General features: G+C 46.2%; 60 protein-coding genes (1 of these 60 only partly in view). 55 read left to right on the forward strand and 5 right to left on the reverse strand.

Going from position 1 to position 57671, the window contains the following annotated elements:
- The first annotated feature begins 64 nt into the window (after window positions 1–64).
- From flgB to A5867_RS01505, 50 genes are all read left to right on the forward strand, one after another.
- On the forward strand, window positions 65–427 hold the full coding sequence (gene flgB, locus A5867_RS01260; protein ID WP_005226575.1) for a flagellar basal body rod protein FlgB: 363 nt from the start codon (window positions 65–67) through the stop codon (window positions 425–427).
- A 21-nt stretch (window positions 428–448) separates the two neighbouring features.
- Entirely contained in the window at window positions 449–865 is a 417-nt protein-coding gene (flgC, locus tag A5867_RS01265) for a flagellar basal body rod protein FlgC (RefSeq protein WP_003129038.1), read from the forward strand.
- A 7-nt stretch (window positions 866–872) separates the two neighbouring features.
- Window positions 873–1196 carry a flagellar hook-basal body complex protein FliE gene (fliE, locus tag A5867_RS01270; RefSeq protein WP_087626708.1) on the forward strand — a complete coding sequence of 108 codons (324 nt, stop codon included), beginning with the start codon at window positions 873–875 and terminating at the stop codon, window positions 1194–1196.
- 27 nt (window positions 1197–1223) lie between these two features.
- Window positions 1224–2846: a flagellar basal-body MS-ring/collar protein FliF gene (gene fliF, locus A5867_RS01275; protein ID WP_170927485.1), complete on the forward strand. Its 1623-nt coding sequence runs from the start codon at window positions 1224–1226 to the stop codon at window positions 2844–2846.
- A gap of 10 nt (window positions 2847–2856) precedes the next feature.
- The gene (gene fliG, locus A5867_RS01280; RefSeq protein ID WP_005226586.1) at window positions 2857–3861 is read left to right on the forward strand and encodes a flagellar motor switch protein FliG; all 1005 of its coding nucleotides are present in this window, start codon (window positions 2857–2859) and stop codon (window positions 3859–3861) included.
- Window positions 3845–4603, forward strand: a complete 759-nt coding sequence (locus A5867_RS01285) for a hypothetical protein (protein ID WP_087626710.1) — start codon at window positions 3845–3847, stop codon at window positions 4601–4603. The genes fliG and A5867_RS01285 overlap by 17 nt, the downstream gene beginning before the upstream one ends.
- A complete protein-coding gene (gene fliI / locus A5867_RS01290; protein WP_087626711.1) occupies window positions 4600–5952 on the forward strand; it encodes a flagellar protein export ATPase FliI in 1353 nt (450 codons plus the stop codon). Before A5867_RS01285 ends, fliI begins: the two co-directional genes overlap by 4 nt.
- Before the next feature lie 22 nt (window positions 5953–5974).
- Window positions 5975–6394, forward strand: a complete 420-nt coding sequence (gene fliJ, locus A5867_RS01295; protein ID WP_005232789.1) for a flagellar export protein FliJ — start codon at window positions 5975–5977, stop codon at window positions 6392–6394.
- A gap of 65 nt (window positions 6395–6459) precedes the next feature.
- Window positions 6460–7833, forward strand: a complete 1374-nt coding sequence (locus tag A5867_RS01300; RefSeq protein ID WP_087626712.1) for a flagellar hook-length control protein FliK — start codon at window positions 6460–6462, stop codon at window positions 7831–7833.
- A gap of 12 nt (window positions 7834–7845) precedes the next feature.
- Window positions 7846–8277: a flagellar hook capping FlgD N-terminal domain-containing protein gene (locus A5867_RS01305; protein ID WP_003129052.1), complete on the forward strand. Its 432-nt coding sequence runs from the start codon at window positions 7846–7848 to the stop codon at window positions 8275–8277.
- Window positions 8274–8636: a flagellar protein gene (locus A5867_RS01310; RefSeq protein WP_015508733.1), complete on the forward strand. Its 363-nt coding sequence runs from the start codon at window positions 8274–8276 to the stop codon at window positions 8634–8636. Before A5867_RS01305 ends, A5867_RS01310 begins: the two co-directional genes overlap by 4 nt.
- A gap of 78 nt (window positions 8637–8714) precedes the next feature.
- Window positions 8715–9611 carry a flagellar hook-basal body complex protein gene (locus A5867_RS01315; protein WP_087626713.1) on the forward strand — a complete coding sequence of 299 codons (897 nt, stop codon included), beginning with the start codon at window positions 8715–8717 and terminating at the stop codon, window positions 9609–9611.
- 35 nt (window positions 9612–9646) lie between these two features.
- The gene (locus A5867_RS01320) at window positions 9647–9844 is read left to right on the forward strand and encodes a flagellar FlbD family protein (protein ID WP_005226609.1); all 198 of its coding nucleotides are present in this window, start codon (window positions 9647–9649) and stop codon (window positions 9842–9844) included.
- Between the two features lie 11 nt (window positions 9845–9855).
- Window positions 9856–10359, forward strand: a complete 504-nt coding sequence (locus A5867_RS01325; RefSeq protein WP_087626714.1) for a flagellar basal body-associated FliL family protein — start codon at window positions 9856–9858, stop codon at window positions 10357–10359.
- Between the two features lie 14 nt (window positions 10360–10373).
- On the forward strand, window positions 10374–10739 hold the full coding sequence (locus A5867_RS01330; RefSeq protein ID WP_005231716.1) for a flagellar biosynthetic protein FliO: 366 nt from the start codon (window positions 10374–10376) through the stop codon (window positions 10737–10739).
- Window positions 10736–11500, forward strand: a complete 765-nt coding sequence (gene fliP, locus A5867_RS01335; protein ID WP_005232783.1) for a flagellar type III secretion system pore protein FliP — start codon at window positions 10736–10738, stop codon at window positions 11498–11500. Before A5867_RS01330 ends, fliP begins: the two co-directional genes overlap by 4 nt.
- 25 nt (window positions 11501–11525) lie before the next feature.
- The gene (fliQ, locus tag A5867_RS01340) at window positions 11526–11789 is read left to right on the forward strand and encodes a flagellar biosynthesis protein FliQ (protein ID WP_005226613.1); all 264 of its coding nucleotides are present in this window, start codon (window positions 11526–11528) and stop codon (window positions 11787–11789) included.
- Window positions 11790–11801: 12 nt separating this feature from the next.
- The gene (gene fliR / locus A5867_RS01345) at window positions 11802–12551 is read left to right on the forward strand and encodes a flagellar biosynthetic protein FliR (protein ID WP_005232781.1); all 750 of its coding nucleotides are present in this window, start codon (window positions 11802–11804) and stop codon (window positions 12549–12551) included.
- A 30-nt stretch (window positions 12552–12581) separates the two neighbouring features.
- Window positions 12582–13649 carry an EscU/YscU/HrcU family type III secretion system export apparatus switch protein gene (locus tag A5867_RS01350; RefSeq protein ID WP_016609019.1) on the forward strand — a complete coding sequence of 356 codons (1068 nt, stop codon included), beginning with the start codon at window positions 12582–12584 and terminating at the stop codon, window positions 13647–13649.
- Window positions 13650–13668: 19 nt separating this feature from the next.
- Window positions 13669–15744 carry a flagellar biosynthesis protein FlhA gene (flhA, locus tag A5867_RS01355; protein ID WP_005232779.1) on the forward strand — a complete coding sequence of 692 codons (2076 nt, stop codon included), beginning with the start codon at window positions 13669–13671 and terminating at the stop codon, window positions 15742–15744.
- A gap of 30 nt (window positions 15745–15774) precedes the next feature.
- The gene (locus tag A5867_RS01360; RefSeq protein ID WP_005226623.1) at window positions 15775–16482 is read left to right on the forward strand and encodes a FliA/WhiG family RNA polymerase sigma factor; all 708 of its coding nucleotides are present in this window, start codon (window positions 15775–15777) and stop codon (window positions 16480–16482) included.
- Window positions 16479–17180: a flagellar hook-basal body complex protein gene (locus tag A5867_RS01365; RefSeq protein ID WP_061053556.1), complete on the forward strand. Its 702-nt coding sequence runs from the start codon at window positions 16479–16481 to the stop codon at window positions 17178–17180. The genes A5867_RS01360 and A5867_RS01365 overlap by 4 nt, the downstream gene beginning before the upstream one ends.
- A 10-nt stretch (window positions 17181–17190) precedes the next feature.
- Entirely contained in the window at window positions 17191–17973 is a 783-nt protein-coding gene (locus tag A5867_RS18280; RefSeq protein WP_087626715.1) for a flagellar hook basal-body protein, read from the forward strand.
- A gap of 12 nt (window positions 17974–17985) precedes the next feature.
- The gene (locus A5867_RS01375; RefSeq protein ID WP_005226626.1) at window positions 17986–18696 is read left to right on the forward strand and encodes an ATP-binding cassette domain-containing protein; all 711 of its coding nucleotides are present in this window, start codon (window positions 17986–17988) and stop codon (window positions 18694–18696) included.
- 154 nt (window positions 18697–18850) lie between these two features.
- A complete protein-coding gene (locus A5867_RS01380; protein ID WP_005226627.1) occupies window positions 18851–20146 on the forward strand; it encodes a methyl-accepting chemotaxis protein in 1296 nt (431 codons plus the stop codon).
- Between the two features lie 18 nt (window positions 20147–20164).
- A complete protein-coding gene (locus A5867_RS01385) occupies window positions 20165–20668 on the forward strand; it encodes a chemotaxis protein CheW (protein ID WP_010748543.1) in 504 nt (167 codons plus the stop codon).
- Window positions 20640–21149 carry a chemotaxis protein CheD gene (locus tag A5867_RS01390; protein WP_005226629.1) on the forward strand — a complete coding sequence of 170 codons (510 nt, stop codon included), beginning with the start codon at window positions 20640–20642 and terminating at the stop codon, window positions 21147–21149. Before A5867_RS01385 ends, A5867_RS01390 begins: the two co-directional genes overlap by 29 nt.
- 15 nt (window positions 21150–21164) lie before the next feature.
- Window positions 21165–22175, forward strand: a complete 1011-nt coding sequence (locus A5867_RS01395) for a chemotaxis response regulator protein-glutamate methylesterase (RefSeq protein ID WP_016609024.1) — start codon at window positions 21165–21167, stop codon at window positions 22173–22175.
- A gap of 5 nt (window positions 22176–22180) precedes the next feature.
- Window positions 22181–22954, forward strand: coding sequence for a protein-glutamate O-methyltransferase CheR (locus tag A5867_RS01400; RefSeq protein ID WP_005226631.1), 774 nt, complete (start codon window positions 22181–22183; stop codon window positions 22952–22954).
- Window positions 22955–22975: 21 nt separating this feature from the next.
- Window positions 22976–25027 (forward strand): chemotaxis protein CheA, encoded by a 2052-nt coding sequence (locus A5867_RS01405; RefSeq protein ID WP_087626716.1) that lies wholly within the window; start codon window positions 22976–22978, stop codon window positions 25025–25027.
- Entirely contained in the window at window positions 25024–25611 is a 588-nt protein-coding gene (locus tag A5867_RS01410) for a chemotaxis protein CheC (RefSeq protein WP_008376598.1), read from the forward strand. Before A5867_RS01405 ends, A5867_RS01410 begins: the two co-directional genes overlap by 4 nt.
- A gap of 14 nt (window positions 25612–25625) precedes the next feature.
- Window positions 25626–25988, forward strand: coding sequence for a response regulator (locus tag A5867_RS01415; RefSeq protein WP_003129084.1), 363 nt, complete (start codon window positions 25626–25628; stop codon window positions 25986–25988).
- Window positions 25989–26007: 19 nt separating this feature from the next.
- Window positions 26008–26397: a chemotaxis protein CheW gene (locus A5867_RS01420; protein WP_005226635.1), complete on the forward strand. Its 390-nt coding sequence runs from the start codon at window positions 26008–26010 to the stop codon at window positions 26395–26397.
- A gap of 17 nt (window positions 26398–26414) precedes the next feature.
- The gene (gene fliM, locus A5867_RS01425) at window positions 26415–27425 is read left to right on the forward strand and encodes a flagellar motor switch protein FliM (RefSeq protein WP_005232756.1); all 1011 of its coding nucleotides are present in this window, start codon (window positions 26415–26417) and stop codon (window positions 27423–27425) included.
- The gene (gene fliY, locus A5867_RS01430; protein ID WP_005226637.1) at window positions 27422–28480 is read left to right on the forward strand and encodes a flagellar motor switch phosphatase FliY; all 1059 of its coding nucleotides are present in this window, start codon (window positions 27422–27424) and stop codon (window positions 28478–28480) included. Before fliM ends, fliY begins: the two co-directional genes overlap by 4 nt.
- A 95-nt stretch (window positions 28481–28575) precedes the next feature.
- Window positions 28576–28851, forward strand: coding sequence for a flagellar biosynthesis anti-sigma factor FlgM (gene flgM, locus A5867_RS01435; protein ID WP_005226638.1), 276 nt, complete (start codon window positions 28576–28578; stop codon window positions 28849–28851).
- Window positions 28852–29208, forward strand: coding sequence for a hypothetical protein (locus A5867_RS01440; protein WP_005226639.1), 357 nt, complete (start codon window positions 28852–28854; stop codon window positions 29206–29208).
- Between the two features lie 11 nt (window positions 29209–29219).
- On the forward strand, window positions 29220–30743 hold the full coding sequence (flgK, locus tag A5867_RS01445) for a flagellar hook-associated protein FlgK (protein WP_087626717.1): 1524 nt from the start codon (window positions 29220–29222) through the stop codon (window positions 30741–30743).
- Between the two features lie 3 nt (window positions 30744–30746).
- Entirely contained in the window at window positions 30747–31667 is a 921-nt protein-coding gene (flgL, locus tag A5867_RS01450) for a flagellar hook-associated protein FlgL (RefSeq protein ID WP_005226641.1), read from the forward strand.
- A 136-nt stretch (window positions 31668–31803) separates the two neighbouring features.
- Window positions 31804–32877 carry a flagellin gene (locus tag A5867_RS01455; protein ID WP_087626718.1) on the forward strand — a complete coding sequence of 358 codons (1074 nt, stop codon included), beginning with the start codon at window positions 31804–31806 and terminating at the stop codon, window positions 32875–32877.
- A gap of 102 nt (window positions 32878–32979) precedes the next feature.
- The gene (locus A5867_RS01460) at window positions 32980–33393 is read left to right on the forward strand and encodes a flagellar protein FlaG (protein WP_005226643.1); all 414 of its coding nucleotides are present in this window, start codon (window positions 32980–32982) and stop codon (window positions 33391–33393) included.
- A gap of 4 nt (window positions 33394–33397) precedes the next feature.
- Entirely contained in the window at window positions 33398–34819 is a 1422-nt protein-coding gene (gene fliD, locus A5867_RS01465) for a flagellar filament capping protein FliD (RefSeq protein ID WP_005226644.1), read from the forward strand.
- Between the two features lie 74 nt (window positions 34820–34893).
- Window positions 34894–35223 (forward strand): hypothetical protein, encoded by a 330-nt coding sequence (locus A5867_RS01470; protein ID WP_005232745.1) that lies wholly within the window; start codon window positions 34894–34896, stop codon window positions 35221–35223.
- Between the two features lie 13 nt (window positions 35224–35236).
- Window positions 35237–35605 carry a flagellar export chaperone FliS gene (fliS, locus tag A5867_RS01475; RefSeq protein ID WP_010748550.1) on the forward strand — a complete coding sequence of 123 codons (369 nt, stop codon included), beginning with the start codon at window positions 35237–35239 and terminating at the stop codon, window positions 35603–35605.
- A gap of 164 nt (window positions 35606–35769) precedes the next feature.
- Window positions 35770–37521 (forward strand): hypothetical protein, encoded by a 1752-nt coding sequence (locus A5867_RS01480; protein WP_087626719.1) that lies wholly within the window; start codon window positions 35770–35772, stop codon window positions 37519–37521.
- Window positions 37522–37687: 166 nt separating this feature from the next.
- Window positions 37688–38128, forward strand: coding sequence for a MarR family transcriptional regulator (locus A5867_RS01485; RefSeq protein WP_087626720.1), 441 nt, complete (start codon window positions 37688–37690; stop codon window positions 38126–38128).
- Window positions 38125–39867 (forward strand): ABC transporter ATP-binding protein, encoded by a 1743-nt coding sequence (locus A5867_RS01490; RefSeq protein WP_087626721.1) that lies wholly within the window; start codon window positions 38125–38127, stop codon window positions 39865–39867. The genes A5867_RS01485 and A5867_RS01490 overlap by 4 nt, the downstream gene beginning before the upstream one ends.
- On the forward strand, window positions 39833–41599 hold the full coding sequence (locus A5867_RS01495) for an ABC transporter ATP-binding protein (RefSeq protein WP_074934300.1): 1767 nt from the start codon (window positions 39833–39835) through the stop codon (window positions 41597–41599). Before A5867_RS01490 ends, A5867_RS01495 begins: the two co-directional genes overlap by 35 nt.
- A gap of 167 nt (window positions 41600–41766) precedes the next feature.
- Window positions 41767–43203 carry a glycoside hydrolase family 1 protein gene (locus tag A5867_RS01500; RefSeq protein ID WP_005226667.1) on the forward strand — a complete coding sequence of 479 codons (1437 nt, stop codon included), beginning with the start codon at window positions 41767–41769 and terminating at the stop codon, window positions 43201–43203.
- A gap of 262 nt (window positions 43204–43465) precedes the next feature.
- Window positions 43466–45928 (forward strand): heavy metal translocating P-type ATPase, encoded by a 2463-nt coding sequence (locus A5867_RS01505; protein WP_087626722.1) that lies wholly within the window; start codon window positions 43466–43468, stop codon window positions 45926–45928.
- Between the two features lie 73 nt (window positions 45929–46001).
- Here the strand turns inward: A5867_RS01505 and A5867_RS01510 are convergent, their stop codons facing one another.
- Together A5867_RS01510 and celB are read right to left on the reverse strand one after the other, a co-directional pair.
- Window positions 46002–46718, reverse strand: coding sequence for a GntR family transcriptional regulator (locus tag A5867_RS01510; RefSeq protein ID WP_005226669.1), 717 nt, complete (start codon window positions 46716–46718; stop codon window positions 46002–46004).
- A 108-nt stretch (window positions 46719–46826) separates the two neighbouring features.
- Window positions 46827–48098 carry a PTS cellobiose transporter subunit IIC gene (gene celB, locus A5867_RS01515; protein WP_005226670.1) on the reverse strand — a complete coding sequence of 424 codons (1272 nt, stop codon included), beginning with the start codon at window positions 48096–48098 and terminating at the stop codon, window positions 46827–46829.
- A 153-nt stretch (window positions 48099–48251) separates the two neighbouring features.
- On the opposite strand from celB, the gene A5867_RS01520 reads away from it, so the two are divergent.
- The 3 genes from A5867_RS01520 to A5867_RS01535 all read left to right on the forward strand — a co-directional run bounded on the left by A5867_RS01520 (window position 48252) and on the right by A5867_RS01535 (window position 52106).
- The gene (locus A5867_RS01520; protein WP_005232729.1) at window positions 48252–49646 is read left to right on the forward strand and encodes a glycoside hydrolase family 1 protein; all 1395 of its coding nucleotides are present in this window, start codon (window positions 48252–48254) and stop codon (window positions 49644–49646) included.
- Window positions 49647–49893: 247 nt separating this feature from the next.
- A complete protein-coding gene (locus A5867_RS01530) occupies window positions 49894–51174 on the forward strand; it encodes a PTS sugar transporter subunit IIC (protein ID WP_005232725.1) in 1281 nt (426 codons plus the stop codon).
- Between the two features lie 191 nt (window positions 51175–51365).
- Window positions 51366–52106 (forward strand): GntR family transcriptional regulator, encoded by a 741-nt coding sequence (locus A5867_RS01535; RefSeq protein ID WP_008376546.1) that lies wholly within the window; start codon window positions 51366–51368, stop codon window positions 52104–52106.
- Window positions 52107–52180: 74 nt separating this feature from the next.
- On the opposite strand, the gene uvrC is transcribed toward A5867_RS01535, so the two are convergent.
- Window positions 52181–53971 carry an excinuclease ABC subunit UvrC gene (gene uvrC / locus A5867_RS01540; protein ID WP_015508751.1) on the reverse strand — a complete coding sequence of 597 codons (1791 nt, stop codon included), beginning with the start codon at window positions 53969–53971 and terminating at the stop codon, window positions 52181–52183.
- 231 nt (window positions 53972–54202) lie between these two features.
- Entirely contained in the window at window positions 54203–55054 is an 852-nt protein-coding gene (locus tag A5867_RS01545; protein WP_087626723.1) for a LysR family transcriptional regulator, read from the reverse strand.
- Between the two features lie 65 nt (window positions 55055–55119).
- Here A5867_RS01545 and A5867_RS01550 point away from each other — a divergent pair, with 65 nt between their 5' ends.
- A complete protein-coding gene (locus tag A5867_RS01550; RefSeq protein ID WP_087626724.1) occupies window positions 55120–56142 on the forward strand; it encodes a putative sulfate exporter family transporter in 1023 nt (340 codons plus the stop codon).
- A 165-nt stretch (window positions 56143–56307) separates the two neighbouring features.
- Here A5867_RS01550 and A5867_RS01555 read toward each other — a convergent pair whose 3' ends face one another.
- On the reverse strand, window positions 56308–57075 hold the full coding sequence (locus A5867_RS01555) for a DeoR/GlpR family DNA-binding transcription regulator (RefSeq protein WP_010748560.1): 768 nt from the start codon (window positions 57073–57075) through the stop codon (window positions 56308–56310).
- Window positions 57076–57404: 329 nt separating this feature from the next.
- Between A5867_RS01555 and ulaG the strand changes: the two genes are divergently transcribed.
- Window positions 57405–57671 carry the 5' portion of an L-ascorbate 6-phosphate lactonase gene (gene ulaG, locus A5867_RS01560; RefSeq protein ID WP_074934297.1) on the forward strand. The gene runs 798 nt beyond the window's last position, so only the first 267 of its 1065 coding nucleotides appear in the window; the start codon lies at window positions 57405–57407; the stop codon falls past the right edge of the window.

Raw genomic sequence — 57671 nt, forward strand, 5'->3', positions numbered from 1 at the left:
ATATATTTGTTTCTGTTCCATCGCTGAAAAAAACGTTTGGTACAGAAGGTGGAAGGAGCAATTATTGTTGGATACCTATGATTTATTAAAAACAGCCATGAACGTTTCTGCCCAACGCGCAGAATTGATTTCGTCTAATATCGCCAATGTCAACACGGATGGGTACAAAGCAAAACGCATCGTGTTTGAAAGCGAATTAAAGCAGGCACTCGCTTCATCAGGGACGGACGCTGCAACCGAAGCGTCAGTTTCTCAAGTAAAACCGAAAATCACTGAAAATGCAACTACCAGCATCAAAGACAACGGCAATAACGTGGATCTTGAAGTGGAGATGTTGGATCAAGCAGCCAATGGGTTATATTACAGTGCATTGACCGCACAAGTCAACGGTCGCTTGCAAATGATGAACCTTGTATTGAGTAATTGATAGAAAGCGCAGGAAAAACAAATGGGTATGTTTAATGGACTAACGATCAACGCCAGCGGCCTAGCATTGGAACGGTTAAAACTAGATACGATCTCCAGCAATATCGCAAATGTAAATACGAATCAAACACAAACAACCGCTGCTTATCAAAAAAAGAGTATTCTTTTTTCAGAAAATTTAAAAAATAGTCGCGAAGGAACACCGGCTACATACGGTGTCAAAGTGACGGGGATCGCTGCCGATGAAACGGAAAAACTGACCTATGATCCTACGAATCCCGCTGCCAACGATGAGGGATATGTCGGTCAATCAAATGTGGATATTGCCGATGAAATGGTGGCAATGTTGCAAGCGGTTCGAACGTACGAAGCCAATGTTTCTGCTTCAGAAATGAATAAAACGATCTTGAAAAAAGCATTAGAAATATCAAAGGGGTAACGAGAAAATGGATGGACTTTTAACGACAGGATTAACGGACTACCAAAACGTTTTGCGGACACTAGGCACGGGGGCTGCTTCAAACGAGACCAGTGTTGCAGGCGCCGAGGAAAATCAGTTTTCTTCTTACTTGACCAATGCGGTCGATCAGTTGAATCAAAAAACGGCGGTCATGGATCAAGATACTGTAAATTTGATCACCGGCGATGAAAGCGATCTAGGGAATGTGATGATTCGCATGACGGAGGCGCAATTGGCGCTACAAACAGCCGTTCAAGTACGAAACAAGTGTTTAGAAGCTTACAATGACGTGAAAAATATGCAGTTTTAGCAGTGGGTGAGGGAATAAGGATAAATGATGGATAAAGTGAAAGAATGGACAGAACAACTCAAAGACCGTTGGCAAATGCAAAGCTCTTTAAAGAAAATGATCGTTGTTCTTTCCGTTATCAGCGTTCTCGGAATCACAGCAGCTGTGTATTATTTAAATACGCGAATTGAATACGGTATCTTGTTTACGGATCTAAGCGATGCCGACGCGGGAACGATCAGCAAGGATTTGGAGGAACAGCAGATCGCCTACAAATTAGCCGATAATGGGACGACTATTTTGATCGATAAAGACCAAGTCGATGAATACCGCATCAATCTTGCTGTGGACAATAAATTACCAAATACCAGTACGGGCTTTGAATTATTTGATGATGCCAACATGATGACAACGGACGAAGACCGCAAGATCATGTATCAGCGGGCAGTAACGGGCGAACTGCAACGAGCGATCGAGTCGATCAATGCGGTCAAATCCGCCAAAGTTTTACTCGTAATGCCAGAAGAAAGTGTCTTTTCTTCTGAGGAAAGTGCGCCAACTGCTTCTATCGTGTTGACCTTGAAAAATCAGCAGATTTCAGACGAGTCCGTGCAAGGGATCGTTACCTTGACTTCAGGGGCAGTGGAAAAGCTGAAGCCAGAAAATGTAAAAGTCGTTGATAGCGCGGGCAATACCTTGACGAGAACCGAAGATGAAGCCAGTCAATTAAGTGGCCTGAACAATAAATACATTGCCATCAAAGATTCCTACGAAAAAACGCTAGAAGAAAAAGTAGCGAAGCTGCTGACACCGATCTATGGCGCAGACAAATTCCAAGTGTCGATCAATTTAGACTTGAATTTTGACTCGATCGAGCGGAAGAAAGTCACTTATGATGACCCAGAGATCAAGAGTGAGACAGTGCAGGCTGCTGGTTCGCAAGGAACCGTCCAAGAAGCCCAAACGGGGACGGTGGATGACAATGTCTCCAATGTGACGGGCACGGATGGAGAGGGAAACAATTCCTACAGCCGTTCGGTGGAAAACGAATTGGATACCGAGACCACCACGACCATTACGGCCCCTGGCATGATCGAACGAATGACTAGTTCGATCGTGATCAATGCGAACCTTTCACAAGCGGATCAAGCAGAATTGCAGCAGTTGATTGCTAGTGCCGTCGGCTATGACAATGACCGTGGTGATCAAATCGCGATCCAAGGATTTGACTTTGCCCAAGCAGAGGTTGATCCAGCCGCTGATTCGCAAGGAAATGAACCGATTGCAGCTGCCAAAGGTTATCTCAAGTATGCCATCATCGGCGGCATCGTGTTGACCTTGTTCTTAGTGATCTTAATGATCGTTGGCGTGATCCGACGTCGTCGTAAAGAAGACGAGCTGGAAGTCGATGTGACGGAGGAAATGGTCACTTTTGCACAACCGTCAGCAGTTAGCACTGGTGCAAGTCCGACCGTTGCACAAGAAGTCGTTTTTGGCGGTGTCGGCAATCGGTCTGCTGAAACGAAACCAGCGGTGCCAGAAGCATCCACACAAGAAGCCGCAGCAGAACATTCAGGAGAACCAACATTGGATCAAACGGCTAGAAATTATGCCGAAAGCAATCCTGAAGTAGCGGCGGAATTGATCAAAGCTTGGATGAAAGAAAAATAAGGGGGCAGCCATGGATACAATAGACGGGGTAAAAAAAGCAGCGATTCTTCTGATCTCTCTAGGATCAGATACCTCTGCAAAGATCATGAAGCTGCTGCCAGAATCATTTATACAAAAGGTGAGCTATGAGATCGCCAACATCGACTTTGTCAGTCCCGAAGAGCGGGATCAAGTGTTGGAGGAATTTTCTCATACCGCAACGGCCCGCAAATATGTCTTAGACGGCGGGATCGATTATGCCAAAAATTTGCTGAACCAAGCATTAGGCCCTCAAAAAGCTAAAGAAGTCATTGACGTACTGACTCAGATCCAGCTGCGGGAACGGCCCTTTAATATCGCTCGCAAAGCCGATGTTCAACAGTTGACCAATCTGTTGATCGGTGAACATCCACAAACGGTAGCGTTGATTTTGTGCTACATGCAGCCGGACAAAGCGGCCAGCGTCTTGTCGCAGTTTCCCGATCATTTGCAAGTGGAGATCGCTGAACGGATCGGGACGATCTCCAGTACGTCGCCTTTGGTGATCGAACGGATCGAAAAAGTGATCGAGAACAAATTCTCGAATTACATTGAGAACGATACGGAAAATGTCGGTGGTGTGCATACTCTGGTTGAGATCTTGAACTCAGTCAGCCGCAGCACCGAAAAGAACATTTTGAACGACTTAGAAAAGCGGCAACCAGAACTCTCCAACGAAGTGAAATCCAGCTTGTTTACTTTCGAGGATATCGTGACCCTCGATCGCTTGGATGTTCAAAAAGTCTTACGAGATGTTCAAAACGATGTGTTAGTCTTAGCGCTTAAAGGCACGACCGATGACATCAAGAACTTTATTTTCTCCAACCTCTCATCACGGGCGGTGGAAAATCTGCAAGAAGAAATTCAATTTATGGGTCCTACCCGCTTGTCTGCTGTAGAAGAAGCCCAACAAAGTGTGGTGGCTGTGATTCGACGGCTAGATGAAACCGGTGAGATCTACATCGGAAGGGGCGACCAAGATGCAGTGGTCAAATAGCAGTTTATTGAAGCAGCAGGCGGTCAAAACGACCGAAGCTGCGCGCAATATTTTGACGGATACGACCATCAAAGCGCCGATTGAGAAACCAAGCTTAGACCCAGAACTGCAAGCGGTTAGACGTGCACGCCAGTTGGAGCAGGAACGGCATCTGCAGCAAATGGAAGCCTTGAAGCAGCAGATTTTGACCGATGCACAAGAACAAGCGGCGCAAATTCTAGCAGAAGCGAGAACGGAAGGCTTTCAAGCAGGACAAGCAGACGGCTTTCAACAAGGCTATCAAGAAGGACTCAATGCCAGCAAAGAAGCCGCGCAAGCATTGATGGCACAAGCCCAAGCCAATGTCGCTGAAGCCGTTTCTGAGATCAACACCTTTCGCTCAGAGAAAAAGCAAGAGATGATCGCTTATGGCACGGCAATCGCTGAAGCCTTGATCAATCAACGTTTTACAGATGAGCAAGCAGGCTTCCTGCCTTTTGTGGAGTCTGTGCTATGGCAATTTGAACAACCCGATCAATTTGTGACTGTTCGCAGCCAAGAGCAGCATCTTGCAGGATTGCGAGAATTGTTGGAAACCAAAAAGCAGACGATCAGCGGGTTTCGCTATTTACTCATGGCAGATGACAGCTTGGCGGAACACGATTTTTGTATCGAATCTGAAAATGCCTTGGTGGTTTTTGAACTGAGGAAAGAAATTGCGCGCTTTTTGAGCCAATTTCTAGAAAGCAGTGTGAAGGAATGACATTTGAATTACCGATCACAGCGCTGCGCAAAACGGCGCAAGCACAGCCGTTTTTTACCACCTACGGCAAAGTCAGCGAAGTCGTAGGTCTGCTGATCAAAGTCGAAGGGCTGGCGGTTTTCATAGGGGAAATCTGTGAAGTCGCATTGCAAAACAAGACACATACAGCCTTAGCCGAAGTCGTGGGCTTTGTGAAAAAAACCGTGCTCCTGATGCCCCTTGATCAGCTAGAAGGCATCGGACCGGGCTGTTTGGTGCGGCCAACTGGCAAATCGTTGACGGTAAAAATCGATGATACGCTGCTAGGGCACACCTTAGATGGACTAGGGCGACCGTTAGATATGGCGCTGGAGCTGGAAAGTGCGCCAGAATATCCCGTTAGTCAAGATTCTCCTGACCCCTTTCGCCGTCAAAAAATCGCTGAGATCATGCCGACAGGTGTCCGGGCGATCGATGGTCTTTTGACCGTCGGCCTTGGCCAACGGATCGGCATTTTTGCCGGCAGCGGGGTCGGTAAGAGTACCTTATTGGGGATGTTGGCTCGTTATTGCGAAGCCGATGTCATCGTGATCGGCTTGATCGGCGAGCGAGGACGAGAGGTCAAAGAATTTATTGAAAATGATCTAGGCCCAGAAGGCTACCGCAAGTCGGTCGTTGTCTGTGCTACCTCCGATATGCCGCCTCTCGTACGATTAAAAGGGGCTCATGTGGCAACAGCGATCGCTGAGTATTACCGCGATCAAGGGAAGAAAGTCGTATTGATGATGGATTCGGTGACCCGTTTTGCGATGGCGCAGCGGGAGATCGGTCTATCGACAGGCGAGCCGCCGACGACCAAAGGTTATACCCCTTCTGTGTTTACAGCTTTACCGAAGTTGTTAGAACGCAGTGGGATGTCGGACAAAGGCTCGATCACGGCCTTTTATACTGTCTTGGTAGAAGGGGATGACATGAATGAACCGATCGCTGATGCGGTGCGGGGAATTCTTGATGGACATATTCTGTTGTCCCGAAAAATCGCCGCTCAAAATCATTATCCTGCCATCGATATTCAAAACAGCCTCAGCCGTTTGATGAAGACCCTCGTTTCTGAGGAGCAGCATAAACATGCGGGGGAACTAAAAGAAAACATGGCCGTTTATGCAGAGGCCAAGGATTTGATCGATATCGGTGCCTACAAAAGCGGCAGCAATGCGTTGACCGACCAAGCGATCGCGTTGCATCACCCCATCCTGCGGTTTTTACAGCAAAAAGTGGATGAGCGGATCCCATTTGAACAAACGATTTTTGAACTGGCGCATTTGTTCAGTGAAGAAGCGCTGATCGAGCGCCAGCGTTCGACCATCTAAAACAGATCATAAAGGAGCAGCTATGCAAGCATTTCACTTTTCCTTAGAAAAAGTATTGGATCACCGAAAAACCATTGAGCAAGAAGCCAAACGCGCTTACGCCCAAAAACAACAATTGTTGATTCAGCAAGAACAGCACCTGAACACGCTGGCACAGGAAAAAGCCCAGCTTTTTGATGTCAATGAGATGACCATTGGGCGGATGCAAGTGCAACAACGCTATTTGCTTGCGTTGAATGCCACCATCGATGAGGTTCAGAACAAAATGTTTCACGTGAAGCAAGAATTGGCAGAGTCTTTATCGGTGGTGGTAGAAGCGCAGCAGGAACGCAAGATCGTGGAAAAGCTGCGAGAAAAGCAATTCGCTGAATACACCTATGAACAGCAACTGGAAGAGCAAAAACAATTGGATGAGTTCGGCAATCGCGCCTTATTTTCTTAAAGCACTAATGGTTTTAGTGATGAGACGACTTTGGTTTCAAAGCATCAGCTGAGAGGAGGTGAACAATGAAAGAGATCACAACAAGTGCCGCAACCGCTGTACCTGTCGGTAGCAAATCAAAAAAGACGGAGGCGTCACCAGAAGTCTTCAGTTTGCTGATGCAACAGCTGACGGAACAGACAGCAAGCAATCTGCCAGCATCCTTCGAACCATCAGGTATGACGGAGCAAACCGCCACCGCACCAGAAATGGGGATTGCCAGCAGTATGGAACATCTGCCACAGGAGCCAGAAATCACTCCAGCAGTCGAACAACCTGCAACGACACAAGCGCCAGAAATGAGCCAGATCAGCCAGGCACCTTTTGCAGGCTTGGTTCAAGAAGCGCCACAGGCATCAATGGCAACGACGGAGCAGAACCAAACGAGCGCCACAGCAGCTTCTCTCGACAGTGTTTCAGCAGCTTTTCCAGCACCAATAGACGTAGCCACCACAGTCGTCAACCCCTCCGAGCCTGCGCTTGAAGGTCTAGCTTTGATGACAAATGACAGAAGTGAAGCCGCAGCAACAACGCTTGAAACACCTTTGCCAGAAGACTTAGTAGGCGAGGAGCAGACCACGGCAAAAGGAATCGCTCCTTTCAAGGAAATCAAGGAAGTCGATTCAGTAACACAAGCCGCGATTGCGCAAACGACAGAAGCACAGCTGAAACAGTCCACCGAAGGGACCGCGCAATTGGGCCAAACGGGACCATTAAATCAAGTGTCGCCAGTGACCAACCAAGCGACGGATACGACTAGCACCTTGCAACGCACGAATGAAACAGTCGCCAAAAAAGCGGAAGCTGTTTCTGCACAAGCCATTGCTTCTTCAGCAGTAACTGACAATGAAATGGCGGCACCAGCACTGCAGCTGCTTGATGTTTCTCCCCCTTTGACCAAGCAAGGACCAACGCCAACAAAAGCGAATATGGAGCAAGCGGTCCTGCCCTTAGCAAAAGCGACTGCCCAACTCGTCCAAACGAGCAGCACGGCAAGCGAGAAAAAAATCACGCTGCAATTCGTTCCCGAAAAATTAGGCACGATCCAGCTTTCCCTAGAAACGAATGCCCAAGGCAGCCGCTTAGAACTGACCGTTCAGCAGCCGCAAGCCAAAGAATTATTGCTGTCCATCAAGCATGAGCTAGAGCAAGTTTTGCAAAAGCAAGAGCAGCCGATCCTAGCGATCAAAGAACCTACGTTAGCTTCTGTCCAGCAGGCTAGTCCGCTGGCAAATCAATCCTTTGCCGGCAGTATGATGGCAAGTGACAGTCAGTTAAGCCAACAGCGTTTTTTACAGGCTCAAAAAGGACAAAGTAAAAAGCCGTTTCATCAAAGCAATACGGCTGAAGAAGAGCCGCAATTAGCACCGATCGATCATGCGATCAGTATTTTAGTGTAAAGGAGGAGACCTATGGCAGATGAAATTACAGCAGCTGCGGCCGGTATTGCCAATACATCGGCATTAACGCAAACAAAAAAATCTTCAGATATCTCCATGGATGATTTTTTGAAGATCTTAGCCGCATCTATGAGCAACCCATCGATGGGAGGCAGCGATTCTTCTGGTGGTGGTAGCACCGACTATATCTCGCAACTGGTTCAATTTACGACCTTAGAGAGCTTGAATGAATTGAGCGAAACATTGACGACCTCGGTGATTTTACAGCAACAGCAGCAAGCTTTTAGCTTGATCAATAAACAAGTCACTCTGATGGACGGCACAGAAACATTGTCAGGAACCATCGAAAAAGTCCGCTTTGCCAATGGCTACGCCACGATCGTCGTAAATGGCAAAGAATACAGTATGAGTGCGATCCAAGAGATTGGCGGCGAAGCAAAATGAGTTTGACGATTCAACAGGGGCTGCAAAAAGTTGCCGGGGAGCCTTATCAACATCCCCGCAAAGGCGTGGACAAACAAGCCTTTTCTGCAATGCTTGAACAAAAACAAAGCGACATCAAAGTCTCCCATCATGCGCAAAAGCGTTTGACCGCAAGAGAATTGACCTTACAAGACGATGATTATCAATCCCTTTCAACGGCGCTTAGTGAGCTCGCGGAAAAAGGCAGCAAAGAATCACTGCTCGTGTACAAAGATATGGGCTTGATCGCCGATGTCCATTCACGAACCATCATTACGGCGATGGGGATGAATGAGCTTCACACCGTCACCAATATTGACAGCGCCACATTTATCAAATAGCAGCTGGACTGAAAAGGGGCTGCAAGTATTTTCTGAATGACAGAGGAAAATACGCCAACCATAAGGAGGAAAACAAGCATGTTACGATCATTATATTCAGGTGTCAGTGGAATGAAAAATCTTCAAACGAAAATGGACGTGGTTTCCAATAATATCGCCAACGTCAATACGGTTGGATTCAAATCAAGTCGAGTACTTTTCCAAGACATGATGAGCCAAACGATGTCTAACGCAACTGCGCCAGGCAATGGCTTAGGCGGGATCAACGCAACGCAGATCGGTTTAGGGGTTCAGACGGGCTCCATCGATACTATCAATACAGTCGGTGCCCCGCAATCGACAGGTCGCAGCATGGATTTTTATATCAGCGGACAGGGCTACTTTATGGTACAAGGACCAGGAGCAAATGGCGAAACCTATTACACACGAGATGGCGCATTCGTGCGCGACAGCAACGGAACCTTGACCAATAGTGATGGGATGCAAGTCTTAGGTCGTTCAGTCAATGGCGGTCAACCAGTTGTCTATGATGACAACTTTAATGAAAACACGGCATTGAGCGGACAAGATGCGGTATCTCCCTTGTCGATCCCAAGCACACTGACCGTCAATGGGGAAACCTTGACCTATAACTCCATGGCGATCGATGCCAATGGCTTAGTGTTGGCAAAATACGGCAATCAAACCTTTGTGATGGGAAAAGTCGGTGTCGCAACCTTCAATAACCCAGAAGGCTTAGAAAAAGTCGGCGGCAACAACTATATCCAAACCAGCAACTCAGGGAATCCGATCGTTGCAGGACCTGGCAACAATGGCGCAGGAACGCTGCAAGCAGGTGCCTTGGAAATGTCCAATGTCGATCTTTCGACAGAATTTACCGAAATGATCATTGCGAGCCGTGCCTATCAAGCAAATTCAAGAAGTATTACGACTTCTGATGAAATGCTGCAAGAATTATTGAATCTAAAACGTTAAGAACGTGACGCTTCATCATTGAGAGGAGTTTGACCATGATTCTAGTGACAGCATTGAATGGCAAGCCATTCTATTTAAATCCAACATTGATTTATCGGATCGAAGAAATGCCGGATACATTGATCACACTGACAGACGGCAAAACATTAGTGGTGACGGAAGCTGCGCAAGAAGTTGCGCAGCGGGTGATCGAGTATCATACGGTGATCCATTCGAACCAAGTGAAAACGTAAGGGTGGGAAAGATGGCAAAAGAAGAAAAAGCACCAAAAGCAGAAAAAGAGAAAAAAGGCTTGAGTATGGTTGTTTTACTGCCGATCCTCTTGATCGTGGTAGTCGGCGGCAGTATCGGCGGGACCTTAGTGACGAATCACTTTTTGACGGGGGAAAAAACAGCAGCTGCTGAAACAGCAAAAGACAGCAGCAAAATCTCCTCAGACGAAGCGATCGTGGCATTGGATGAATTTTTAGTCAATCTGGCCAAAGAAGACAACCAAGAGCAGCAATACATGAAGGTCAATTTATCGATTTTAGTGGCGGATGAGGAAAAAAGCGCGGAAGCCGCGAAAAATGTGGCCGTCATTCGTGACAGCGTCGTAAATTTATTGCGCCAACAAAAGGCCAGCGGTATTTTGAGCTCCGCCGAAAGTGTACCGAATTTAAAAAAAGCATTGAAAGAAACAATTAATCAGGAATACGGATCAGAAATCGCCAAGGATGTTTATGTGACGGATTTAGTGATCCAATAGAAAGAGGCATGTTGATGGAAACATTTTTATCGCTGGTCAAAATGATTGGGTTTTTGCTGCTTATTCTTTATTTGATCAACATCAGTTTGAAATATTTGAATCGTTACACGAACCAGCACAATCACCAGCTGCGTATTTTGCAAAAAATCGCCGTCAGCAAGTCGTCTTCGATCGGGATCGTCCAAATCATGGACAAATGTTATGTCATGAGCTTTTCTGAACAGCAAAACCAAATCATCAAAGAGTTGACGCCAGAAGAAACGGCCGCTTTTTTACAGCAAAGCCTAGAAAGCACCCAAGTGCAAGCTGGTAAAGACTTTTCTGAATGGCTCAACAAAGCCAAGGCGGAAATTGCTGGAAAACGAGGCAAGCAAAAATGAAGATCAAAGGCAGAGATATCAAGATCATGGCTGCGGTCCTTTTCAGCAGTCTGATGCTTCCGCAGACGGCATTTGCGCTAGACACGGAAGACGTCAGTTCCACCATCAACAATTTATTGTCGAATGGGAATGGCTCAAGTGATACGATCAATACTTTCTTGTTGCTGACGCTGCTTTCCCTTTTACCAGTCTTGCTGATCATGATGACTTCTTTTACTCGTATCATCATGGTTTTATCCTTTGTGCGCAGTTCGTTAGGTACACAGCAAAACCCGCCCAATCAAGTGTTGATCGGGTTGGCCTTATTCTTGACATTTTTTATTATGAAACCTGTGTATACCGACGTCTACCAGCAAGCGATCGAACCGTTTGATCGACAAGAGATCAGCCAAGCCGAAGCCTTTGACCGCTCAGAAAAACGGATCAAGGCCTTTATGATGGTACAGACACGGGAAAAAGACATTGCCTTGTTTGCGGAAGCTGATGGGGAGACCGAAAAGTATCATTCTTCTGACGATGTTCCTCTGACCGTTATGGTACCGGCGTTTATTATCAGTGAGTTACGAACGGCTTTCAGTATCGGCTTTTTGATTTTTATCCCCTTTTTGATCATTGATCTGGTCGTCTCCAGTATCTTGATGTCGATGGGGATGATGATGCTGTCGCCGATCATGATCTCACTGCCCTTCAAGATCTTACTATTTGTTTTAGTGGATGGCTGGTATCTGATCGTGGAGTCGCTGATCAAGAGCTTTCAATAGCCGCTAAGAAAGGAGCCAAGAGGAAATGACAGTAGAAATGGTACTTGATGTGCTAAGGGAAGCCTTTCTTCGAATTTTAGCGATATCTGGCCCTGCCTTATTGGTCGGCATGCTCGTTGGATTGGTGATCAGTATTTTTCAAGCCACTACCCAAATCCAAGAACAAACGTTGAGCTTTGTGCCGAAACTATTAGCGATTTTTTTGACCTTGATCTTGGCGGGGAATTTTATGCTGAATCTCTTGTTGAATTTTACCAAAATGATTTTCAAGATGATTGCGGCAATGTAAGGAGGAAACCTGATGGCGCCGATTCAAGCGACGGTGTTGATTTTTTGTCGAATATTGGCGTTTGTCGTCCTTTGTCCGATCTTCTCACAGCAAAATTTCCCGTCACTGGCAAAAATCGTGATCGGCATGGCGTTGACGGTCCTATGTCTGCCGACGGCACCTGCGATTCCCGAGCTTTCCCTCTTTATGCTGACGGTTTTCGTCATCAAGGAAGTACTGTTTGGGATGGCGATGGGCTATTTGAGCCAGCTGGTCTTTACCGGTGTGGAAATTGCGGGCCAATTGATCGACTTTCAAGTAGGCTTTTCGATGGCGCAAGCCTATGATCCGACGTTGCAAATCGCCTCTTCCCAGTATGGCAAAACGTACTATTGGCTGACGATCGCTGTGTTTTTTGGACTTGATCTGCATCATCGACTGATCACAGCATTGCTGTTGTCTTTTCGGATCGTGCCCTTAGGCTCTGTGGTGATCCAAGGAACGACGGTTGAAGGCATCGTCAAACTTTTCAGCCAAATGATGGTGATGGCAGTCAATCTTGCGGCACCAATGATCATTGCGCTGCTGTTGGTGGACCTGGTGCTAGGTGTGATTTCTCGGTCGATTCCCCAGATCAATATTTTGATGATGAGTCTTTCGATGAAAACCGCCATCAGTTTTGTGGTGTTTCTCTTGCTACTACCCAATGTTCTTTCGTACTTAGGCAAACACTTGCCAGATACGGTCCGCTATTTGCAGGAGTTTATCGAGTCCTTTCAATAAAGTAACAGGTAGCCAGCAGGAGGTGAGAAGATGGCAGAAAAAGATGGCAAAACCGAACTACCTAGTGCCAAGCGGCTGCGGGATGCCCGCAAACGCGGGGAGGTCCCTAAGACCCAGGAATTAGCAGCAGCTGTTTCGCTATTGGTCTTCTCGTTTTTGATCCTGTCTTTATGGCAGTTTTTCGCAGCTTCTTTTTTGCCTTATTTTTCCCGAAGTTTGGCGCAGCTGGCTGATTATCAAACCAGTTTGGCGGATCTGCCGAAACTGGGGGTGCAGAGTATCTTGCTGCTGCTTTTGTTGTGTGCGCCCGTCTTTCTGGTCGCGCTCGGAGTCGGGCTTATCACGAATTATGCCCAAGTTGGTCTGTTGTTTTCTGGCAAGGCCGTCAAACCAGACTTTAAAAAGCTGAACCCCATCAGCGGGATCAAGCAGCAATTCAGTTTGCGCTCGTTGATGAATTTAGGCAAAACATTGGCGAAATTCGGCGTGATCGTCTACTTGTGCTACCAACAATTTTTAGCCGCCGTCCCTGTTTTACTGGGTTTGAGTGAAGTGGGGTTGGAAAAAACGATCCTGTTCATGCTGCTGCGGGCCAAAGAATTGTTTTTACAGATCTCGATTTTCTTGATCGTTTTGGCCGTAGTCGACTACGGCTACCAACGCTATAGCCATCGTAAGAACTTGATGATGAGCAAGCAGGAAGTCAAAGAAGAGTTCAAGCAAATGGAAGGTGATCCGCAAGTCAAAGCACAGCGCAAAGCGAAGTACCGTGCGATGACCCAAAATGCCATCGCCAACGTCAAAGAAGCGACGGTTTTGATCACCAATCCGACCCATTTCGCCATTGCAATTCGTTACGATGCCAGTAGTGAAGGGGTGCCGCGGGTCCTGGCCAAAGGGGCAGATCAGCTGGCGCAGCGGATGAAAGCAGAAGCACTGAAAGAAAATATTCCACAGATCGAAAACCGTGAAGTGGCACGAGCCCTTTATCGCCAAGTAGAACCCGGGGATCTGATCCCGGTTGAGATGTATGAAGCCATTGCCGAAATCATCGCTTTGGTCTATCAGTTAGAAGAAAGCCAACGCGGCAAGATTTAAGGAAACAGGAGGAACAAAAATGAATGAGGCTGCCTCAAAACCGAAAAAAGGCATTGGTCTGGCGGATATCTTAATCTCGGTGATCGTCCTAGCTATTATTGGTTTGATTATTATTCCATTACCGAGTGCACTATTAGATATTCTGATCATTATCAATTTGACGATCGCGATCAACATTTTACTGATCACCCTGTTTACCAAATCAGTGTTGGAATTCACTACGTTTCCAACCTTGCTGCTGATCACAACGATGTTTCGTTTAGGTTTGAACCTATCTTCCACGCGGTTGATCTTGACCCAAGGAAATGGCGGACACGTGATCGATGCCTTCGCCAATGTCGTTGCCGGCAGCAATTACATCGTGGGGATCATTTTGTTCGTGATCATCATGGTGGTTCAGCTAGTCGTCGTGACCAATGGTGCAGGGCGTGTCTCAGAAGTGACTGCTCGCTTCACATTAGATGCGATGCCCGGCAAGCAAATGGCGATCGATTCCGACCTAAATGCCGGTTTGATCACGGAAGCGGATGCCCGCAAACGACGAAAAGATCTGCAGCGAGAAGCTGATTTCTTTGGTTCGATGGATGGTGCCAGCAAGTTTGTCAAAGGGGATGCGATCGCAGGGATCTTGATCACTGTCATCAATTTAGTCGGCGGGGCGATCATTTTCTCCATGGGGGGACAAATGACCGTCATGGAAGCCTTCGCCCAATTCGGGAAACTGGCAATCGGGGATGGCTTGGTCAGCTCGATTCCCTCTTTATTGATTTCGATTGCTTCTGGGGTGATCGTGACTCGTTCTGATAACGATAGTTCCTTTGGTTTAGATATTGCGGCAGATGTGATGCGTAATCCCCAACTGTTTCGGATCGTGGGGGCGATTCTCTTCGTCTTAGCCTTAGTTCCTGGGTTTCCTTTTGTGCCTTTTGTGTTGATTGGCTTAGGCCTTTTCGCAGCCAGCTTTCTGGTGACGCAAAAAGAAGAAAAGCAGCGAGTGGAACAAAAACAATGGGAACAAAAATTGGCACTGGAACGCAAAAAAGAAGCACAGGAAGAAGACGATTCCGTGGCTTCCTTCCAAGTGGAACCAATCTCAGTGGAAATCGGTTATGGTCTGATCCCTATCGTGGATAGTTCGATCGACAACAGCTTGATGAACCGCATCGTGGCGATCCGTAAACAGAGTGCTAGAGAATTAGGGATCTTAGTCAGTCCCGTTCGTATTCGCGACAATCTCTATTTGGATGCCAACGATTACGTGATCAAGATCCGCGGCAACGAAGTCGGCCGCGGCGATATTTACCCGAATAAAGTCATGGTGATCAGTCCGAATGAAGAGCCGTTTCCTTTTCAAGGAATCGCAACAAAAGAACCAGCCTTTCATCTGGATGCTATGTGGATTGATGAATCCGATAAGGAGATGGCGGATCTGCAAGGGTTTACGATTATCGAGCCGTTGACCGTGATCGCAACACACTTAAAAGAAATCATCTATGCCCATGCACCAGAGCTGTTAGGTCGCCAAGAAGTCAAGAAATTATTGGAGGGCATCAAAGAGCAGTACAATGTCGTGATCGATGAATTGATCCCCGATATTTTACGGCTCGGCGAGGTCCAAAAAGTTTTACAAAATTTATTGGATGAGCAAATTCCCATCAATGACTTAGCAACGATCTTAGAAACTTTAGCCGATTACGGCGTTGTCACGAAAGACGTAGAAGTTTTGACAGAATATGTCCGCCAAGCATTGAAACGGACGATCGCTGCCAAGTATGCCAATGAGAACCACGAGCTGCAAGTGGCGGTGATCCAGCCGAAACTAGAAGAAATCATCGCTCAAAGTATCCAAAAAACCGCAACTGGCTCGTACCCGGTCTTAAAACCAGATACCGTGACCAAGCTGTTGGATTCCATCAGTGGGATCCAACATGCGGCGATCGCTCAAAATATCAATTTCGTGATTCTGGCATCGCCTAAGATCCGGTTAGCATTCAAAAAAATGATCGTTTTTAATTTTCCAGATATCGCCGTTCTTTCTCTGAATGAGATTCCCAATGAAATTGCGATCGAAACGGTGGGCAGTATTGACATTTAAGCAGAATTTTCTTAGGAAGGGGCATCGCCGATGTATGAAGTTGATCGAGAAGCGGAGATCATCAAGTATCTGCCGCTAGTGGAACGGGTGGTTCAGCGCCTGTCTATCAAAACCGCCGATTATGAATCAGGCGATCTCTACAATATTGGGGTGATTGGGCTGATGGATGCCTTGCGGAAATTCGATCCCTCAAAAAAAGTTCCTTTTGAAAGCTATGCAGCGATTCGCATCAAAGGGGCAATTATTGATGAAGTACGCAAGCACGCCAAAATCTCCCGATACAAAATGGCGGCAGTCAATCAGTTTTATCAAGCACGGCAAGAGTTGGAGCAAAGCCTCAAAAGAGAAGCGACCGACACCGAGATCTGCAAACAGCTGGGAATCAACCAAAGTCAACTAGCGGATATTTATGAGAGTCTGCACTACTTAGCCAGCGTCTCTTTGGAAGATACCTTGTTTGCTTACCAAGAAGAAGGCATGACCTTAAAAGATATGGTTCGGGATCCAGCCGAAAATGTCGAAGAGACCTTGGTCGCTGAAGAAAAACGCACCGCCTTGGTGGCGTGCATCAAAAAATTAGGGGAACGGGAACAATTGATTTTAAGTTTGTACTATACCGAAGAACTGACGTTAAAAGAAATCGCTGAAATCTTAGAAGTCTCGATTCCGCGAGTTTCACAAATTCATGGCAAAACGATTGCCAAATTGCGCACATTGATTGAGGAGGAACTGGCATGATTCGAGGATTGGATGTCTTATCACGGAACATTTCATTATTACAAAAGCGACAAGAGACGACGAGCGGCAATATTGCCAATGTCAATACAACAGGGTATCAAGCAAAAACTTTGTTCCAGTCGGCGCTAGATGAAGTGGCATTGCATAATTACCAAAGCGGGCCCAATGCGGATACCCGCCGTGATATCGGTGGATTGTCTTTAGGGACCCAATTGGCAGGCAGTACCATCAGTCAAGACCAAGGTGCTGTCAAACAGACGGGACAAGCCAGCGATTTTGCACTGCTTTCCGAAGGCTACTTTGTCGTTCAAAACAATGCAGGGCAGCGGTTGTATACGAGAAATGGCGACTTTACCGTCAATCAGCAGAATCAATACGTGACACAAGAAGGCTATCTTGTCTTGGGTGCCAATGGACAAGCAGTCAGCGCCTTGGGACCAGCGAACTTTCAGATCCAAACATTCCCCCCAGAAGCATTGACTACAGCTGGTCAAAACTATGTGACTAGCAACGCAGCAGGAACCACGGTGAATGCACCCGTGATCCAGCAAGGTGCCTTAGAACAAGCCAATGTAGCGGTTGCCGATGAAATGGTGGCGATGATCCAGACTTCTCGCGAATTTGAAGCCAATCAGAAAGCCTTGAGTTCAACGAATCAGACATTGCAAAAAGCGGTCAACGAATTAGGAAAGATTTGAGGATGAGTCAATGAATATCAGTGGATTATTAGGAATCAGCCGTTCTGGGTTGAATCATTTGCAGACAAACTTAGACACGACAGCCAACAACATCGCCAACGTCAATACCAATGGCTACCAAGCACAAACGACCCATTTTCAAGCATTGATGGAAAATGCCATCGGTGCAGAAGAAACGCTATTTAATGGCAACGCCGCCCAATATGGTGCGTCAATGGGGGCAAAAGCGACTACGACTACCAGTTTTGCCCAAGGCAATCTGGCGGGCACTGCTCAGCCATTAGATCTCGCGATCCAAGGCAACGGCTTTTTCGGGGTCCGGGACCAAACTGGTCAATTGCTGCTGAGTCGAGCAGGCAATTTTCATTTAACTGAGAACAAGCAATTAGTCAATAGTGAAGGGTACCCTGTGGCAATGACCACAAACGTACCAACCCCTCAGTGGCCAGATGCGCAGCAAATCGCAATAGATGCCAGCGGTCAGTTGACGATGGAAGAAAATGGTCAGACTCGCGTGTTGGGACAGCTGACCCTTTATCAGCCGACGAATACAGAAAACATCACGCCAGTGGGCAACCAACTGTACAGTGCTGGTGATCAAGCGTTGCTTACTTCGCAAACCAATCCAGCAGCCTTTGGCAGCGTCTTGCAAGGTCAGTTAGAACAGTCGACGGTGGATCTAGCGACGTCCATGACAGACTTGTTAACGACCCAGCGTGCGTATGGATTGAATACGAAAGCCATGCAGACAGCCGATGAGATGTGGTCCGTGATCAATCGTTTTACAGATTAGAGGAGAAAGAACATGATTCGCTTAACCAAGGTCAGTAAAAAATTCAGCAATGGCACGTTGGCATTGGCCGATATTTCTGTTGCGATCCCTCAAGGAGAATTTATCTATGTGGTGGGTCCCAGCGGTGCGGGCAAATCGACCTTATTCAAATTGCTCTTGAAAGAAGAAGAGCTTTCGGCTGGTTCTATCCAAGTCGGCAATGTCTTGTTGGAACAACTCAAAGACCGTCATCTCTATATGGTTCGACGACAAGTCGGTATCGTCGGACAAGAAGACCTTTTGCTTCCTTATCTGACGGTTGCCAAAAACGTCGATTATGCGCTGCAAGTACTAGGCACTCCCCGCAAGCTGCGTCAGGAAAAAACCGCCAAAGCGCTGCAACTGGTAGGCATGTTTCCTCAAAAGGATCACTATCCTGAAGAGCTTTCCGTGGGACAGCGCAAAAAAGTAGCGATCGCGCGGGCGATCGTCACAGAGCCAGCAGTCTTGATCGCCGATGAGCCCACCGCCAATCTGGATGCCAAATCAGCCGTTGAAGTCATGAAACTACTCTTGCGGATCAATCAAGTCGGTGCCACGATCCTCTTGGCGACCCACGACAGTACGATGGTCAATACTGTCCGTAATCGGGTGGTCGAGCTGCAAAACGGTCGCTTGGTTCGTGATGAATATCAAGGCGGCTATACGCGCTTTGCTGATCCAAAAGATACATATGTCTGGTGAAGATGCTTAACTTTTCTAGCAAAAGATCCGATTAAAGAACTAGAAGATTGTTTTCATAATCGGATAAAGAAGGAGTGACTCAACGATTATCAAGTGAAGAGCGAATCTTGATAAACAGCACGACTGATCATTTTGCATAGGAAAGGATACTGTTATGAAGAAGAAGGTACAAGCTATCATCAAAAAAATCCGCTTGGCGGCGTTGATTCCGCTAGGATTTACCCTGATCGTATTATTAGGATGCTATTTCTTCGTGATCCGCACCCACGGAGACGGACAAGCAGCAAAAAGTTTCTTTATTTTTTCAGTAATCGTACTGCTGCTAGAAATCGCAGTGTTAGTAGGAATGACCTATTTGGTAAAAAAAGAGACCCACTCGGGCATGGATACGTTGTTGACAGAACTAGAAGCAGTCGGTTCTGGCGATCTGTCGCATATCGATGAGATCGGCAGCAGCGACCAGACCTCTCTTTTTGGGCAAGTTCAAAATCGTTTTCAAGGGGTTTTAAACACCTTCAAAGCGGTGATCGTTGGCATGCACGAAGAAAGCAGCCGAATGGAAAAAATGGTCGGCGGCCTAACGACAACCTCAAAAAATGCCAAAAATTCAATTGAAAATGTGCGTCAGACGATGAATGCCATCGCAGATGCCACTAGTTCACAAGCCTCCGAAGCGGAACAAACCTCCTTTGATATGGACGAGCTAGCCTTAAGTATCGAAGAGATCCACAAAGAGATCGAATTGATGAATGGCTATGTCGGTCAATCCCAAAGCAGCAATGTTCACAATTCAGAAATGATGTTCCATGTATTTGAAAGCTGGGAGATCGAACGGCAAAACCAAGCAGAATTAGTGGAAAGCATGAACGACATGAACGAAGATGTCCAAAGCATCGGTAAGATCGTTCAGCTGATCAATGACATTTCTGATCAGACCAACTTACTGGCATTGAATGCATCCATCGAAGCAGCTCGAGCTGGAGAAGCAGGCCGAGGGTTTGCCATCGTTGCGGAAGAAGTCCGCAGCTTGGCGGAACAAAGCAGTCAATCAACGAAAAGCATTCGTTCGATCATTGAAACGATCCGCAAAAAATCGGAAAAAGTGGTCTCTGCAGTGACGGATTCCTTTGAAAGCGGCGAAAAACAAACCAACAATATCAACAAAGCGATCGAGTCAGCCAATGAGATCTCTGATATTGTCGAAAAATTGGTTTCAAGTATTCAAGCCGTGGAAGCCCATATTACCGGGATCGTTGAGAAAAAAGACATGGTTCAAGTTTCCGTCAGCAACATTTCGGCTGCTGTTTCGGAAACCTCTGCCGGCACCCAAGAAGTAACGGCAAACTTAGAAGACTTCTACTTAGTCATCGAAGACTTTGAACGGAATGTGCAAGAGATCGAAACGATCGCCACTATCCTTAAATTCCAAGTGGATAGTTTCAAATTCTAAAAAGGAGCAGTGACGCCAATGGAACAATACGTTGTATTTAAAAGTCATCAACAACTCTTTGCCTTGCGTATCGACTATGTGGTACGGGTCATTGAGGCTGCTTCTTTTACACAGCTGCCAGAAGTGGCAGATTTCGTGCTGGGAATCCAGCCTTTTGAAGAGGCGATGGTGCCGATCATTGACATCCGCAAAAAGCTGTTTGATGAATTTACACCGGAAACTGGGCAAAATGTGGTCTTGTTGTGTCACTGGCAAGAGCAGGCGATCGGCCTATACGTGGAAGAGATCGTCGGCATTTTACCGCTCGTTGAAAGTCCTAGCAATGCGGAACTAAATACATCAGGACTCAAGCAAAACTATATCGAAGCCTTTCTGAAAAAAGACGATGAACTTGTGCTGGCATTGGAGCTGCCGTTTCTCTTCAGCTATGAACAAGCCGCTGAGATGACGGCGGAGTTAGACGCCTATCAGACAGAGGAATTGGCAGCCGCCAATGACCATGACAATGATGACCGTGAATGAGGAACTGCATGTGGGGATCTCGGAGTATAAGATCGCCCAAGCGCCAACGCGTTTGATCACGGTGGGTTTAGGTTCTTGCATCGGCACGATCATTTACGATGAAGCCAGTCATATCGGCGGCTTGAGTCATATTATGCTGCCAGATAGTCAGCCTTTTTTGCACAAGCGGGAAATCAAGCCCGAGAAGTTTGCGGACTTGGCATTGCCAGCGATGGTGGCTGAGCTGGAACAAAAGATCCGTCGGCCTCGCTTTCAAGCGAAAATCGTTGGCGGCGCCAATATGTTTCAGTTCCAGACGCTTAACGCTGCCAGCAATATTGGTCAGCGCAATATTGAAGCCGTCGAGGAAGTCTTGGCTCGGCTAAACATTCCGATCGTAGCCAAACATGTTGGCGGCAGCGCTGGTCGAACGATGATCGTGGATCTTCAGGATTTCAAGACCATGGTTCGGCAAGTCAAACAAGAAATCGTTTATTTGTAAAAGGAGTACAGGGACATGAAAAAAGTAATGATCGTCGATGATTCGGCATTCATGCGGAAAGTAGTGACAGATTTATTGAATCAGCTGCCTGATATCGAGGTGACCGTCGCTGCCCGCAATGGCAAACAAGCATTGGACTATCTGACCAAAGAAGCGATCGATTTGGTAGTAATGGATGTGGAGATGCCAGTGATGAACGGATTAGAGACCTTGCGGAGGATGAAACAGCAATCAGCCATTCCCGTCATCATGCTTAGTTCATTAACCAATCAAGAAACCACGATTGAGGCTTTGGCGCTTGGCGCCCGAGATTTTGTGGAAAAACCCGTCAGTCTATCGATGATCGAAAAAGAATGGATCGCTGAATTTCATCAAAAGATTTTGGCGATGGATCATGAAGTCGGTACGGTTCACCCGCCAGTACCAACGATTGCCCAGCCCACTAAGCTGACACAAAACAGCTTGCCGGTATCACTTGATGCGCTAGTCATTGGTGCTTCAACAGGAGGACCCCGTGCTTTGCTGGGAATTATTCGCCGTCTGCCTGCACGTTTGCGTTGCCCGATTTTGATCGTTCAGCATATGCCAGCGGGCTTCACGGCTTCCTTTGCAAAACGCTTAGACACAGAGACAACCGTCCGAGTACAAGAAGCAGTCGACGGCATGCGGATCGAAAATCAAGTGTATCTTTGTCCAGGGGATTACCACATGACGGTCCAACAAGGGCACCTGCAGCTGGACCAGCGAGAAAAACGGCATGGGACGCGGCCAACCGTCGATTATCTTTTTTCCTCAGCAGCTGACTACTATGGCCCGCAACTAGCGGCAGTGGTTTTGACGGGGATGGGAAAAGACGGCACCGCTGGCTTACGACAGATCCAAGCGGCTGGGGGCTATACGATCGTTCAAGACAAAGAAACGTGTACAGTCTTTGGGATGCCACGGTATGCCATTGAACAAGGAGTCGTAGATGAAGTCCTGCCATTGCAGGGCATTGAAGCAAAAATTGCACAGATGGTCAGGTGAAGAAGATGGAAGAAGAATTTGCCTTATTTAATGCGTGGGTGGATCGCCGATTAGGGATTCCCTTAGCCGCATACAAAGAAAATCAAATGCAGCGCCGCATCCTTACGATCATGGAAAACAGCGGAGCAAAAACGTTGAGAGAATACCAGCAATTGATCGAAGGCGATGACGGGGTGCGGGCGGCTTTTTTAGCCCATATCACCATTAACGTAACGGAATTTTATCGCAACAAAGAACTGTTTGACGCCTTTGAACGCGTCTTGAAAACCATTGTTCTCCCGAAAACCACGCTGCCCAAAATTTGGAGTGCCGCATGTTCGATTGGGGCAGAACCCTATACGATCGCGATGCTGTTAGAAAAAAACCAAATTGCCGCAGCCAATGTCTTGGCTACCGATATCGATACGCAAATTTTGGCAAAAGCCAAGCAAGGACTCTATCGAGACCACGAATTGCGGAATGTCTCAGCGGCAGAACGTACCCGTTTTTTTGATGCAAAAGAAAAGAACCAATTTCAGATCAAACCAGAAATCAAACGGCGGGTTCATTTTAAGCAACACGATCTTTTGAAAGACCCGTACAATGGGCCTTTTGATGTGATCGTTTGCCGCAATGTGACGATTTATTTCAAAAGTGATGCTCGGGATGCCGTCTATCAAAAATTCAGCGATGCATTGGTCCCAGGGGGCATTTTGTTTACGGGAGCGACAGAAACGATCAATTTTGCGGAACAATTCGGCCTCAAGAAAATCGATTCGTTTATCTATCAAAAAGTATAATTTTGTAAAGGAGGGACCCATTTGGATGACAATAGTGTCTATCGTACCCTTTTCTTTGAAGAAACAGACGATCATTTAGCACAGTTGAATGATCATGTCTTGCAATTGGAAAACGATCCAAAAGATAGCGCCTTGCTGAATGATATTTTCCGTTCTGCCCATACCCTTAAAGGGATGGCGGCAACGATGGGCTATGACGTCATGACGCAGCTGACCCATAAAATGGAAAATATTTTTGAGTTATTTAAAACTGGGACCTTGCAAGTGACCCAGCAATCGATCTCATTGATTTTCAAATGTCTGGATCGCCTGTCAGAACTTGTGGAGGACTTGCGGGAAGAACGAGACCTGCAGCCAGCTCAAATTGCCGATTTATTGGCCGAACTTGACCAAACGGAACATTCTGGCGGTATATCAACCGAGACAGAAGCAAGCCAAAACCCCACCGCAGTGGGCGCGTTAACCCCACAGCTTCAACAGATCGATCCTTCTGATCTGTATGTGATCGAGCAAGCGGCTGGAGATGGCTATCAAGCGGTCCAAATTGCTGTTCGCTTAGATGCCCAATCCATGTTAAAAGGTGCTCGTGCCTTCTTGATCATGGAAAAGCTTGGCCAAGCAGGGGATGTTCTTTATACAGAACCAGATGCCCAAACACTCGAAGAAGGCACCTTTGAATCAGATTTTTCACTGCTGTATTTGACGCAGCAAACACTGGCTGATGTCGAGCAAAACATCGCCAGCAATAGTGAGATCGAAGCCTTCGTGGTGGCACCGTTTGATCCTTCAGCTGCTGTGTTGGAGGAGGCAGAAGAGCTGCTTCAACCAGCACCGACCCCAGAGTCAGAGACTTCTGCTCTTCAGCAAGCGACAACAGAAACGAAAGAAAAATCGTCGGCGCCCGCGCATCATGCGTCCGCCCAAAATCAATCGATCCGAGTCGACTTGAATCGCTTAGATTCATTCTTGGATCTCGTGTCCGAATTGGTGGTCTATCGCAATCAATTAGAAGATGTCAGTGAGCGGGAAAACATCGAAGCAGTCAAAGACCCCTTAGAGCAAGTTTCACGATTGACCTCTGAGCTGCAAGATTTGGTCTTGCGGATCCGCATGCAGCAAGTCAATGTCGTCTTCAGTCGCTTTCCGCGAATGGTTCGGGACTTATCCAATGAACTGCAAAAGGAAATGGAACTTGTCATTTTTGGGGAAGAAACGGAATTGGATAAAACAGTGGTTTCTGAGTTGAGTGAACCTCTGGTCCATCTGTTGCGTAATTCTGTCGATCACGGCATCGAAGCACCCGATGTTCGGGAAAAACTGGGCAAACCGCGCAAGGGCACGATTCGCTTGGCGGCCTACCAAGAAGGCAATCGCGTAATCATTACTTTAGAGGATGATGGCAAAGGCCTTGATCCGCAAGTAATCAAAGCAAGTGCTGAAAAGAAAGGCTTAGCAACGGAAGGTCTTTCCGATGAAGCGTTGCAGCAGCTGATTTTCCATCCTGGTTTTTCAACTGCGCAAGAAGTGACTAACATTTCTGGGCGCGGTGTCGGGATGGATGCCGTGCAATCCAAGATCACCCAACTAGGGGGCACGATCGAAATGAAGAGTCAGCCAAATAAAGGCACGCAGTTTGTGATCAAATTGCCATTGACTCTGTCGATCATTCAAGCGTTGATGGTTCGCGTCGGAGCAGAAACCTTTGCGATCCCATTAAATCTCGTCGAACGCGTGGTGATGGTCAAAGAAGAAGAGATCATCCAGACGGTCTCGGATGAGGTCTATCGTTTTCAAGAGGAGTTGATTCCCTTGGTTCGGACCGATCAACTCTTAGCGATCGAAGGCGATCCATCTGAGAAAAAATTCGCCATCATCGTCAACAATGACCAGCAGTTTCACGGCATTTTGGCAGATGAGCTGATCGGCCAGCAAGAAATCGTCATCAAGAAAATCGATCCGCTGCTGCAAAAGCTGAATCGCTATCAAGGGGCAACGATTATGGGCAACGGCTCGATCGCACTGATCCTAGACATTCATGCCATCTGTCAGGAAAAAAAGGATGACCGCTTATGAGCTATACAGCGCTGCAGATCGATGGCCTAAAAGAACTGATCAATATCGGCGGTGGTCACGCTGCGACTAGTTTATCAAAGCTCGTCCAACAACCGATCGATATGCGGGTACCAGAAGTCGAGATTCTAGCGTATGAGGACCTGTATCAGCAGATCATGGCGGAAGACAAAGAAGTTCATGTGGTGATGAGCCAGATCGAAGGGGCGTTTCGAGGGATCTTCTTGTTTGTCTTAACGGATGAATCCGCCGCAAAATTGCGTCAGTTGATGATCCAAGAAATCGATCCGTCTGAAGAATTGAAGCAATCGGTCATCAACGAGTTGACCAACATTCTTACCAATTCTTTTTTGATCGCGATCGGCCAACTATTGGAAACTCAGCTGAGTGCGTCTTTACCAAGCGCCAGCTATGATTTCTTTGGCGCAGCGATCAGCTCCATCTATTTGGCGATGGCCCAGTATGATGAGCAGGTGATGGTGATCCGTAATGAGTTCGTCTACGCCAAAGAAACATTAGAGGCATCGTTATTTTTGATTCCAGAAATCGGTGTACTAGAAAACATATTTGATTCATTAGGAATTTGAAAGGGGCAAATACAATGTCAAAAAAAGTATTGATTGTGGATGATGCGGTATTTATGCGCATGAAATTAAAGGATATTTTAGAAAAAAACGGCTATGAAGTCGTGGGGGAAGCCCAAAATGGCCAAGAGGCTTTTGAAAAATACCAAGCAACGACACCAGACTTAGTGACTATGGATATCACGATGCCAGAAGTGGACGGCTTAGAGGCATTAAAAATGATCCGCACGTTTGATGCGCAGGCCAAAGTCGTAATGTGCAGTGCCATGGGACAACAAGGAATGGTGATGGATGCGATTCGCGCCGGTGCGGTGGACTTTATCGTGAAGCCTTTTGACACGGACCGCGTAATCACTGCCATCGACAAAGCCTTTGCCTAATGCCTAGGAGGATAGCGACATGCAGATGATTCTTTTCAAAATGGCTCAGCAGTACTATTTGATTTCGGCGGACTCGGTGGACGAGGTCATTGATGCCCCTTCCTTTACGAAGGTGCCCTTAGCACCAGAGTGGGTGGAAGGATTGATCAATCTGCGGGGGTCTGTCGTAACGGTGATTCGTTTGGCAAAATTGATTCCCATCATGGAACCAGCCTACGAAAAAAACATATTGATCATGAAGAAGCAAGAGGAGACCAAAGGGGTCCTTGTAGAAGAAGTAATTGAAGTTCTTGATATCACCGAAGACGATATCCAACTAAGCAATCAAGAGACAGAACATGCCGTTGGGGTCGTGACGATCGGTGAAAAAGTAGCCAGTGTGATTCAAATCGATCACATGATTTTTTAAAAAAATGGGGGATTAGTGTGGATCAGGTATTGACGCAGCAAGAGATTGATTTATTGTTGAATGCGATGAGCAGCGGAGAGATCGATCAAGAAATTATTGAGATAGAAGACAAACAAGCCAAAGTGAAAGCCTACGATTTTCGCCGACCAACAAAGCTGTCGAAAGAATACGTCAATACCCTGCACATGATCTTCGAGGATTTCTCGAAGATGAGCAGCAGCATGCTTTCTACCCAACTGCGGACCAATGTTTCTTTGCAGTTGGCAGCTATCGAACAAGTCAGTTATGACGAATTTATCCATTCGATACCAAAATTTACTTTGTTGGGGCTCTTTCATTCGCAGCCTTTGAGCGGGATTCAAATGATCGAGATGAACCCACAATTGTGTATGATGTTGGTGGAGTTGTTGTGCGGCGGCTTGGATGTCTATCAAAACAAGCCGATCGAAATGGATTTTAGCGAGAAAAAAAGTTTTACTGATATTGAAACAGCAATCTTGGAAGAAGTGGTGGCACAATTTGTCCGGGTCTACCAAAATGTTTGGAAGGACATCGTTGCCTTGGATTCGGTTTTGGATGGAATCGATACGAATCCGCAATTGATGCAAAACATGTCGCCCAACGAACCCGTCGTGTTAGTGACCTTTACTATCAAAATTTTTGAAGTGAAACATTTTATCAATCTATGTATCCCTTATGTCTTCTTTGAAGGGATCATTGATAAATTAAGTTTCCGCAATTGGTTTGATAGCAATCAGCCAGTCAACCAAGACGATAGCCGCGAGTTGCAAAAAAGTTTGAATGGCGTCGGTTTGAATTTAGAAGTTCTGCTGGGCCATGCTCAAATGAGTCTTTCTGAGTTTCTCCACTTAGAAGAAGGCGATGTCATCAAACTAGACAAAAAAATTACTGAACCATTGGAGACTTTCATCGATGGAAAACCTTACTTCCGAGCAAAACCTGGGAAGCAAGAGGACCGTTTAGCCATTGAATTATTAGACAAGTTAGAAGAGGAGCAAGAACTATGAGTGAACGTTTATCCCAAGCAGAAATCGATGCATTGTTGAATCAAAGTGCCCCAGCCCAGCCACAAGGATTAGAAGAGCAAGTCAAAGTCGACATTATCGGCGAAGTTGGCAATATCTCCATGTCGCAAGCGGCGACGACGTTGTCTTCCATTCTTGATCGTCGGGTCAGCATCACGACTCCCCGGGTGTCTAAAATCAAATTTGGTGAGATCTTAAACGACCTCGTTGCACCAAAAGTAGCGACGACAGTTGAATTTAAAGAAGGCCTTTTAGGCAGTAATTTGATGCTATTAGAAGTCAAAGATGCCATCGTGATCGCCGATTTGATGATGGGTGGAACTGGTGAAACCAGCAACACTCAATTTACGGAATTAGAGCTAAGTGCTGTGGCAGAAGCTATGAACCAAATGATTGGGACTGCCTCGACTTCGATGGCAACGATGATCAGCCGCAAAGTGGATATCTTGCCGCCGATCGTCAAACTATGGGAGACACCAGAAAACATTGAGTATAGCGGGATCGAGGCAGAGGAAGAGATTTACTGTATCTCATTTTCTTTGCGCGTCGAAGGTCTGATCGAAAGCAAAATCATGCAGATCTTTACGGATCCTGTGGTCAACGATATCGCCAGTGCGATGCTCTCAGACGAAGCGACTGTCGTTACTCGGGAAACACCAACACCGCAGCCAACGGCACCCGTTGCTGCGCCTACGCCAGAACCAGCGGCTGCATCAAAGCCCGTGGAAGTCAGCAAACCTGCGTTTCAAACATTGGCCTCCAGCGGAGTGAGCGATGGGGATAATTTGGACTTGATCCTTGATGTGCCATTGGATCTAAGTGTCGTCTTAGGCCGCAGCAAAAAAACCATTAAGGATATTTTATCTTTCAATACGGGGTCCGTCATCGAGCTGGAAAAACTGACGGATGAACCGCTAGAGATTTTGTTGAACGGCAAACTGATCGCCACTGGGGAAGTCGTGGTCATCAATGAAAACTTTGGTGTGCGGATCACCAACATTCTTTCGCAAAAACAACGCATCCACAATTTGCATTAATTTGAAGAAATCGCAAAAAGTTAAACATATGGGTTTAACTTTTTTGTGATTTGACCGATAGTAGAGGGTAGAAGAATGAGAACGGAGGAGAACCTATGAAAATCGAAAGAGGTTACGCAGAATACAGCGACAAGGCCATCAAACGTGAAGCGGTCAAACAAGAAAAGCCATCTGCTGCTCAGACAGAAAAAACCGTCGATGTTCAATTGTCCGAAACAGCTCAAGCTATTCAAAAGAGTGCCAATCAAACAGCCAGTCGCAGTGAGCGAGTGGCAGAATTGAAACGAGCGATCAAAGAAGGCACCTACCAAGTATCTGCCGAAACGATCGCAGATAAAATGCTGCAACAAGATGAAAAGCAGGTCGACTAGATGACAGAACGGGAATTTGAGCGTCGGCTTCAGCAGTTCTTGCGGTTGCTGCAAAAAGAAAAGACCTGCTTGATCAAAAATCAAGCAGAAAAATTACCAGAACTCGTCGAGAAAAAAACCGCCTTCGTACCCGTTTTTTCCACGTATGAAGGAACTCTTTCAGTGGCGATCAAAGAACTCATCCGCCAGATCCAAGTGCAGCAAGCCGAAAATCTCCTGCTGACGGAGCAAGCCATTAGTTTCCAAACTGTTTTGATGGATGCAGTCAAAGAAAATATCAAGACACCGGCAAATACGTATTCGAAATACCAAGAAAAACAAGCTGTCTCAACAGCGATCATCGATCAAAAAATGTAAGGAGTACTTCTATGACAGGACTATTTGGTTCATTAGGCACCGCAACCCGAGGCATGACCGCCAATCAAGCAGCGTTGCAAACCAGCAGCCATAACATTGCAAATACCAATACAGACGGCTATTCAAGACAACGAGTCAACTTGCAAGCCGAAGCGTCTTATCATTTAGCGGGTGTCGGCAGCATCGGTATGGGTGTGAAAGTCGGCAGTGTCGAACGGATCGTCGATGATTTTGTCATTGGACAAGTACGCAATGCCAATTCTACCTATACATATTATGAACAAAAAGCAGACATATTAGGACAGCTGGAAAGTTTAATGAATGAGCCTTCTGACAACGGACTGTCCAAACAGCTGGCAACGATGTTTGATTCTTGGACCGCATTAGCCAACAATCCTGAACTGGATACGTCTAAGACCCTTGTGCTAGAAAACAGCAGTACGTTTGCCGATACCATCAACCAAATGGGCAAACAAATGACGCAGCTGCAAAGCGATACGCTGGATACCATCGAAAAATCCGCGCTGGACTTCAATGAGAAGGTCAAACAGCTGCAATCCTTGAATGAACAGATCTATGGGTTGACGACGAGTGGTGAGACACCCAATGATCTTTTAGATCGTCGAGACAGTCTGTTGAAAGATCTCTCGGGTCTAGCAGGGATCGAAACCAAGACCGATCAGTATGGCCGTGGGTTTGTATCCATGAGCGGACAGACGATTTTAAGTGCGGAGGAACGCAATACCCTTAGTGTGGTGGTGGGACAAAGCGACACAGGCGCCTTGGTTTCCAAAGACGGCAACGCCTTGAATCCTGCCGAAACCATCACAGGGTCTTATCCAGCTGGAACCGTCTTGTTGACGAAAACCACCGACAATGGCGAAACCGCCTATACAGAATTGCCGATCAAAGAAGGCGCGATTGGTGGCCTGCAAGCATCATCTAGTGAAATCGGCAGCCGCTTGACGGAATTGAACCACTTTACGACGACGATCGCGCAAGCCATGAACATGGTCTTTACCGGCGGCGCTTCTCGCACAAGCGGACTATTTGAGATCGGCCAAGATGATACCGGCACAGCGACGACGATTCGGGTCAGCCAAGCACTGTTAGATAACCCAAGTCTGGTGACCGGCGGAACGAGCAATGCAGCAGGAGATGGTTCAAGAGCTGCTGCAATGGCGAAACTCAGCAGTGCCAAATTGGATTTCCCGTTGTCAGAAAAGACGATCGCTTCTTTTGATTCTGAGACATTGACGTTTGCCAATGCAGCATCTGGCATGAGTGTCAGCAGTTATTTTAACAGCATCGTCACCAAAAACGGGATCTCAAAACAGCAAGCCGACAATACGGTCAGTGCCCAATTGTCGCTGCTGAATCAACTAGAATACAAAAATCAATCGGTGTCTGGGGTTTCATTAAATGAAGAAATGTCAGATGTGATTCGTTTCCAACAAGGATTTCAGGCCAATGCCCGCATATTATCGGTCGTTTCTGAAATGTTAGACACATTGATCAATCGAACAGGAGTGTAGACCATGCGTATTTCCAATTCAATCACCTACAATGATTTTTTACGAAATCTAGGAACCAACGCCTCCAAAGTCCAATCCACGTTGAATCAGCTATCGAGCTTAAAAGAAGTCAGCAAGTCCTCGGATAATCCGCTGCTGGTTTCAAAAATCATGGATCTCAATGTGTCGTTAAATCAAAACAAAACTTACAACAATACGATCAAAGACAGTATTTCTTGGACAAAAGCCCAAGATTCTGCTTTAGAAAGCGTCAGTACTTCGATGCTGCGGATTCGCTCGTTGGTTCAATCTTCTGCCAATGCGACAGCTGGCAGTGAGGAATTAGGGGCAAATCGTTCAGAGATCGAGCAAGAGATCGAAGGCATCGTTGAATCATTAAACACCAACTTTGATGGCCGCTATCTATTTAGCGGAACGAATACGACGACGGCGCCTTTTGAGATCGTCAAAGAAAATGACGCCATCGTCGGTATCAAATACAATGGCACCAGCGAAGACTTGCCGCGAGAAATCGCAAATGGGGTCTCGGTGGATCTGTTAGCCAGCGGTGATCGTCTGATGAACGAGACGGGCACCGCTGCGGATCCCCAAAATTTAAGCACCTATTTCAATGATTTGTTGTCTGCGTTGCGCAGTGATGATAAAGATGCCTTAGGGGGCGAGCTTTTAACCGCTCATGACCAGCATGCCACTAATGTGGTGAATGTACGGGCGCAGATCGGCACCCTCTACAATCGCTTGGAGGCGGCAGCTGATCGAAATGAGACGGAAAAGCTGAACTTGACCGAAACACTGTCCAACAAACAAGACGTCGATATTGCGGAAAAGTATATGGAATATCAAAATCAAATGACTGCCTACCGTTCAACACTAGCGATGGGAACAAAGATCATGCAGATGTCCATTCTAGATTATTTAAATTAACCCAAAAACTTTTGTTCTTTGCTGAGAGCAAAAGTTTTTTATTTTTTTTAGAAAAAAGGCTTAACCCTGAACGGTTTCTTCCGATAAATAGTAGCAGAGGGAAACCTTAGCGAATAAAAATTAGGAGGAACTACACATGAGAATCAATACAAACGTTTCAGCATTGAATACTTACTCACGCCTAACGGCAGCAAATGCTTCTAAAAGCAATTCTTTGTCTAAATTATCTTCAGGCTTACGCATCAACAAAGCTGGGGACGACGCAGCTGGCTTAGCAATTTCTGAAAAAATGAAAGGCCAAATCGGCGGTTTGTCACAAGCAAAAAGCAATGCACAAGATGGTATCTCATTGATCCAAACAGCAGAAGGTGCATTAAATGAAACCCACAGTATCTTAGGGCGTATGCGTGATCTTGCAGTTCAAAGTTCAAATGGTACGTTAAGTAATGATGACCGCGATGCGATCAACAAAGAATACACCGCATTGTCTGATGAAATCGACCGTATCAGCAATACCACTGAATTCAATACAAAAAGCTTGTTAACTGGTGAAGGCGATGATGCGAAATCATTCACTTTCCAAATCGGTGCCAACGCAAACCAAACAATGAGCGTTTCGATCAACAACATGAGCTCATCTGCATTGAAAGTAAAAGGCTTAGATTTAACACAAGCATTTGACACAAGCGATATTGCTGCAGCAAAAGATAAAGCAGTAGCGACTGCCTTCGAAGCAGATACTACAACAAAATATGCAGCGGACGGCACAGTTGATGCGGCAGCTGGTAAAACAGTTGCTGAATTAAAAACAGCCATCGAATCAGCAGCGGATGATACAGAAAAAGCAAAGGCTCAAAAAACATACGATGATGCTTTAGGAACATTTACCGCTTCTGATGAAGGCAAAGCAGCAGCGGCAACTGTCAGCGTTGAAAACAACCCAATCACAAAAATCGATGAAGCGATCAAAGCAGTTTCTGCACAACGTGCGGATCTTGGTGCGGCGCAAAACCGTCTAGAACACACAATCAACAACTTAGGTACAACGCAAGAAAACCTATCTGAAGCAAACTCACGTATCCGTGACGTTGATATGGCGCAAGAAATGATGAGCTTTACGAAGAGCAACATCCTTTCTCAAGCAGCAACTTCAATGTTGGCACAAGCAAACTCAATGCCTAACAGCGTATTGAGCTTGTTACAAGGATAATTTTTGATCAAGTGAACCACTGACACAAGGACTGCCTAGGGGAAGCGCAGTTCTTGTGTTTTACATAGCAGCACAAAAACGCTTAGAAATGAGGAAGCTCTGATGGATATTCAGCCAATGTCAGGAATACACCCGATCGAAGCCGTTGCGTCGGTCGCTAAAGCACGTCCGATCGAATCCCTAGATCAAGAGAACGCCAACCTTCAGCCGCAACACCAAGAGGGGAAACTGGCGGAGAAAAAGGAACAGACAGTGGCCACTGAACCGCCGATCCACTATTTTTCAGTAGCCGATCAGCACAAGATCGCAGCCTCCGTGGAGGAAGTGAATCAGCGACTACTTGGCAAAGATATGAAATTGGCTTATGAAGTACATGAGCGCACAGGGCGTACGATGGTGCGTTTAGTGGATATGCAGACCAACGAAGTGATCAAAGAGATCCCGCCCGCCAACATGCTAGACGTGATTGGGAAAATATGGGATGACATGGGCATCGCGGTCGATCGAAAGGGATGAAAACATGGCAAGTGTAACCAGCAGTTCAGGAATCAGTACAACGCTAGGGAGTTATTCTGGCGTGACTTCAGAAGATATTGAAAAATTATTGGCGGCAGATGCGATCAACAAGACCCGCGCTGAGAATAAAATCACGTCGCTAAAAGCACAAAAAACGGCGTGGAGTGATATCAGCACTCGCTTGACTAACTTTTTGTCAAAAGTCGATGCATTACAAAAAGATGATGCTTATCAAACGAAAAAAGCGACGACCACCAATAGCAGCATCGCTTCAATTGCAGGAACAACGGAAGCTCCAGAAGGCACCTATGATCTAAAAGTCAACCAACTAGCAACAGCCACGAAGGTGACGGGGAGTCAAGTAGCTCAAAGCAGCAAAACGGCCCTAAATGTCAGTGGTCAGCTGTCATTGACCAGTTCGGAAGTCGATGAAGATGGCAAACCGATCACCGCTTCGATCGAGATCACGGCCGAAGATAGCTTAAAAGATGTGGCAGCCAAGATCAATAGCCAAAGCAAGACGACCTTCGTCGCGGCGAGCATCGTGGATAACCGTTTGATTTTAACGAATACCAAAATGGGCGACAAAAATTTCTTGATCGACGGCAATGCCGCCGAAGGGTTAGGGATCGGTTCAACTGCGACAACGACGCAAGGCCAACCGGCTATTTTTGAGCTAGATGGCATGAAGATCACTCGCGACAGCAACAGTGTGACGGATGTTATCGATGGTGTCACGCTGACGTTAGCGAAAAAAAGCGAGGAGCATGTGACGCTTTCTTTAGCCAATGATACCTCGAAAGTCGTTGATGCAGTGCAAGGATTAGTGGATCAATACAATAGCTTGATGAGTTTTATCGGCGACAATTTGACCGTGGGAGATCCTAGTAGTGAAAACAACAAGACGGGGACCTTGGTGGGAGACAGTGCGTTGACCCGTCTACAGACCCAATTGCGAAATTTGATCACCATTCCAGCCGTCAGCGGCTCAAAGCTGACCGCCAATAAGCTAGGCATCTCCACCGTTGATAATGATGGTACATTGGGACTGGATACGACAAAGTTAAAAGAAGCCTTAGCGGAAGATCCCGCTGCTGTGAAGTCTTTCTTTTATGCAAGTACGAAAACTAAAGAAGCCGATGGCACTGCGAGCACGAAAGAGACTGGCTATACACTAGCCCTAAAAGAATTAGCCAACAGCTATGTCGTCAATACTTCAGCCAATAAAGGGATCATTGCCACCAAATCTGCGACCTATGACAGTACCATCAAGGATTTAAACAAGCAGATCACACGGTTTGATGATATTTTAGCAATGAAAAAAGAGCGTTACATCACAATGTTTACCAAGTTAGACTCCGTGATGATGGAGGCTGAAAATCAGCTGAGCTACCTAAGCAATCAGTTTGCCAATACGTCAAACTAGGCAGGATAGCCGATTAAAGCAGTCATTTTTTCATTCGCATAAGAAACCCTCGTCAACATGAAAGGAAACAACCGATGGAGCCACACGTATCATTAGATGAACGTTTGAATCAGATTTTAACTGGTTTTGCCCAATGGCGCGGCGACAGCGAAGAAGCCAGTCGTTTGATGGCAGCCAATGCAGCGGTCATAGCAGCCATGCAAGCAGAAGCACAGAGCCATAGTCCACAAACCAGTGCATTGGCGCAACAAGTGATCCAAGCGTATCAAGCGTTCTTAGACCAGGTCAAAGCCCAGCAGCAAGAGATCAAACAAGAATTGGGGCGTTTGAACCGCAAAAACAATCTTGTCAAAACGTATTTGCAGCAAGAAGACAGTGCCGCCTTCGTCGAATTTGATTTATAGTGAGGAAAAAAAGATGAATTATCAAAAAATGCAAAACAACTATTTGCAGAACCAAGTAATGAGTGCTTCCCCCAACAAACTGATTGAAATGCTGTTGCAAGCAGCGATCAAAAATATCAAATTAGCAGTGATCGCATTGGAAAAAGAAGATTTGAGCCAAGCTCATCAGCAATTTGTCAAGGCGCAGAATATTTTATTGGAATTACGGGTCTCTTTAGACCGTGAGCAAGGCGGCGCTATCGCTGAAGATCTCGATCAGCTGTATGGCTATATGTACGATCAGCTAGTCAGTGCCAATGTCCAAAAAGAGGCAGCCCCTGCAGAAACGGTCGTCCCGCTTTTAAGCGAACTACTGGAAAGCTGGCAAACGATCACCCAATAAATTTGAGAAAAAGCACAGAAACGACCACCTAAAACCTAGAAAGTTTAGTAATTGGTTAAATTTTTACCATGTATCCCTTTTCACTAAGCTTTCTTTTTCCCCTCCTCGTCCCTATCTGGTACTCTTTTTATGAGCGTACCGAAAAGGTGCAAGGAGGTTTTTTTTTGAAACAAAAAATAGTACAAAAGCCGCTTTTCTGGCAAGTGGTGATTCTGATTGCAATGAGTGGTGTTTTTTTATTACCGCAGATCTTAGGCCAAGGCATGATTTTGGGCTCTGATGTGGTCTTTCACTTCAATCGTTTTTATGAGACCAGCCAGCAGATCAAAGAGGGCAATTTTCAATATTTTCTTTCTATCTACGGGTTTCAGCAATCTGCTCGTATCGTCAATGCATTATACGGGCCCTTTTTTGCCTATTTCCAAGGATTGCTGGTCTTGCTGAGTCCTTCGTGGTTTTCCTACCAGCTGCTCGTCAACGGGCTGCTCTATTTGTTAGCAGGGTTTTCGATGTTTGGCTTATTAAAGAAATTACGAGTCAATGGTTGGCTGTCAGTGGGGATGAGCGTCCTGTTTATGGCGACCTATTCTGTCCAGTATTGGATTGAGCGGCAGGGCTTTTCTGCTTGGGGGGCGGCTGTGCTGCCACTGTGCCTGATCCCACTGATCGCACTAGGGGAACATAAACGGTTACGGCCTTTTGCGGTAGGGGTTTCCGTGGCGGTCTTATTTCAAATCCATGTGTTTTCAAGCATCTTGTTAGTGTTCTTATACGTACCCTTTTTCTTACGCGCCTTTTTTGTTGGGACTTCTGGCGAAGAAAAACGACAATTGGCGCTGCGCTTAGCAGGAGCGATCGGGATCTTCTTGCTACTAACCGCCAATATTTGGTTAGGGATGTTGGATCTTTATACGAGTAACACGTTGATCGCGCCTTTTGTGAATCGCAACATGCAGAACAATACCATTACTGGAACCAGCAGCTATTGGTGGACGACTCCGTACCTGCTGCCCATCTTATGTGCTTTGTTCTTTTGTGGTGCGATCCGTGTGTGGCCACGTCTATCTGGCGGCTTCAAATTAATGACGGCAGCTGCAGCAGTCTTTTTCGTTTTATCATCGAACGCTGTTCCTTGGCAATGGCTAGGCAGTCTGGACAATGGTGTAATCAATTTACTGCAATTTCCTTTTCGGTTCTTTGTTCCTGCCACGATTTTGATCTTAGTCGGTTTGTGCCTGCTAGTTCCTTATTATCGGGGCAAGCCATTGGCAAATCCGCGTTGGTTCGTCCTCGTTTTAGTCTTGAGTGTTGGTCAAATCCTGATCCAAAACACGGTCAAGATGCAGGACTGGCACTCTGATGAAGCTGCGGTTTCACTGCGAAACCACACCTATCTGTCGGCGGAATCTGAAGCGCAATTGAAGGAAGCCTATTTTAGTAAAGACAAGTCCTTAGCATTAGCGCTGTATCAACGTTCTACGCCAGATTATCTGCCCCTCTATCAAGAAACCAAGAAGAACAAGTACAATTTGTACGGGGAAGAAATCATTGAAAAGAATGATACCGTGGCAAAAACCGTAGAAAACGGGAAGCTTACTTTACGTTGGCAAGGTGATCAAGAGACGTGGAAGGCGTTACCGATCATCAATTACCGATATACTGAATTGACCCTCAATCAGCAGCCACTAACTGAAAAAGATGTCTCTTTGAGTGCCATTGGTGCCGTTTCTGTCCAACAGCAAGCAGGGGAGAATGTCTTAGTCGTTGATTACGACGCGCCTTGGTTTTTCGACGGAGCTTTATGGCTGACGATCGTTTCTTGGCTCGCTTTACTCATCGGCTTTATCAGCTGGAAAACAAGACAGCTGTACCGTCGTCGTAAGGTCGTACAAGCTTTATTGAAAGAATCTGAATAAAATGAATCAGAAAAGAACTTCAGCGAGAGGGCTGAAGTTCTTTTTTTGCTGATCAACAACAGTGTACCTGTTGCTTTTCGTCAGAAACAATAATCGTTGCGCACGCAACGATTATTCCTTATAATAGATTAGACACTTTGAAGAACTAAGAAAGGCAGGAGTGCTCATGGAAGCCATTATCCGCTCAATCAATCATATTGCCCGTCTCGCCACCCTTTATCGGGAAAAAGAACTGAAAAAATTTGGTTTAGGCGGGATGCATCATACCTATATCTTAAACATTTGCCGCCAACCGGGGATCAGTCAAGAAGCCTTAGCCAAGAAGATTTTTGTGAATAAAAGCAATGTTGCCCGTCAACTAGCAATCCTAGAAGAACGAGGATTTGTCACTAGAACCAGCAGTCCCACCGACAAACGACAATTACTGGTTTATCCAACCGAAAAAGCACTCGGCGTCCAACCAGCGATCCAGCAGCTGCTTCAAAGCTGGAATGAACAAGTCGTAGCAGGTTTTTCTGCTGCCCAACAGCAGCAGTTGATCGCCGATCTGGAAATCGTCAAAGAAAATTCCCAGCGGCTTTTAGCGAAAGATGAGGCGATGGAATGAATCTTTTGACTCAATATTTAAAACCCTATATCGGCCGCATCTCCCTTGGCGTCAGTATCAAATTCTTCGGCTCCCTGATGGACTTGCTATTGCCTTGGATTTTGGCGTATATCATCGATTCTGTGATCCCCACGAAGCAGGTATCTGCGATTTTTGCTTGGGGTGGGGCGATGGTGGTCTGCTCCATCATCGCAGTCGTCACCAATATCATCGCCAATCGGATGGCCTCCAGTGTTGCTCGCGATACCACCGGCAGTATACGCCATGATTTATTTGAAAAAGTTTCCTATCTGTCGATTCCGCAAGTCGAAGAAGTCGGGATCCCTTCCTTGGTGTCTCGCTTGACGACAGACACTTACAACATCCATCAAACGGTAGGCATGATCCAACGGATGGGGATTCGTGCCCCGATTCTGTTATTAGGGGGGATCATGATCACTGCCACATTAGATCCCGTGTTGACGCTGGTCTTAGTAGGCGTCTTGCCCTTCACTTTAGTGGCGGCAGTCACGATCTCGAAACGGGGGATCCCCTTGTTTGCTTCATTACAAAAGCAAGTGGATGTGTTGGTGCGAACTGTCCGTGAAAATGTGACTGGGGCTCGGGTGATCAAGGCCTTGTCCAAAGCAGATTACGAGAAAAAGCGCTTTGACCACGTCAACCAAGACGTAGTAGCCGCGGAAACCACCGCTAATCGAACGATGGCTGCAACACCGCCCCTGATGGACCTATTTTTGAATATCGGACTGACGCTAGTGATCGTCGTCAGTGCCTTTCGCGTCAATCAAGGATTGACGCAACCAGGCGTCATCATCGCCTTTTTGACCTATTTTACGATCATTTTGAATGCCATGCTCAGTATCACGCGCATCTTTGTGATCGTGTCGAAGGGGCTGGCTTCTGCCGATCGGATCCAATCCGTCTTGCGCCTGCCGCAAAATATGCAAGTCATTGAGGCGCCTGTCAAAGAAGAGTCTGCGCATATCGTTTTTGAAAAAGTTTCCTTCACCTATCCTAACGGTACCCAGGTGCTGAAAGATATCGATTTTTCCTTGCAGCCGGGAGAAACCTTAGGGATCATCGGTGCGACTGGTAGTGGAAAATCAACGATCGTCAAACTACTGCTGCGGCTCTATGACCCAACGAAGGGCATGATTCGCATCGCTGGTCGCGACATTCGCTCCATCGATCCGACGGAGCTGCATCAGTTATTCGGTGTCGTCTTACAAAAAGACGTGCTTTTTGCGGAAACGATCGAAGAAAATATCGCCTTTGGCCGGCGGTTTTCCAAAGAGCAGATCGAAGAAGCGGCGGCTCGCGCCCAAGCCAAGGAGTTTATCAATCAACTACCCAAGCGCTTAGCTCATCCACTGCATGCTAAAGGCAGCAATTTAAGCGGAGGTCAAAAGCAACGGGTCTTGTTATCGCGGGCATTGGCGGGGGATCCAGAGATTTTGATTTTGGATGATTCTGCCAGTGCGCTGGATTATCGGACCGACGCTCAGTTGCGCAAGGTCCTGAGACAGCAGTTTCAACAGACGACGACGGTCTTGATCGCGCAGCGGATCAGCTCGATCCAGCATGCCGACAAAATTTTGGTACTGGAAAACGGGCAAATGAACGGCTTTGGCAGTCACCAAGAATTACTAGCAGAAAATGCGATCTACCAAGTCATTTATCAAGGTCAGACAGGAGGTGCCGACGATGCCGAAGAAAAAAACGGAAAAACCGCAGGATAGTAAGAAAACACTACGGCGTTTGTGGGGCTATCTTTACGAGTACAAAGGTCTCCTGCTGGCAGCCGCTGTATTGATGATGGCCAGCAACATTTTCGCCTTGGTGGGACCGTTGCTTTCAGGGTACGCCATTGATGCCATTCAACCGGGTCCCGGCAAGGTCATTTTTGACCGAGTCTTCTTTTATTGTGGGCTGATGCTGCTGTTTTATCTTGCGTCTTCCCTTCTTAGTTATCTGATTTCGCTCATGATGATCCGCTTGAGTCAGCGGGTGGTGGCAGCGATGCGCAAGGCGATTTTTGATAAAATCACCGAATTGCCGGTGGGGTATTTTGACCGAGTCGCCACTGGGGATATCATCAGCCGCATCAGTTATGATGTCGATACCATCAATACGTCATTGGCCAGCGATGCCATTCAAGTCCTCAGCAGTCTTGTGACTATCATTGGTTCGTTTGTGATGATGGTTTTGATTTCGCCGCTGCTGGTGCTGATTTTTGTCGTAACGGTTCCCGCTTCGATCTTTTTGACCCGCTTTTTGATGAGCAAATTTCAACCATTGTTTCGCCGTCGTTCTCGCAAATTAGGCGAACTGAACGGCTTTGTGGAAGAGATTATTTCTGGTCAGCAAACGATCAAGCTGTATAACCAAGAAGAAGCGATCATCAGCCGTTTTGACGAAAAAAACCAAGAAGCGGTGGATGCCTATTACAATGCTGAGTACTACGGCAGTATGACTGGTCCTTCCATCAACTTTATCAACAATCTGTCGTTGTCCTTGATCAGTATGTTTGGCGCCTTGCTGTTTTTGTTCGGTCATCTGACATTAGGGAATGTTTCTTCCTTTGTTCTTTACTCCAGAAAATTTTCAGGACCAATCAATGAGTTAGCCAACATCTTCAGTGATTTGCAATCGGCATTGGCGGCGGCAGAACGGATCTTCCGTTTGCTGGATGAAGAACCTGAAGTTTCTGATGTTCCTGGAGCCTACGAATACCACGAGGTGTCTGGTGATGTCGCCTTTGACCATGTGACCTTCGGCTATCAAGCACAGCAGCCCATCATCAAAGACCTTTCGCTACAAGTACCAGCTGGCAGCTTGGTCGCGATCGTCGGACCGACCGGTGCCGGGAAAACCACCATCGTGAACCTCTTGATGCGGTTTTATGACCCTGACCAAGGAGCGATTCGGTTAGACGGTAAAAATATCCGCCAAGCGACACGCCGCAGCTTACGGCAAAGCTATGCGATGGTGCTGCAAGATACCTGGTTGTTCACGGGAACGGTTTTCGACAATTTGGCCTACGGCAAGGCGAATGCGACGTTGGCAGAAGTCCAAGCTGCTGCACAAGCCGCCCATATCCATGACTTTATTATGAGCCTGCCAAAAGGCTATGATACTTTGATCTCTGAAGACGGAACCGGTATCTCACAAGGGCAAAAACAGCTGTTGACGATTGCACGAGCAATGCTGTTGGATGCCGATCTGTTGATTCTTGATGAAGCCACATCGAATGTCGACACGCAAACAGAGCTGCTGATCCAAGCAGCGATGACCAAATTGATGAAAGGCAAAACCTCCTTTGTGATCGCTCATCGCTTGTCCACGATTCGACATGCCGATACGATCCTCGTGGTGGAACAGGGGAATATCGTAGAGCAAGGGACCCACGAAGAGTTATTAGCCAAAGAGGGGCGTTACGCCGCACTCTATCAGGCACAATTTGATGCATGATCCATAGCTAGTCCACATCCTTGCAAGGAGAACGCCACTGCTTGCAAGGATATTTTTTGCGTGCCATCGGCTTTCTTGGCATAGGTACAAAATCTTCTTATGACAAATCAGGCAATTATCGGTATACTTAAGAAAGGGGTATCATCAAACAGAAAGAAGGGAAACAATTGGATCATAAACAACTAAAAGAATTCCCCAACGATTTCTTATGGGGTTCAGCATCAGCAGCCTATCAAGTAGAAGGCGCATGGCAAGAAGACGGCAAAGGCGCTTCGGTTTGGGACGATTTTGTCCGCATTCCCGGAAAAACCTTTAAAGCAACTAACGGTGATGTCGCAGTCGACCATTACCACCGCTTCAAAGAAGATGTTGCCTTGATGAAAGAACAAGGATTGAAAACCTACCGTTTTTCTATTGCTTGGACACGGATTTTTCCAGAAGGACGAGGAGAAGTCAATCAAGCAGGGTTAGACTTTTATTTAGCATTGATCGATGAACTGATAAAAGCAGGGATCGAACCGATGGTGACCTTGTACCATTGGGATCTGCCACGAGCCTTGCAAGAAGAATACGGTGGCTGGGAATCTCGCAAAATCATTGAAGATTTCACCAACTATGCGGCGGTATTGTTTGAAGCCTTTCGCGGCAAAGTCCACTATTGGGTCAGCTTGAATGAACAAAATATCTTTACTTCTTTAGGTTATCTTTTAGCTGCCCATCCACCAGGAGTGACCGATCCTAAACGGATGTATGAAGTCAATCATATCGCTAACTTGGCGAATGCTTCGGTGATCAACAAGTTCCATGAGATGAAAATCCCAGGGAAAATCGGACCAAGTTTCGCCTACTCACCAAACTACCCAATCAACAGCGACCCGAAAAATATTTTGGCAGCTGAAAACGCGGAAGACTTGATGGCGCATTATTGGTTAGACGTCTATCTATGGGGCGAATACCCGATTGCGGCAATGAATTACTTGAAAGAGCAAGGGATCGCACCAACGATTGAACCAGGAGATATGGACTTGCTGCGTTCAGCAAAACCAGATTTCTTAGGGATCAATTATTACCAAACAGCAACAAATGCCTACAATCCATTAGATGGTGTCGGTGCGGGGAAAATGAACACCACTGGGAAAAAAGGCAGCTCCGAAGAAACCGGGACACCAGGAATGTTCAAAAAAGCCGAAAATCCATTTGTGGAACGGACGAATTGGGATTGGGAGATCGATCCTCAAGGGCTGCGGATCGCTTTACGACGAATCACTAGCCGTTATCGGGTGCCTGTGATCATTACAGAAAACGGACTTGGTGAATACGACAAACTAACCGACGATCATCAAATCCATGACCAATACCGCATCGATTATTTAGCAGGGCATGTCCATGCCATTAAAGAAGCGATCAGCGACGGCGCGGAAGTTCTTGGCTATTGCACCTGGTCCTTCACTGATTTGCTAAGCTGGTTGAACGGCTACCAAAAACGCTATGGCTTTGTCTATGTCGACCAAGATGAAACGCAAGAAGGATCTTTGGCACGCTACAAGAAAGACAGCTTCTACTGGTACCAAGAGCTGATCAAAACCAACGGGCAAGAGTGCTAGCCTCCTAAAACCAATACCTGAATAAGCGAAACGATCCCTGCAACGGCAGTGATCGTTTCTTAGAAAAAAGTACGTTCCACCTGTAGCGACCGCCCAAAGGAAGACCAAAAGTCTCGCGTTTTGGGCCGCTTCAAAGGAGAACGTCCTTTTTTTGAGTATTATCGTTGACAAGTGTAAACGATAATTGTAAAGTAGAAGAAGATTACAACTGTAAACATAAAAGGTTAATGGGTTTGCATAGCAAGCAAGGAGGAAGGAAACAATGATCGAAAAGAATTATGGGGTAAAAGGGATGACCTGTGCGTCTTGTTCCCAGACCGTCGAAAAAACAGTCAGCAAGCTGGCGGGGGTCGACCAAGCAGCTGTCAATTTGGCTACTGAAAAATTACATATTCGTTATGATGAGCAGCAGCTCACCGAAGAAACACTCGCTGCGGCCATCAAAGCAGCGGGCTATCAACTGATCGGCTCCCAAAGACAAGAGACCTTTGCCATCTCGGGCATGACCTGTGCGTCTTGTGCCCAAACAGTAGAAAAAGCTGTCCAAAAATTAGCGGGTGTGGAGCAAGCATCCGTCAATCTGGCAACAGAAAAACTGACGGTCAGCTATCAACAAGATCAAGTGACCGCCGCGAAGATCGCAGCTGCCGTGAAAGAGGCGGGCTATGATGCACAGCTGCCGACCGCTTCTGCCGACAAGGTGGATTCAAAACAGGCAGAGATTCGTGCTTTATGGCAACGGTTTTGGCTTTCAGCGCTCTTTACGATCCCCTTGTTCTATTTGACGATGGGGGAAATGATCGGTTTGCCGATCCCTGGCTTTTTAGATCCGATGGCCTATCCAGTCAATTTTGTTACCACTCAATTGCTTTTGGTCTTACCGGTGATGGTCCTCGGTCGCGCCTTTTACATTGCTGGTTTCAAAGCGCTTTGGAAAGGCCATCCCAACATGGATTCCCTCGTCGCATTGGGAACCAGTGCTGCCTTCTTTTATAGTATTTATGGGACCGTGATGGTCTACCTGGGCACGACCCACTATGCGATGCACTTGTACTATGAAACGGCCGCCGTTATTTTGGCATTAGTTACTTTAGGAAAATACCTTGAGTCGGTCTCGAAGGGCAAAACCTCCGAAGCCATCAAGAAGTTGTTGGATCTCGCACCGAAAAAAGCCCGCGTGCTTCGTGGCAGCGGGAATCAAGCCGAAGAAGTCGAAGTGGGTATTGAAGAAGTCGCAGCTGGCGATATCTTAGTCGTACGACCTGGTGAGAAGATTCCTGTGGATGGGATCGTTACCCAAGGGCGCTCTGCCATCGATGAATCAATGATCACTGGAGAAAGCTTACCTATCGAAAAACAAGTCGGTGATCGGGTGATCGGCGCCAGCATCAACAAAAACGGCTCCTTTCAATATGAAGCCACCAATGTGGGAGAAGATTCAACGTTAGCGCAAATCATTCAGTTAGTAGAAAATGCCCAAGGCTCCAAAGCGCCGATTGCCCGCATGGCTGACAAAGTTTCGGGTGTGTTTGTCCCGATCGTCATGGTCTTGGCGGTTTTTGCAGGACTTGCCTGGTTTTTCTTAGGACAAGAAACCTGGATCTTCTCATTGACCATTACGATCTCTGTATTAGTGATTGCTTGTCCGTGTGCCTTAGGATTAGCGACACCGACCGCCATCATGGTGGGTGCGGGCAAAGGGGCAGAAAATGGCGTCTTGATCAAAAGCGGCGATGCGTTAGAAACAGCTAGAAACGTGACGACGATCGTCTTTGATAAAACTGGCACGATCACAGAAGGCAAACCAGTCGTAACCGATCTCCTGCCTGCCGGCAACCACACGCCGACGGAATTGCTGCAGCTGGCGGCTTCTGTTGAAAAAGGTTCAGAACATCCATTAGGCGAAGCCATTGTGATCGAAGCCCGCACGCAAGCCCTCGCCCTGCAAGAAGTTGACGGGTTTGAAGCGATTCCGGGGCATGGGATTCAAGGCACGATTGCTGGCAGTCCAGTCCTATTAGGCAACCAGAAATGGCTGGAAAAACAAAACGTTGCCATCGATGGCCTGATCGAGCAAGCCCAACAATTGGCTCACGAAGGGAAAACACCGATGTATGTTGCCAAAGACGGCGAAGCGATCGGGATCATCGCTGTGGCAGATACTATCAAAGAAAGCAGTCGAAAAGCTATTGAACGGTTGCATCAAATGGGCTTGTATGTAGCAATGATCACGGGCGACAATGCCCGAACGGCCCAAGCCATCGCTAAACAAGTCGGTATCGATGAAGTGATCAGTGACGTCTTGCCAGAAGATAAAGCCGCCAAAGTAGCTGGCCTGCAAGCCAAAGGCCAAAAGGTTGCGATGGTAGGTGACGGGATCAATGATGCGCCCGCGTTAGCCCAAGCCGATGTAGGGATCGCGATCGGCTCTGGTACCGATGTCGCCATCGAATCGGCAGACATCGTACTGATGCGCAGCGATCTGATGGACGTCCCATCAGCAATCGAGTTAAGTCGAGCAACCATCAAAAACATCAAAGAAAATCTTTTCTGGGCTTTTGCTTATAACGTCTTAGGCATCCCTGTCGCAATGGGTGTGCTGCATCTTTTCGGCGGCCCCTTGCTCAATCCAATGATCGCTGGGGCGGCCATGAGCTTCAGCTCGGTATCCGTTTTATTAAATGCCTTGCGGCTGAAACGATTCCAACCCTCAGCGAAAAAATAAACGAAGCAACGAATGCACCAACAAAAAGACCTGCCAACGGTTTCTGATGGAAGAAAACCGTGGGCAGGTCTTTTTAGTGCTGGACATCTAAATAAGAGTAGGCCCGCACGTCATAACGGTTGCGACTACGGGAAAATTCGATAGGTGAGCCATTTTTCTGATAGACGATCTGTTCGATCTCTAAGACCGGATCATCGGCTTTACAGTCCAAATACTGTTGATCGTACGCGGTACTTTTATCAGCGGCGATGGTGCGGTAGGCCCCAGCAAACTGGACCCCTAGTTCCTCTTTGACATAACGATAGATAGAACTTTCTAAATGGCCACGAGTTAAATTGGGCACCAAATGGACCGGCATATAGGTATATTCTAAAATAAACGGCTGGTCTTCAAGAATCCGCAAGCGGACAATACTATAGATCGGCTGTTCTTCCGTTAACATCAACTTTTCTTGGATCGTTTGGTCAGGAAATTCGACTTGAAAATCGATGACCTGACTGACTAGCTTGCGGCCAGCTTTGCCCATTTCTGTTGACAAGCCTTCATAGACCGTTAAAGCAGTGGTGTCTTTTTTTAAGAATGGGTGGTTCAATATTTTTGTTCCAGCGCCCCGCTGAGAATAAACCAGTCCTTCCATGGCTAAAATACCGATGGCTTTTTTGACGGTCATCCGGCTGACTCCGAATTCTTCGACTAAATCAGTTTGATTCGGCAGTAAGCTGTCAGGCGGATACGTTTTGTTTTTGATACGTGTGCGTAAAATATTGGCAATTTCTTGGTATTTTGGCATCTGATCACCTCGCAAGAAGTATAGCTGAAAAAAGCGGTTTCGACAATCAAACCTTGGTTTTTTTATAAAAAGAACGGCTGACTGAAAAAATTCAGCCAGCCGTTGCGCTTAATCGATCGATGGTTCTGCTTGACGATCTAAAACACGTAAGAATGGATACCAGATTAAGCCGACGATCACCACGTCAATGACTTGCAGCAAACCACCTAACCAAGAGTTGGTTGCTAAGACACCACTGAAGACCACTGGAACGGTCCAAGGAACAGAAACACCAGTTGGTGCAGGAACAAGTCCAGCCGCCATCACTAAGTAGTTGAAGGTCGTTACCACAAGAGGTGCCACGACCCAAGGAATCAGGATCGTCGCATTCAAGACGATCGGCATACCGAAGATGGCTGGTTCGTTAACGTTAAAGATCCCTGGTGCTAAAGCCAAACGACCCACATCGCGGTATTGTTTTTTCTTCAATACGAAAGCCATCAAGATAACAACGGCTAACGTCATACCAGAACCGCCTAATCCAACAGTAAAGGTTTCCATAAATGGTTTTGTGACGATATGCGGCAGTGCATCCCCATTTTGATACGCCTCTAAGTTGTCTAACATTAATGTATTCCAAATCGGGTCCATCACAGAGTTGACGATGATTTGACCATGTAGACCGAAGAACCAAAGGAATTGAACAAAGAACAAAGCCAATAGAGTTGCTGGCAAGCTGCTGCCTAGTCCAGTCAATGGTTTTTGGATCAATTCATAAACCAAGTCATGCAAGTTGGCATTGAAGACACCCGTCATGATGGCATTGATCACTAAGAATACCGTTAAGGTGATAATTGCTGGAATCAAAGCGGCAAAAGATTTAGAAACTGCTGGTGGCACCCCATCAGGCATTTTGATCTGCCAGCCGCGTTTTGTGATGCGGCAATAGATTTCAGCTGCCAAAAATGCTGCGATCATCCCGATAAACATCCCTTTTGCGCCAAGACGATCAAGAGACAGCACACCGGAGATCGTTTCGCCAGATTCAGTAGTCATAAAGAAAGGAGTCAAGATCAAAAAGCTGGCAAACGAAACGGCACCACCAAAAATCCCTTCCACATCATATGATTTTGATAAATAATAGCCAATACCGAAAGTAACGAAAACAGTCATGATACTCATTGTTGCATTTTGCCCATTGCCAAACAGTGTTCCTAATGTTCCTTTAGTGGCATCACTGAAGAAGGGCAGGTTGTTTAAAACGACCACGATCGATCCAAACATAGTGATTGGGAACGAAAGCATAAACGCGTCCCGCAAGACGGTCAGGTAGCGATTTTGTCCTAAGGCATTCGCCAAGGGCAAAATCTTTTCAGATAACTTGTCCATAAAACCATTCATTATTATTTCACTCCTTAAATTTCTTTTTGCAATCGATTACATTGATAATGTATCATGTTTTATTTTAAATGTCTATACATTTATTTTAAAAAAGATTGATTTTTGTAACTGCTTCCTTTATGATTAGGGCAGCAAAGAAAAAATGAGGAGTGAATGAAGATGGATTATCAATTTCCAGCAGGCTTTTGGTGGGGGTCAGCCGCTAGTGGCCCACAAACAGAAGGTGTATTTGAAGGCGATGGCAAAGGGGCAAGCATCTGGGATTACTGGTATCAGCAGGAACCAGAGAAATTTTTCAATGGGGTAGGTCCTGAAAAAACCTCGCAAGTCTATACACGCTATCAAGAAGATATTCAACTAATGAAAGAAACCGGCCATACGACGTTTCGGACGTCGATCCAATGGAGCCGTCTCTTCCCGCAAGGCAAAGGAGAAGTCAATCAAAAAGCCGTTGATTTTTACAACGCCTACATTGATGAGCTGATCGCCAATGGGATCGAACCTTTCATGAACCTTTACCACTTCGATATGCCGATGGCGCTGCAAGAAAAAGGCGGCTGGTTGAACCGAGAGACCGTGGATGCCTATGTCGCATTTGCGCAAACCTGCTTTACATTATTTGGTGATCGTGTCAAGAAATGGTTCACTCATAATGAACCGATCGTCCCTGTTGAAGGCGGCTATCTTTACCAATTCCATTATCCGAATGAGATCAACATGAAACATGCAGTCCAAGTTGGGTTCCACGAAACGTTGGCGAGTGCTAAAGCCATCAAAGTCTATCATGAGATGAACCTTGATGGGGAGATCGGCATCATCTTGAACTTGACGCCAAGCTATCCAAGAGATGAGAACGATCCAGAGGATGTCAAAGCAGCGCAAATCGCGGATGCCTTCTTTAATCGTTCTTTCTTAGACCCTGCGGTCAAAGGCACGTTCCCAGAAGAATTAGTGACCATCGTCAAGGAATTGGATATGGTACCAGCGATGGAAGCCGATGATTTACAAACGATTCGCGAAAATACGATCGACTTGTTGGGGATCAATTATTATCAACCTCGTCGTATCATGAAGAAAGAATCACCGATCGATGAAGCGAAAAGTCCAATGCCTGATGATTACTTTGATAACTATGATATGCCGAACAAGAAAATGAACCCGTATCGTGGATGGGAAATCTATGAAAAAGGGATCTATGATATTTTGACGAACACGCGAGAAAACTATGGCAATATCAAGTGCTACATTTCTGAAAATGGCATGGGTGTCGAAGGAGAAGAACGCTTCGTCAATGCTGATGGCGTGATCGAAGATGATTACCGCATCGAATTTGTCTCTGACCACTTGAAGTACGTCCACCAAGCGATCCAAGAAGGAACCAATTGTGTCGGCTACCATATGTGGACCTGCATGGACAACTGGTCATGGACCAATGCTTACAAGAACCGTTACGGATTTATCTCCGTTGACTTAGCAAATGATGCTAAACGAACGGTGAAAAAATCAGGTCGTTGGTTTAAAGAAGTTTCAGATAATAACGGCTTTTAATAACAATGAAAAAAGCAATGCTGTAGGAATCAGCATTGCTTTTTTTGTGTAAAATCGCGGATTTTTTCTGGCTAATTTCAAAGGGGAGATTCTATTAAAAAACCACCTGTTTTTGCAAATGATAAGCTGGGTTAAATAAAAGCACAGTTTTGATAAAGAAAAGACTAGACATGGAAACGTTCTCGTGGTATTCTTTAGTAGAAATCGGTTTCATTATTTTGTTTAGGGTTTGAAAGGAGAAAAAACAATGGATAAATTTATTGGATTTATGGAGAAGCACTTTATTCCGATCGCTTCTAAAATAGGCTCTCAAAGACATCTAGTGGCCATTCGTGACGGATTTATCGTAACGATGCCGTTGATGATCTTAGGCTCTTTTGGGGTATTGATCAACAACTTACCAATCCCTGCCTATATTGATTTTATGAATGGCATTTTTGGTGAAGGAACATGGCAAGCCTTTGGGAACAACTTGTCAGCAGGTACTTTTTCAATACTTGGTCTGTTAATCGCTTTCACAGTAGCGTATAATTTAGCTAAAAGCTACAATCAAGACGCATTAGGTGCTGGGGCGATCTCAGTTGCAAGTTTCTTCGCATTAGGTGCAATGGCGACAGGCCCAGATGGTTTGTTAACAGCTGCCGGACTTGGTTCTCAAGGATTATTTTTAGCATTAATCGTATCGATCATTTCTACTGAGATCTTCCGTCGTCTAGCTGGCAACCCACGCTTAGTCATCAACATGCCTGATGGAGTACCACCAGCAGTTTCACGTTCATTTGCTGCATTATTCCCAGCAATGATCACCGTATCGATCTTTGCTTTGTTTACAGCAATTTTCCAAGCATTTGGTGTGACAAGTATCGTATTGTCCTTCTATGAATTGGTGCAACAACCATTCATGGGCTTGGCAAACTCTTACCCAGCTGCTTTGCTATTAGGTTTTATCTCTGCATTCTTATGGTTCTTTGGTTTACATGGTGCCAACATCATCGACCCGTTCATGCAAACGATCAATGTGCCTGCGATCGAAGCAAACGCACGAGCATTAGAAGCAGGAACAGATTTGCCTTATATCGTGAACAAACCATTCTTTGATTCTTTCGTGAACATCGGCGGAACAGGTGCGACACTAGGTCTTTTGATTGCGATCTTTTTAGTTGCTCGTCATCATAAAGCGTATATGACTGTCGCAAAACTATCCGTTGCACCAGGTGTGTTCATGATCAATGAACCAGTGATGTTTGGGTTGCCAGTTGTCTTAAACCCAATCTTGTTCATCCCATATGTGTTGACCCCACTTGTTTTAGTAACGACTGCTTATTTTGCAACCGCAACTGGCTTAGTTCCTGCAAGTACCGTCATCGCACCATGGACGACGCCACCAATCATCGGCGGTATTTTGTCGACACAAAGTATTGCTGGCGGAATCTTGGCAGCTGTTAACTTGATCTTGTCGATCGTTATCTACTTGCCGTTCGTGAAAATGGCGCAAATTCAAGAAACACGCCGTTTAAAAAATGCGTAATGTCTGATCGAGTCGATTAGAAACAAGCGCCAAACGTAATAGACCTTATCCGGCCGCGATCAGAGTGCAATACCCCTTATCACACTGCTTCATTGGAAGGTGCAGTGGTGTGATGACACTCTTTTCGTTTGGCCGGTTCTTTTCTCGTTTTTCAATCAATACAATACAACACACGTTTTGGAGGTGGCAAAATGCCCAAATATATGGAGATCGCAGATGTTCTGCGTAAAAGAATCAAGGACGGAACTTATCCGAAAGACAGTCTTTTACCTTATCAAACAGAGTTAGTGGAAGAGTTTGGCGTCAGCCGAATGACGATTAAAAATGCGGTGAATATCCTGATTATGGAAGGCTTGCTGCTGACAAAGCGCGGCTTAGGGACCAAAGTTTTGAATCATTCCTTTTGGGGCAAAGATACCTCATCGGTGACAGAATACAAAGGCCTGAGCTATCAGATGAAACAAGAAAAACGGACATTGACTAGCCAAGTCATCACCTTTGAAGTCTGTTTTCCTACAACAAGAATTCAAGAGATGCTTCAGATCACTGCCGAACAACCAATCTATCATGTGATCCGTTTGCGGATCTTAGAAGGCAATCCATACATACTCGAGCATTCCTATATGCCGTTGGATCTGGTCAGCGGTTTGACGAAAGAAATCTTGGAAGAATCCGTCTATGATTATCTACTGCAAGATTTAGGCTACAAATTTGCTGGTGCTTATCGGACTTTTCAGGCTGCCAAAAGCGATGAATACGATCAAACCTATTTAGCGTGCCAAGCAGATGACCCAGTATTGGAATTAGAACAGATCATCTATCTAGAATCGGGACGTCCAGTGGACTATTCCTGCAGCCGCAATCGGTATGATGTTCGTGGCTATTCCATGTTAGACATGAAGCCTGACCTGTTACAGCACCGCAAAAAGTAACGGCTTACAAAATGCTTCTTCAACGAAAAAACGCTTCATAGCTACTGTTGGCTATGGAGCGTTTTTGTTTTGACTTAAGAAGTGGGTTGGTTTTGATCACCTAGTTTGGCTAAGATAGTTTCCGCAACGGCTTTGGGGATGCCAGCTTGCTGGATCTCTTCCACGGAAGCTGCTTGGATGTTTTTTAACGACTTGAAGGTTTTCATCAGCTGTTGCTTGCGTTTTGGTCCTAAGCCAGGAATTTCATCCAGTTTGGAAGAAAAGCTGTTTTTACTGCGCAGTTGGCGATGGAAGGTGATCGCAAACCGATGGACCTCATCTTGGATCCGTTGCAGCAAAAAGAATTCCACAGAATTGCGTTCCAGCTGGATCGGATCTAAAAATTCCCCGAAAATCAACTCGCTGGTTTTGTGTTTGTTGTTCTTCACTAAACCGGCAACGGGAATATCTAAACCTAGCTGGTTATGCAGCACTTCTTGGGCAGCACCGACTTGGGCTTTCCCACCATCGATGATGATCAGATCAGGAAAAGGCAGGTTTTCTTTTAGGACACGAGAGTATCGGCGGTAGATGACTTCTTGCATAGAGCCATAATCGTCGCCGCCTTGTGCGGTACGAATCTTATATTTCCGATAATCATCTTTAAACGGCTTCCCGTCGACAAAAACCACCATTGCAGAAACCGGATCGGTCCCCATGATGTGGGAGTTATCGAAGGCTTCGATCCGATAAGGTGTCGCGATCCCCATGGCTTCGCCTAGACGATCCACTGCACCGATCGTCCGTTCTTCAGTACGCTCGATCAACGCAAATTTTTGTGCCAAGGCAATGCGGGCATTTTTATTGGCCAAATCGACCAATTTCTTTTTGTCGCCTCGTTGGGGCTGCAGGACTTTGGTTTCCAGCAGCGCTTCTAACGGTGCGGCATCGACATTTTGCGGAACAAAGACTTCTTTGGGAATGAAGTGTTCATTCTTTTGGTAAAACTGGCCGACGAAGGTCAAGAAATCTTCATCCGCTTCATTGTAGAAAGGAAACAAAGAGACTTCTCGTTCGATCAGCTTTCCTTGACGGATAAAGAAGACTTGGACACACATCCAGCCTTTGTCGACACTGTAGCCAAAGACATCACGGTCCATCAGATCTGTCAGAGTCATTTTTTGTCGCGTCATGACGGTATCGATTGCTTGGATCTGATCCCGCAGCTCAGCCGCTCGTTCAAACTCTAACGTTTCAATGGCTTCGCCCATCTTCTCTTTCAGGTCTTTCAAAATATCGACGTGACCGCCGTGGAAAAAGTGTTTGACTTGATCAACGATCTTCTGATAATCCTTGGGATCTACATTGTTGACATAAGGACAGACGCATTGACCCAAATGATAATAAAGACAAGGCCGCTTTTGAGAAGGACCGCATTTTCGCAATGGAAAGAGGCGATCCAGCACCCGTTTGGTTTCGTTGGCTGCTCGTGCATCAGGATAAGGGCCAAAATATAAAGCCCCGTCTTTTAAAACTTTACGAGTGATGATCAGACGCGGATAGCGCTCTTTGGTCACTTTAATAAAAGGATACGACTTGTCGTCCTTTAACATGATATTGTATTTTGGTTTGTTTTTTTGAATCAAATTGATTTCCAGCAATAAGGCTTCCGTATTTGATTCGGTAACGACGTACTCAAAATCATTGATTTCTTGAACGAGCCGTTCGGTTTTCGTATCGTGACTGCCGGTAAAGTACGAACGGACACGATTTTTTAAAATTTTGGCTTTCCCAACATAGATGATTTTGTTATTTTTATCTTTCATTAAATAACAACCGGGTTGGTCAGGAAGCAGCGCTAATTTGTTCTTGATTTGTTCGTTCATTTCAAGATCCTTTCTTACTGGTTTGCTCACGAACTGCAAAAGTAGTCAAAGGGCGGTCTAAGATCCACCGAAAAGGGGAACATTAGAGCCCATAGCCAGTACTCTTCATTTTAGCACAAATTTCTTAAGAAACAATCAAACGGGCCAGATCGGCAGCGAGGAAACGTAATCGTAAGAAAAGGTTAAGAAATCCCACGAGGCGGTGGTTTCCTCCCTTAAAAACAAGTGAATTTATTTGCTTTCTGCTTGTGAGGAATCCTCTTGCGACCACTCCTGAATGAAGGTCCGCAATCCCTCGATGGCTGGTTCTGTGACGGCTTTGCGCTGGATGAGGTAAAATTGCCGCTCAAAATTTTTATCCAGCAGTTGATAGCCAATGCCGTGGGCGGCTCGCTTGGAAAGGATCGAACAGCCGAAGCCTTGTTTCAGTAAAGCGACGATCAATTCATTGCTGGCGATCTCAATGATCGGTCCTTGAATATTTTGTTCCTCTAGATAGCGCTTAGTGTAATAGTAGACACCAGAACTCGCTTCTCGGACGAGCCAAGGACCGACTTGGGGATCACCAGCTAAGACGAGCTGATCTTTCAAAATCGGGAAACGCAAAATACTTGGTGCAGATAAGGGTTTTTCAATGATCCCTAAATCTAGTTGATGTTGCTCAAGCGCTGTTAAGACTTCAGCGGAGTTCATCATCGATACCCGAAAACGCACCGTGGGAAAGGCGTTGTATAAAGCAATCATCAAGTCAGGCATCAAGGCCATCGCATAGGTATGAGAGATGCCTAGGGCACAGTGGCTTTGATGCTGCGTGTTGGTATGGATCTCGCTGGTGATCGTCGACCACTCATCCAATAAATTCAGTGCCTTTTCGTAAAGGTACTCTGCTTGGGGCGTGGCGATCACGTTTTTGCGACCATTGCGTAAAAAAAGCGGTGTATCCAGGTCTTGTTCCAACTGCTTGATCTGAGCAGAAACCGTGGGCTGCGAAATAAACAGCAATTCGGCAGCTTTCGAAAAATTTTTCGTTTCATAGACCATCTTGAAGGTCTCCAGTAATTTCAACATTGCAATCCCTTCCATTAGAAAATTCAATCATAACTATTATACCAATAAATCCTACTGATCGGTCAATCTGTGTATAATGGATGTTATATGAAAGGATGAAAGCAATGAAGCAACGACAAACAGCATTGATACTTCCCGGTTTGTTCCTATCCTTTTCGGTAGCCGTCATCGCCCGAATCATGGCTTTGGCTGTGCCAAAATTAGGGGGAGCAACCCTTGCTATTTTATTAGGAATCATTTTAGGAAATACACTGTTCAAGCAAGAACGCTATCAAGTCGGAACGAAGGTTGCGGAAAGTCGGCTCTTGGAATATTCGGTGGTTTTGCTGGGCTTTACCGTCACTTTCCAGACCATCAGTGAAATGGGCCTTCGGGGCTTTCTCTTTATATTGCTGATGATGAGCTTGGTCATTACCGCTGCTTATTTGATAGGGAAAAAAATTGGCTTTAATCAAAAGATGAGCCTGATGATGGCAGGCGGCAATGCTGTCTGCGGATCCTCTGCGATTGCGGCGATCGCACCAGCCATTGATGCCGATGATGAAGAAAAAGGGCAGATCATCACCTTGGTCAATCTTTTAGGAACAGTGATGATGCTGACGCTGCCGTTTTTAGGCTTGGCCTTATACGGCGATGATCTGTTGCAAAAAAGCGCCTTACTTGGTGGCACGCTGCAATCCGTCGGACAAGTCGTGGCGGGGGCTAGTTTGATTGATGCCGACACCGTCAAATACGCGATGCTCTTTAAAATCGCACGCATCATCATGTTGGCAGTCGTCGTCATTGTTTTTGAACGAATGACGACAAAGACCCCCACCAAAACCAAAGCCAAAGGCAAGCTGCGGCTGCCGATCCCTTGGTATGTGTTGGGCTTCTTGACCATCTGTATCTTGAACAGCTTCTTGCCGCTGCCTAGCTGGTTGAATGAGGGCGCTCATTTTATCAGTACGTGGTTTGAAACGACGGCGTTGGCAGCCATCGGTTTGCGCTTGGATTTCCGCAAGTTTTTAAAAGAAGGCCCGCGCTTTTTATTCTATGGTCTTTCCGTTGGCGCCGTCCAAACCGTGGGTGCTGTTGCATTGATTTGGTTGCTGCGGCTCTAATTCACAAGAGGCACGACCCATAAAGCACGTTTGAAGCGCACGATTGTTTAACGAAAAAAGCCACGACGGTTGATCGAAGGGCACGCTTTGCTGTTTCTGTTGGAAGAGGCAGCAAGGCGTGACTTTTCAGATCAACTGTCGGGCTTTTTTTAGCGGCAAAGAAGGTTAGACGGGTACTTGGATGACTTGAACACCTTGTTGCTCAATCAGATCGATGACTTTGGGATCAGAATAATGATCGGTGATCAGCAGATCTATATCCGCAATTGCGCCAATCGTAAAATTGGATTGCTTACCGATTTTGCGATAATCCGCGATAACGATCAACTTGCCAGAATTTTCGATGATTTTCGCATTGACTTTGGCTTCGTGGATTACTGAAGTGGAAATGCCGGTCTGTAAATCTAACCCACTACAGCCAATGATCGTAACATCAGAACGAACGTGAGAAAATGACTCCACGGCGATGTCTCCTGACAATGCCGCTTTAGGGTAACGTATTTCGCCGCCACTTAAAACAATCGTTGATTTTGGATGGTGTTCCATTTGGATCACACTCGTGTTGTTTGTCAGCAAACTGATTCGTTTGTCTGTGAGATGGCGCAACGTTTGAGCCGCACTGGTACTCGTATTGACGAAAAGGGTATCGCCATCTTTTACTTGGCGAGCCGCTTCTTTGGCCAGTCGATCTTTGATGTACTCGATCGAGTCGGTGGGATGTGCTTCATCTTCATAAGCTTCACAGTATTCGATTTTTCCGTGGGTTTGTTTGATCTGACCCATCTCACTGAGGACAGTACAGTCTCTGCGGATCGTCATCTCTGATACTCCCAACTGATGACTGAGGGTCCTCACATCAGAAAGACCAGATGCTTTTATCAAATCGATCAATTGTTTTCTTCTTTGCCTCACTTCTTCATTGGAACGTTTCACGATACTTCCTCCTCACATGCGCTTTTTTCTATTATTGTCTTCTATCATCTGTCCAGCTTGCAATTATCCTGTGCAGCAAAATCACGTGTCTCTTTCTCACGAATTCGCGGGATAATCGCACAGCCGTCGTTTAGAAACTGCCATTTTTTTATCGTTTCTTCTTTCGAACTCATTTTAACATATCACAGAAACATTACCATATATATTAAATAATCTCATTTATTTCTCGGTAAATTAACATAAAATAAGATAAATTAACATAAAACTTGATTGAAAGCGTTTTTCTATATGTTAGAATCAAGGTGTAAATAAGCAAGGGAGGAACAAAGATGGTACACGTAAATGATGTTTCGAAAGAGAGTTGGCTGTTAAATACGTTTCCAGAATGGGGAACCTATTTAAACGAGGAGATCGAAAGTGAACTTGTGAAAGAAGGCACAGTTTCCATGTGGTGGCTAGGCTGTACGGGTATTTGGTTAAAGAGTGCGGAAGGAACCAACATTTTATGCGACCTTTGGTGCGGCACTGGCAAACGCAGTCATGGGAATGGGCAAATGAAAAAAGGCCATCAAATGATGCGGATGAGTGGTGTACAG

The organism is Enterococcus sp. 6D12_DIV0197 (assembly GCF_002174385.1).
Classification (GTDB): domain Bacteria; phylum Bacillota; class Bacilli; order Lactobacillales; family Enterococcaceae; genus Enterococcus_D; species Enterococcus_D casseliflavus.

Bases quoted from the DNA above. Each gene is read 5' to 3' on its own strand.
- A5867_RS01360 (WP_005226623.1), top strand. From the start codon at position 15,775: ATGTATGAAGTTGATCGAGAAGCGGAGATCATCAAGTATCTGCCGCTA.
- A5867_RS01455 (WP_087626718.1), top strand. From the start codon at position 31,804: ATGAGAATCAATACAAACGTTTCAGCATTGAATACTTACTCACGCCTA.
- A5867_RS01550 (WP_087626724.1), top strand. From the start codon at position 55,120: ATGTTATATGAAAGGATGAAAGCAATGAAGCAACGACAAACAGCATTG.
- A5867_RS01440 (WP_005226639.1), top strand. From the start codon at position 28,852: ATGACAGAACGGGAATTTGAGCGTCGGCTTCAGCAGTTCTTGCGGTTG.
- A5867_RS01365 (WP_061053556.1), top strand. From the start codon at position 16,479: ATGATTCGAGGATTGGATGTCTTATCACGGAACATTTCATTATTACAA.
- celB (WP_005226670.1), bottom strand. From the start codon at position 48,098: ATGAATGGTTTTATGGACAAGTTATCTGAAAAGATTTTGCCCTTGGCG.
- A5867_RS01535 (WP_008376546.1), top strand. From the start codon at position 51,366: ATGCCCAAATATATGGAGATCGCAGATGTTCTGCGTAAAAGAATCAAG.
- A5867_RS01380 (WP_005226627.1), top strand. From the start codon at position 18,851: ATGAAGAAGAAGGTACAAGCTATCATCAAAAAAATCCGCTTGGCGGCG.
- fliI (WP_087626711.1), top strand. From the start codon at position 4,600: ATGACATTTGAATTACCGATCACAGCGCTGCGCAAAACGGCGCAAGCA.
- A5867_RS01390 (WP_005226629.1), top strand. From the start codon at position 20,640: ATGACCATGACAATGATGACCGTGAATGAGGAACTGCATGTGGGGATC.
- A5867_RS01470 (WP_005232745.1), top strand. From the start codon at position 34,894: ATGGAGCCACACGTATCATTAGATGAACGTTTGAATCAGATTTTAACT.
- fliP (WP_005232783.1), top strand. From the start codon at position 10,736: ATGAAGATCAAAGGCAGAGATATCAAGATCATGGCTGCGGTCCTTTTC.
- fliD (WP_005226644.1), top strand. From the start codon at position 33,398: ATGGCAAGTGTAACCAGCAGTTCAGGAATCAGTACAACGCTAGGGAGT.
- A5867_RS01415 (WP_003129084.1), top strand. From the start codon at position 25,626: ATGTCAAAAAAAGTATTGATTGTGGATGATGCGGTATTTATGCGCATG.
- flgK (WP_087626717.1), top strand. From the start codon at position 29,220: ATGACAGGACTATTTGGTTCATTAGGCACCGCAACCCGAGGCATGACC.
- A5867_RS01460 (WP_005226643.1), top strand. From the start codon at position 32,980: ATGGATATTCAGCCAATGTCAGGAATACACCCGATCGAAGCCGTTGCG.
- A5867_RS01410 (WP_008376598.1), top strand. From the start codon at position 25,024: ATGAGCTATACAGCGCTGCAGATCGATGGCCTAAAAGAACTGATCAAT.
- fliF (WP_170927485.1), top strand. From the start codon at position 1,224: ATGGATAAAGTGAAAGAATGGACAGAACAACTCAAAGACCGTTGGCAA.
- A5867_RS01420 (WP_005226635.1), top strand. From the start codon at position 26,008: ATGCAGATGATTCTTTTCAAAATGGCTCAGCAGTACTATTTGATTTCG.
- fliJ (WP_005232789.1), top strand. From the start codon at position 5,975: ATGCAAGCATTTCACTTTTCCTTAGAAAAAGTATTGGATCACCGAAAA.
- A5867_RS01400 (WP_005226631.1), top strand. From the start codon at position 22,181: ATGGAAGAAGAATTTGCCTTATTTAATGCGTGGGTGGATCGCCGATTA.
- A5867_RS01330 (WP_005231716.1), top strand. From the start codon at position 10,374: ATGGAAACATTTTTATCGCTGGTCAAAATGATTGGGTTTTTGCTGCTT.
- fliQ (WP_005226613.1), top strand. From the start codon at position 11,526: ATGACAGTAGAAATGGTACTTGATGTGCTAAGGGAAGCCTTTCTTCGA.
- flgL (WP_005226641.1), top strand. From the start codon at position 30,747: ATGCGTATTTCCAATTCAATCACCTACAATGATTTTTTACGAAATCTA.
- A5867_RS01510 (WP_005226669.1), bottom strand. From the start codon at position 46,718: ATGCCAAAATACCAAGAAATTGCCAATATTTTACGCACACGTATCAAA.
- fliG (WP_005226586.1), top strand. From the start codon at position 2,857: ATGGATACAATAGACGGGGTAAAAAAAGCAGCGATTCTTCTGATCTCT.
- A5867_RS01310 (WP_015508733.1), top strand. From the start codon at position 8,274: ATGAGTTTGACGATTCAACAGGGGCTGCAAAAAGTTGCCGGGGAGCCT.
- A5867_RS01315 (WP_087626713.1), top strand. From the start codon at position 8,715: ATGTTACGATCATTATATTCAGGTGTCAGTGGAATGAAAAATCTTCAA.
- fliR (WP_005232781.1), top strand. From the start codon at position 11,802: ATGGCGCCGATTCAAGCGACGGTGTTGATTTTTTGTCGAATATTGGCG.
- A5867_RS01530 (WP_005232725.1), top strand. From the start codon at position 49,894: ATGGATAAATTTATTGGATTTATGGAGAAGCACTTTATTCCGATCGCT.
- A5867_RS01285 (WP_087626710.1), top strand. From the start codon at position 3,845: ATGCAGTGGTCAAATAGCAGTTTATTGAAGCAGCAGGCGGTCAAAACG.
- fliE (WP_087626708.1), top strand. From the start codon at position 873: ATGGATGGACTTTTAACGACAGGATTAACGGACTACCAAAACGTTTTG.
- flgC (WP_003129038.1), top strand. From the start codon at position 449: ATGGGTATGTTTAATGGACTAACGATCAACGCCAGCGGCCTAGCATTG.
- A5867_RS01545 (WP_087626723.1), bottom strand. From the start codon at position 55,054: ATGGAAGGGATTGCAATGTTGAAATTACTGGAGACCTTCAAGATGGTC.
- A5867_RS01305 (WP_003129052.1), top strand. From the start codon at position 7,846: ATGGCAGATGAAATTACAGCAGCTGCGGCCGGTATTGCCAATACATCG.
- A5867_RS01485 (WP_087626720.1), top strand. From the start codon at position 37,688: ATGGAAGCCATTATCCGCTCAATCAATCATATTGCCCGTCTCGCCACC.
- A5867_RS01505 (WP_087626722.1), top strand. From the start codon at position 43,466: ATGATCGAAAAGAATTATGGGGTAAAAGGGATGACCTGTGCGTCTTGT.
- A5867_RS01320 (WP_005226609.1), top strand. From the start codon at position 9,647: ATGATTCTAGTGACAGCATTGAATGGCAAGCCATTCTATTTAAATCCA.
- A5867_RS01350 (WP_016609019.1), top strand. From the start codon at position 12,582: ATGGCAGAAAAAGATGGCAAAACCGAACTACCTAGTGCCAAGCGGCTG.
- fliY (WP_005226637.1), top strand. From the start codon at position 27,422: ATGAGTGAACGTTTATCCCAAGCAGAAATCGATGCATTGTTGAATCAA.
- A5867_RS01385 (WP_010748543.1), top strand. From the start codon at position 20,165: ATGGAACAATACGTTGTATTTAAAAGTCATCAACAACTCTTTGCCTTG.
- A5867_RS18280 (WP_087626715.1), top strand. From the start codon at position 17,191: ATGAATATCAGTGGATTATTAGGAATCAGCCGTTCTGGGTTGAATCAT.
- A5867_RS01395 (WP_016609024.1), top strand. From the start codon at position 21,165: ATGAAAAAAGTAATGATCGTCGATGATTCGGCATTCATGCGGAAAGTA.
- A5867_RS01490 (WP_087626721.1), top strand. From the start codon at position 38,125: ATGAATCTTTTGACTCAATATTTAAAACCCTATATCGGCCGCATCTCC.
- A5867_RS01325 (WP_087626714.1), top strand. From the start codon at position 9,856: ATGGCAAAAGAAGAAAAAGCACCAAAAGCAGAAAAAGAGAAAAAAGGC.
- fliS (WP_010748550.1), top strand. From the start codon at position 35,237: ATGAATTATCAAAAAATGCAAAACAACTATTTGCAGAACCAAGTAATG.
- A5867_RS01520 (WP_005232729.1), top strand. From the start codon at position 48,252: ATGAAGATGGATTATCAATTTCCAGCAGGCTTTTGGTGGGGGTCAGCC.
- uvrC (WP_015508751.1), bottom strand. From the start codon at position 53,971: ATGAACGAACAAATCAAGAACAAATTAGCGCTGCTTCCTGACCAACCC.
- A5867_RS01495 (WP_074934300.1), top strand. From the start codon at position 39,833: ATGCCGAAGAAAAAAACGGAAAAACCGCAGGATAGTAAGAAAACACTA.
- A5867_RS01300 (WP_087626712.1), top strand. From the start codon at position 6,460: ATGAAAGAGATCACAACAAGTGCCGCAACCGCTGTACCTGTCGGTAGC.
- flgM (WP_005226638.1), top strand. From the start codon at position 28,576: ATGAAAATCGAAAGAGGTTACGCAGAATACAGCGACAAGGCCATCAAA.
- flhA (WP_005232779.1), top strand. From the start codon at position 13,669: ATGAATGAGGCTGCCTCAAAACCGAAAAAAGGCATTGGTCTGGCGGAT.
- A5867_RS01375 (WP_005226626.1), top strand. From the start codon at position 17,986: ATGATTCGCTTAACCAAGGTCAGTAAAAAATTCAGCAATGGCACGTTG.